Source organism: Fischerella thermalis PCC 7521 (assembly GCF_000317225.1).
Classification (GTDB): Bacteria; Cyanobacteriota; Cyanobacteriia; order Cyanobacteriales; family Nostocaceae; genus Fischerella; species Fischerella thermalis.
Map to the genome: position 1 here is coordinate 1 of NZ_AJLL01000066.1, position 57458 is coordinate 57458.

At 40.1% G+C, this 57458-nt stretch carries 47 protein-coding genes, 1 tRNA gene and 1 pseudogene; 24 read left to right on the top strand and 25 right to left on the bottom strand.

The window, feature by feature from the left end:
• Positions 1-686 precede the first annotated feature (686 nt).
• Both UYK_RS27575 and aroB read right to left on the bottom strand, forming a co-directional pair.
• Positions 687-809, bottom strand: a complete 123-nt coding sequence (locus tag UYK_RS27575) for a hypothetical protein (RefSeq protein WP_257999167.1) — start codon at positions 807-809, stop codon at positions 687-689.
• A gap of 194 nt (positions 810-1003) precedes the next feature.
• On the bottom strand, positions 1004-2095 hold the full coding sequence (aroB, locus tag UYK_RS0114290; protein WP_009457101.1) for a 3-dehydroquinate synthase: 1092 nt from the start codon (positions 2093-2095) through the stop codon (positions 1004-1006).
• Positions 2096-2568: 473 nt separating this feature from the next.
• Between aroB and petL the strand changes: the two genes are divergently transcribed.
• Positions 2569-2664 carry a cytochrome b6-f complex subunit PetL gene (gene petL / locus UYK_RS25125; RefSeq protein ID WP_009457099.1) on the top strand — a complete coding sequence of 32 codons (96 nt, stop codon included), beginning with the start codon at positions 2569-2571 and terminating at the stop codon, positions 2662-2664.
• A 296-nt stretch (positions 2665-2960) separates the two neighbouring features.
• Here the strand turns inward: petL and bioB are convergent, their stop codons facing one another.
• A complete protein-coding gene (gene bioB, locus UYK_RS0114300; RefSeq protein WP_009457097.1) occupies positions 2961-3953 on the bottom strand; it encodes a biotin synthase BioB in 993 nt (330 codons plus the stop codon).
• Between the two features lie 337 nt (positions 3954-4290).
• Between bioB and UYK_RS26790 the strand changes: the two genes are divergently transcribed.
• From UYK_RS26790 to UYK_RS0114320, 4 genes are all read left to right on the top strand, one after another.
• The gene (locus UYK_RS26790; protein WP_009457095.1) at positions 4291-4449 is read left to right on the top strand and encodes a hypothetical protein; all 159 of its coding nucleotides are present in this window, start codon (positions 4291-4293) and stop codon (positions 4447-4449) included.
• Between the two features lie 75 nt (positions 4450-4524).
• Complete coding sequence (locus tag UYK_RS0114310; protein ID WP_009457093.1) at positions 4525-5094, top strand: pentapeptide repeat-containing protein; 570 nt, start codon at positions 4525-4527, stop codon at positions 5092-5094.
• 11 nt (positions 5095-5105) lie between these two features.
• Positions 5106-5675, top strand: coding sequence for a ribosomal protein S5-alanine N-acetyltransferase (gene rimJ / locus UYK_RS0114315; RefSeq protein ID WP_009457091.1), 570 nt, complete (start codon positions 5106-5108; stop codon positions 5673-5675).
• Between the two features lie 101 nt (positions 5676-5776).
• Positions 5777-7234 carry a protein adenylyltransferase SelO gene (locus UYK_RS0114320; RefSeq protein ID WP_009457089.1) on the top strand — a complete coding sequence of 486 codons (1458 nt, stop codon included), beginning with the start codon at positions 5777-5779 and terminating at the stop codon, positions 7232-7234.
• A 72-nt stretch (positions 7235-7306) separates the two neighbouring features.
• On the opposite strand, the gene UYK_RS0114325 is transcribed toward UYK_RS0114320, so the two are convergent.
• The 3 genes from UYK_RS0114325 to UYK_RS0114330 are packed head-to-tail and all read right to left on the bottom strand — an operon-like array spanning position 7307 to position 7948.
• Positions 7307-7504, bottom strand: coding sequence for a tyrosine-type recombinase/integrase (locus tag UYK_RS0114325; protein ID WP_009457087.1), 198 nt, complete (start codon positions 7502-7504; stop codon positions 7307-7309).
• A 39-nt stretch (positions 7505-7543) separates the two neighbouring features.
• Complete coding sequence (locus tag UYK_RS26175) at positions 7544-7705, bottom strand: hypothetical protein (protein WP_162138643.1); 162 nt, start codon at positions 7703-7705, stop codon at positions 7544-7546.
• A 42-nt stretch (positions 7706-7747) separates the two neighbouring features.
• Entirely contained in the window at positions 7748-7948 is a 201-nt protein-coding gene (locus UYK_RS0114330; RefSeq protein WP_009457085.1) for a site-specific integrase, read from the bottom strand.
• 73 nt (positions 7949-8021) lie between these two features.
• Here UYK_RS0114330 and UYK_RS0114335 point away from each other — a divergent pair, with 73 nt between their 5' ends.
• Positions 8022-8336: a hypothetical protein gene (locus tag UYK_RS0114335; RefSeq protein ID WP_009457083.1), complete on the top strand. Its 315-nt coding sequence runs from the start codon at positions 8022-8024 to the stop codon at positions 8334-8336.
• On the opposite strand, the gene UYK_RS0114340 is transcribed toward UYK_RS0114335, so the two are convergent.
• On the bottom strand, positions 8316-9125 hold the full coding sequence (locus UYK_RS0114340) for a DNA adenine methylase (protein WP_016871635.1): 810 nt from the start codon (positions 9123-9125) through the stop codon (positions 8316-8318). The two genes, UYK_RS0114335 and UYK_RS0114340, sit on opposite strands and share 21 nt — an antisense overlap.
• Positions 9126-9853: 728 nt before the next feature.
• Here UYK_RS0114340 and UYK_RS0114345 point away from each other — a divergent pair.
• The 3 genes from UYK_RS0114345 to UYK_RS0114360 all read left to right on the top strand — a co-directional run bounded on the left by UYK_RS0114345 (position 9854) and on the right by UYK_RS0114360 (position 14042).
• Positions 9854-12004, top strand: coding sequence for a peptidase domain-containing ABC transporter (locus UYK_RS0114345; protein ID WP_016871636.1), 2151 nt, complete (start codon positions 9854-9856; stop codon positions 12002-12004).
• Between the two features lie 24 nt (positions 12005-12028).
• Complete coding sequence (locus UYK_RS0114350; RefSeq protein WP_009457076.1) at positions 12029-13429, top strand: beta-barrel domain-containing protein; 1401 nt, start codon at positions 12029-12031, stop codon at positions 13427-13429.
• Positions 13430-13844: 415 nt separating this feature from the next.
• Positions 13845-14042, top strand: coding sequence for a hypothetical protein (locus UYK_RS0114360; RefSeq protein WP_009457073.1), 198 nt, complete (start codon positions 13845-13847; stop codon positions 14040-14042).
• Positions 14043-14217: 175 nt separating this feature from the next.
• On the opposite strand, the gene UYK_RS0114370 is transcribed toward UYK_RS0114360, so the two are convergent.
• The 10 genes from UYK_RS0114370 to sixA all read right to left on the bottom strand — a co-directional run bounded on the left by UYK_RS0114370 (position 14218) and on the right by sixA (position 25000).
• The gene (locus UYK_RS0114370; RefSeq protein WP_009457071.1) at positions 14218-16200 is read right to left on the bottom strand and encodes an amylo-alpha-1,6-glucosidase; all 1983 of its coding nucleotides are present in this window, start codon (positions 16198-16200) and stop codon (positions 14218-14220) included.
• A gap of 275 nt (positions 16201-16475) precedes the next feature.
• Positions 16476-16922, bottom strand: coding sequence for a DM13 domain-containing protein (locus UYK_RS0114375; RefSeq protein ID WP_026086472.1), 447 nt, complete (start codon positions 16920-16922; stop codon positions 16476-16478).
• Between the two features lie 435 nt (positions 16923-17357).
• Complete coding sequence (locus UYK_RS0114380; RefSeq protein ID WP_009457068.1) at positions 17358-18923, bottom strand: glycosyltransferase family 39 protein; 1566 nt, start codon at positions 18921-18923, stop codon at positions 17358-17360.
• Between the two features lie 233 nt (positions 18924-19156).
• A complete protein-coding gene (locus UYK_RS0114385) occupies positions 19157-20080 on the bottom strand; it encodes an NAD(+) kinase (RefSeq protein WP_009457066.1) in 924 nt (307 codons plus the stop codon).
• Positions 20081-20084: 4 nt separating this feature from the next.
• Positions 20085-20390: an NADH-quinone oxidoreductase subunit NuoK gene (gene nuoK / locus UYK_RS0114390; protein ID WP_009457064.1), complete on the bottom strand. Its 306-nt coding sequence runs from the start codon at positions 20388-20390 to the stop codon at positions 20085-20087.
• An 80-nt stretch (positions 20391-20470) separates the two neighbouring features.
• Positions 20471-21079, bottom strand: a complete 609-nt coding sequence (locus tag UYK_RS0114395; protein ID WP_009457062.1) for an NADH-quinone oxidoreductase subunit J — start codon at positions 21077-21079, stop codon at positions 20471-20473.
• 102 nt (positions 21080-21181) lie between these two features.
• Complete coding sequence (gene ndhI, locus UYK_RS0114400; protein ID WP_009457060.1) at positions 21182-21760, bottom strand: NAD(P)H-quinone oxidoreductase subunit I; 579 nt, start codon at positions 21758-21760, stop codon at positions 21182-21184.
• A gap of 74 nt (positions 21761-21834) precedes the next feature.
• On the bottom strand, positions 21835-22953 hold the full coding sequence (nuoH, locus tag UYK_RS0114405; protein ID WP_009457058.1) for an NADH-quinone oxidoreductase subunit NuoH: 1119 nt from the start codon (positions 22951-22953) through the stop codon (positions 21835-21837).
• A 303-nt stretch (positions 22954-23256) separates the two neighbouring features.
• Positions 23257-24393 carry a citrate synthase gene (locus UYK_RS0114415; protein ID WP_009457056.1) on the bottom strand — a complete coding sequence of 379 codons (1137 nt, stop codon included), beginning with the start codon at positions 24391-24393 and terminating at the stop codon, positions 23257-23259.
• Positions 24394-24505: 112 nt separating this feature from the next.
• Positions 24506-25000, bottom strand: a complete 495-nt coding sequence (gene sixA, locus UYK_RS0114420; protein WP_026086473.1) for a phosphohistidine phosphatase SixA — start codon at positions 24998-25000, stop codon at positions 24506-24508.
• A gap of 306 nt (positions 25001-25306) precedes the next feature.
• Here sixA and UYK_RS0114425 point away from each other — a divergent pair, with 306 nt between their 5' ends.
• From UYK_RS0114425 to UYK_RS0114440, 3 genes are all read left to right on the top strand, one after another.
• Positions 25307-25780 carry a hypothetical protein gene (locus UYK_RS0114425; RefSeq protein WP_016871640.1) on the top strand — a complete coding sequence of 158 codons (474 nt, stop codon included), beginning with the start codon at positions 25307-25309 and terminating at the stop codon, positions 25778-25780.
• A 276-nt stretch (positions 25781-26056) separates the two neighbouring features.
• A complete protein-coding gene (locus UYK_RS0114430) occupies positions 26057-26857 on the top strand; it encodes a fimbrial biogenesis chaperone (protein ID WP_016871641.1) in 801 nt (266 codons plus the stop codon).
• Between the two features lie 257 nt (positions 26858-27114).
• A complete protein-coding gene (locus UYK_RS0114440; RefSeq protein ID WP_016871642.1) occupies positions 27115-29955 on the top strand; it encodes a carboxypeptidase-like regulatory domain-containing protein in 2841 nt (946 codons plus the stop codon).
• A gap of 15 nt (positions 29956-29970) precedes the next feature.
• On the opposite strand, the gene UYK_RS0114445 is transcribed toward UYK_RS0114440, so the two are convergent.
• Together UYK_RS0114445 and UYK_RS0114450 are read right to left on the bottom strand one after the other, a co-directional pair.
• The gene (locus UYK_RS0114445; RefSeq protein WP_009457048.1) at positions 29971-31269 is read right to left on the bottom strand and encodes a DHH family phosphoesterase; all 1299 of its coding nucleotides are present in this window, start codon (positions 31267-31269) and stop codon (positions 29971-29973) included.
• Between the two features lie 428 nt (positions 31270-31697).
• Entirely contained in the window at positions 31698-32195 is a 498-nt protein-coding gene (locus UYK_RS0114450; RefSeq protein WP_009457046.1) for an HNH endonuclease, read from the bottom strand.
• A gap of 347 nt (positions 32196-32542) precedes the next feature.
• On the opposite strand from UYK_RS0114450, the gene alr reads away from it, so the two are divergent.
• The 3 genes from alr (at position 32543) to UYK_RS26185 (ending at position 34495) form a co-directional block, all read left to right on the top strand.
• Positions 32543-33727, top strand: a complete 1185-nt coding sequence (gene alr / locus UYK_RS0114455; protein ID WP_009457044.1) for an alanine racemase — start codon at positions 32543-32545, stop codon at positions 33725-33727.
• Between the two features lie 519 nt (positions 33728-34246).
• Positions 34247-34328, top strand: a tRNA-Leu gene (locus UYK_RS0114460).
• Between the two features lie 14 nt (positions 34329-34342).
• Positions 34343-34495: a hypothetical protein gene (locus UYK_RS26185; RefSeq protein ID WP_016871643.1), complete on the top strand. Its 153-nt coding sequence runs from the start codon at positions 34343-34345 to the stop codon at positions 34493-34495.
• On the opposite strand, the gene UYK_RS0114470 is transcribed toward UYK_RS26185, so the two are convergent.
• A complete protein-coding gene (locus UYK_RS0114470; RefSeq protein WP_009457043.1) occupies positions 34492-34890 on the bottom strand; it encodes a MerC domain-containing protein in 399 nt (132 codons plus the stop codon). The genes UYK_RS26185 and UYK_RS0114470 overlap by 4 nt on opposite strands.
• A gap of 693 nt (positions 34891-35583) precedes the next feature.
• Positions 35584-35757, bottom strand: a complete 174-nt coding sequence (locus UYK_RS25130) for a metallothionein (protein WP_071588125.1) — start codon at positions 35755-35757, stop codon at positions 35584-35586.
• A 138-nt stretch (positions 35758-35895) separates the two neighbouring features.
• Between UYK_RS25130 and UYK_RS0114480 the strand changes: the two genes are divergently transcribed.
• From UYK_RS0114480 to UYK_RS0114525, 9 genes are all read left to right on the top strand, one after another.
• Positions 35896-36234, top strand: coding sequence for an ArsR/SmtB family transcription factor (locus UYK_RS0114480; protein WP_009457042.1), 339 nt, complete (start codon positions 35896-35898; stop codon positions 36232-36234).
• Positions 36235-37242: 1008 nt separating this feature from the next.
• Positions 37243-38319 (top strand): response regulator, encoded by a 1077-nt coding sequence (locus UYK_RS0114485; protein ID WP_009457040.1) that lies wholly within the window; start codon positions 37243-37245, stop codon positions 38317-38319.
• A gap of 198 nt (positions 38320-38517) precedes the next feature.
• Positions 38518-38895 (top strand): response regulator, encoded by a 378-nt coding sequence (locus UYK_RS0114490; protein WP_009457039.1) that lies wholly within the window; start codon positions 38518-38520, stop codon positions 38893-38895.
• Between the two features lie 5 nt (positions 38896-38900).
• Positions 38901-39398: a chemotaxis protein CheW gene (locus tag UYK_RS0114495; protein ID WP_009457038.1), complete on the top strand. Its 498-nt coding sequence runs from the start codon at positions 38901-38903 to the stop codon at positions 39396-39398.
• A gap of 62 nt (positions 39399-39460) precedes the next feature.
• Entirely contained in the window at positions 39461-42310 is a 2850-nt protein-coding gene (locus UYK_RS0114500) for a methyl-accepting chemotaxis protein (RefSeq protein WP_026086474.1), read from the top strand.
• A 183-nt stretch (positions 42311-42493) separates the two neighbouring features.
• Positions 42494-45556 carry a hybrid sensor histidine kinase/response regulator gene (locus tag UYK_RS0114505; protein ID WP_009457036.1) on the top strand — a complete coding sequence of 1021 codons (3063 nt, stop codon included), beginning with the start codon at positions 42494-42496 and terminating at the stop codon, positions 45554-45556.
• Positions 45557-46100: 544 nt separating this feature from the next.
• On the top strand, positions 46101-49067 hold the full coding sequence (locus tag UYK_RS0114510; RefSeq protein WP_016871647.1) for a methyl-accepting chemotaxis protein: 2967 nt from the start codon (positions 46101-46103) through the stop codon (positions 49065-49067).
• 141 nt (positions 49068-49208) lie between these two features.
• On the top strand, positions 49209-50693 hold the full coding sequence (locus tag UYK_RS0114515) for a DHA2 family efflux MFS transporter permease subunit (RefSeq protein ID WP_235182336.1): 1485 nt from the start codon (positions 49209-49211) through the stop codon (positions 50691-50693).
• A 203-nt stretch (positions 50694-50896) separates the two neighbouring features.
• The gene (locus UYK_RS0114525; protein ID WP_009457029.1) at positions 50897-51268 is read left to right on the top strand and encodes a cyclic nucleotide-binding domain-containing protein; all 372 of its coding nucleotides are present in this window, start codon (positions 50897-50899) and stop codon (positions 51266-51268) included.
• Positions 51269-51501: 233 nt separating this feature from the next.
• On the opposite strand, the gene UYK_RS0114530 is transcribed toward UYK_RS0114525, so the two are convergent.
• The 4 genes and pseudogenes from UYK_RS0114530 to UYK_RS24270 form a co-directional block, all read right to left on the bottom strand.
• Positions 51502-53235: a R3H domain-containing nucleic acid-binding protein gene (locus UYK_RS0114530; protein ID WP_009457027.1), complete on the bottom strand. Its 1734-nt coding sequence runs from the start codon at positions 53233-53235 to the stop codon at positions 51502-51504.
• 69 nt (positions 53236-53304) lie between these two features.
• Positions 53305-54450, bottom strand: coding sequence for a circadian clock protein LdpA (gene ldpA / locus UYK_RS0114535; protein ID WP_009457025.1), 1146 nt, complete (start codon positions 54448-54450; stop codon positions 53305-53307).
• A 45-nt stretch (positions 54451-54495) separates the two neighbouring features.
• The gene (locus UYK_RS0114540; protein ID WP_009457023.1) at positions 54496-55815 is read right to left on the bottom strand and encodes a hybrid sensor histidine kinase/response regulator; all 1320 of its coding nucleotides are present in this window, start codon (positions 55813-55815) and stop codon (positions 54496-54498) included.
• A gap of 50 nt (positions 55816-55865) precedes the next feature.
• Positions 55866-57458, bottom strand: a pseudogene (locus UYK_RS24270) (GGDEF/EAL domain-containing response regulator); the annotation flags it as partial.

The window sequence follows — 57458 nt, forward strand, 5'->3', positions numbered from 1 at the left end:
GTCTCTACAAAAATGTATGCACACATAATTCATGACCAAATTCAGCAACGCCAAAAAATCGGTAATTGATTTTTTAATTGCAAACTAGGAATTTTACAAAAAACCCTCAGTACAGGACTGAGGGCAGCAATTAGGTTGCATCTACCTCTTCTATATCCATGATGCTAACAACAGCATCCGGTAAAAATGAACAAAGTTCCAAAATTTTCAATCCGTACCAAGGCAGAAGTTTTGATATGTTTAACCGTGCTATAATAAAGCCCCCAGCCAGAGGCTGAAGGCTACAAACTCGGGTGCATCTACCATTTCTTTATCCGTCTTATTAATGAATGCATCCGGAAGAATTTGTAGAGAGCGATCCCTATTTTTGATTTTGGGATTGTTAAATTCCTGATTTTTAGAGAATAGGGGAGAGAAATATTTTGGCAATTATTTGTCACAAAAGCAGTAGATAGAGTCTCTGGCTAAAAACCACTTGTAGGGAGACGTGCCAGTAGGGCAACATTTGTCAAATTAGCTAGTAAAAAACTAGTTTTATTCTCTTTGTCTATGAATATTCTACGTTAATTTCTGACTGGAAATTGTGGAATCGCCGTCTAATCCTACCTTAGTGTTTCTGAGTGGAAATTGCGCGATCGCTCTGGCACTAGTCCATATATTTTCAGGGAAGTTGCGCTTTCTGGAAGTTACCCCTTGTAGTATTTGGCTATAGTTAGCATAGGATGAGCAATAGGGCTGAGAAGCGAAGTTTCCAAAGCCGCGATCGCACTTTCATTTACCTTTCTTGCAGGTGGAGTAATACTTAACATCCTCAAGGAAAAGCTTCCAGAAGAGCGAAAAAGTCGTTTTTGGGCTTTTGCATTGGGTGCAGGAATTTATACGGTGCTTTTGCTAGCATTATGAGAGTGTAACTATAGCATAATCACACCATTTCACAAAATTTTTGATACAAATTCTCCCCCTTGTCTTCCTTGTCCCCCTTGTCCCCTTTTTGGGATACTCCCTACATTCGTACCAATACCTGTCGGATAATATCTGCTGGTACTTGATCTGTGACTGTCACTGCACCAATTTGGGTTGGTAATACAAACCTGACTTTACCCGCTTTCACTTTTTTATCAATCTGCAATGCTTCAATAATCGCTTCAATATCCAACCCCGCAGGTAATTTAGTTGGTAAACCTGCTTTTTCTATTAAGGCATCTTGCCGTTGTGTCTCTTGTTGCGTCCACATCCCTAACTCCACAGCTATTTGCCCTGCTGCTACCATGCCAATGGCAACTGCTTCACCATGCAGTACTTGTGTATAACCAGTTAAGCTTTCTACTGCATGACCGATGGTGTGTCCGTAGTTGAGGATCGCCCGTAGTCCGGCTTCTTTTTCATCTTTACTGACGACATCGGCTTTGGCTTGACAGGAACGAGTTAATATAGAGTCTATTAATTCTGAGTGAATGTATCCCATCTCATCCAAACACTGACTCGCTTCTAACTCGGCAAACAGTTGGGCGTCCCAAATTACACCATACTTGATGACTTCTGCCATACCTGCGCGAAACTCGCGTGTAGGTAGTGTTTGTAACACATCGGGGTCAATTAATACTAATCGTGGTTGATGGAATGCCCCTATCAAGTTTTTGCCTTGGGGATGATTGACGCCTGTTTTCCCACCGATGGCTGCATCTATCATTGCCAAGAGGGTTGTAGGCACTTGTATAAAATTAATACCTCTTAGCCAAGTCGCCGCCGCAAAACCTGTCATATCACCAATGACACCGCCTCCCAAAGCTACCATAGTGGCGGAGCGTTCTAAGCGATTTTCCAGGGCTGTGTTGTATAAATTTTCTATTGAAGCTAAAGTTTTATAGTGTTCGCCATCAGGCAGGATGTAGCTTGCTACTTCAAAACTGGCAGCTTTTAGCGATGCGATCGCTCTTTCTCCATACAATTGAAAGATAACCGGGTTAGAAACTAGCAGGACTTTTTTACCTAAGTGCAAACTAGTCATGTATTCGCCTAATTGATCTAGGCTACCTGGTGCGATCGCAATATCATAAAACTGCTGCGGTAGATTTACTTTAATTACGGAAGCCATCACCAACCCCTTTGCAAGCGCGTGTCGGATATTCTACCGCAATGCAGCACCCGCTTCACTGTATAGCTGGCGATTATAACTAAACTCCCAGAATAGCAGCAAGCATATGGAAATTCCGAAAAAAAACAAAGTTTTAACTTGCCTTGCGGGAATTCCCCAGTTCCGTTTCACTGCACTGGAAGATGAAAGCAAGGGCTGGGTATAGTTAGCTACGCAGAGAATCTTGTTGCTTGATATATTTCTTCAAAACATCAGGTGAGACTCACTTCAGGTGAGTGTTAATATATCAACCATGATAGTAACACGTAGGACTACCTTTCGCTTATATCTATTTATCTCTACACAACCTGAGTTATAAATTACGGTCAATACCCTACTTTTACTGTTAACTATTCCCTCGCCCTATTTTCAACCACTCACGACTAACAAATGATTCAATAGACTTACAGAGTAAACAATTGTGGAGAAACGTAATGTTAGCTGTAGTATCTTATGTCGTTTTCTTGGCTATCTTTTTTGGCATTGCTGTCGGTTTACTTTTTGGTCTGCGTGCCGCGAAGATTCTTTAAAAGATAGGGGAGTGTGGGGGGTGTGAGGAGTGTGTAGACGCGGTAGCGGTAAGGGGGTCACAGTCTTGGACGCCACCTGCTTTATGCCGGGGAAAGAGTCCACCGCAGTGACTCCGGTTTCCGTCACGTAGACGCAACAGTGCTTAAGGTAAGGGTATGCGACCCCCGTAGACCCCTGGAGGGCTTCCCGCAGGGTGGATTATGAGAAGTGTGAGAAGTGTGAGGAGTGGGAAAAACTTATGTTCACCCCACCTTCCCACCTCCCCATCACCCCATCACCCCATCACCCCATCTCTCTACAAAGCCGCGACCTTCTGTTGACTCACAAACGGCGGACGCATTTCTAAACCAAGCAAATTTAGCATTTCTTGGTCTGCGTCATACCCAGGACAAGGAGTGGTAACGGTCAACATATGTCCATCATCGCTGGAAAAGATAGAATTAGCCCCTGCTAGAAAGCATAAAGCCTGTTCAACTTGAGAAAGTTTTGCTCTGCCTGCACTCAAGCGCACGTCAGAAGCTGGCATAATTAAACGTGCAGTGGCTATCATCCGCACAACATCCCAGATGGGGACATCTGGTTGATTTTCTAGGGGTGTGCCTTGAACTTTGGAAAGAATGTTAATTGGTACAGATTCTGGATGGGGATCTAAGTTTGCCAGAGTGTGTAGCATGGAAACGCGGTCTTCCACAGTTTCGCCCAAGCCAAGAATACCACCTGAGCAAACAGTGACGTTAGTTTGGCGGACATTGTTAATTGTATTTAGGCGATCGCTATAAGTTCTAGTTGTGATAATAGTGCTATAGTATTCTGGCGATGTATCTAGGTTATGATTGTAGGCGTAAAGTCCTGCTGCTTCTAATCGCTTGGCTTGGTTCTCTGTCAGCATTCCCAGAGTGCAGCATACTTCTAGTCCTAATGCTGTTACTTCCTTGACCATATCTAATACTTGGTCAAATTGGGAATTATCCCGCACTTCCCGCCAAGCTGCGCCCATGCAAACGCGACTGACGCCGCTATTTTTTGCTTGCTGGGCGATGTTAACCACTGTTTCTTTGTCTAGAAGTGCTTGTGGCTTAACTTCTGTTTTATAACGAGAAGATTGGGCGCAGTAGCTACAATCTTCAGGACAAGCTCCTGTTTTAATAGAGATTAGCTTACAAACTTGAATTTGTTTGGGGTTGTGATATTGGCGATGCACACTAGCTGCTTGGTAAATCAGCTCTAAAAAGGGTGTATCGTATATTGCCCGGATTTCTTCTTTTTGCCAATCGTAGCGTATTCCCACGGCTTTGCCTACCTTCTTGATCAATTTGCTGATTTATTTAGGTTACGTCAGACACTGTGTTTTTGGCGTTAAGCGATCGCATCTGTGATTTTGGCTCAGAAATCAGGTTATCAAGAATTGAGCTACATCCCATGATAATTGTAACAATAAATTTGATGTTGATATCAACTAGTGAATAATTTCATTGTTCTTGGCATTAAATCTTTGTTTCTAGGCAAGTAATCAAAGCTGAAATTTGAAGTTGCTTTTTTTAGTTTCACTGCTAAATTAACAAGAAGAGCAACTCTTACCTCAAATTTTGTAAACTAAACCACATTTTATTTTACTAACTAAGTCAATGAGTAAAGAAGCTAATAAAATTGTTAAAGTACATGAAGTTTCTGCCACCACATCTTCTACCTTAAGTAGTTATATTGATAGAACTGTCGAAACATTAAAATTTAGCATCGGCGTTGCTGAATTTGGTCATGAATTATGTGTGCATACATTTTTGTAGAGACGTAGCAATGCTACGTCTATCAAATTTCCAAAAGAGGTATCAGGGGCAATCCTGACAACATTAATTCTATTAGTGTTAGGGCTGTTGCTGATTCTTGGCAATCTCAGCAATACTTTAAATCAGCAAACATCTTTAATTAAACAATTTTATACAAAAACTGAATCAACAGTTGATTACCAATATCATGTTATTTTATCTGATTACATTAAAACAATTGGGAACATAGTTTTAACAGATAATTCGCAAACAAAGCCAGAAAAATCAGCAATAATTCGAGCTATGACTCAGGCAACATTACAAGAGTTAGACCTAGAAAGCAGGCGTTATGTGGTCATGTTTTTGTATGATATCAATTTACTGAAAACCTCATCCAAAAAACAATTACCATTATTTTTTGGAGCATTTCTTACAAATGCTAAACTCCAAAACTTAGATTTGAGATATGCCAATTTCCAAGGTGCTGATTTAACTGGAGCAGATTTACGTGGTACTGATTTAAGAGGGGCTAATTTAGAAAATGCTATTTTAAAACACGCCTGTTACAACAACTTGACCTCATTTAATCAAGGTTTTGCACCAATCACAGCTAGGATGAAAGAAGTATTAAACAGCAGAGAATGTTTTTCAGCTAGATCGCGTTGATTATAAAAATTATGGAAATTGAACTACCTTTAATTATCACTCAACGCCTTTTATTACGTATGGCTAGCCAAGAGGATATACCTGAAATTATCCAGTATTTTACTGAAAATAAAACCTATTTTACTCCTTTTTATCCTCGTTGGGCTGACAGTTTTTTCACAGAAGAGTATTGGCAGTTACAGCTAGAATTAAATTTGCATGAATTTAGGAATGATTTGTCTTTAAGATTATTTCTCTTTTTAAGAGATAACCCTAGAAAAATCATTGGAACTATTAATTTTAGTAACTTTGTCCGAGGAGTAGCGCAATACTGCAACCTTGGCTACGGTCTTGCAGAAGCTGAACAAGGTAAGGGTTATATGACAGAAGCCTTGCAAGCTGCGATCGCATATATATTTAAAGAACTGAATATGCACCGCGTTATGGCAAATTATATGCCTCATAATCAGCGTAGTGGGAATTTATTAAAAAGATTAGGATTTGTCGTAGAAGGATACGCCCGTAATTACTTATTGATTGATGGGCAATGGCAAGATCATATTTTGACAAGTTTGACTAATCCTAATTGGCAAGCTAGATAATGTCAATTATCAATCGTCATTTGTCCTCCTTCCCTTTTCTTGTCTCACACTCCCCCATCTCCGACTATGATCGAGAGAAGGTAAACTAACTTGTACTCATAATGACTCTGGCTGAAACTCCCCATAATACTAATTCTAAAAATCCTTTTCTCAGTCTTAAATACGAACCCGCCTTAGAATCCTTAGGCGATGATTATTACGACGAAGTTGCAGCTGCGGAATTTCCTCAACACATTCTAAGGTGGCGCAATGACGCATTGTTACCAAAGCTGGGGTTAAATCCACAAGCAGTCACAGACGAAGACTTCATCATTGCTTTTGGCAAATTTGCAGGACGCAAGCCTTTATTAGCATTGCGATACCACGGTTACCAATTTGGTGAATACAATCCCCAATTAGGGGATGGTAGAGGTTTTCTCTACGGACAAGTGCGTGGTATTGATGGTGAACTTTACGATTTCGGTACAAAAGGTTCTGGTAGAACACCCTATTCCCGTGGTGGTGATGGAATGCTGACATTAAAAGGGGGTGTTCGTGAAGTTTTGGCAGCGGAAATGTTACACAGAATGGGTGTACGTACTTCCCGCTGTCTCAGCATGATTGAAACAGGTTTATCCTTGTGGCGGGGTGATGAACCTTCTCCTACTCGTTCTTCCGTAATGGTACGGATGAGCAAATCACACATTCGCTTTGGTACTTTTGAACGGTTACACTATTTCCGCCGTCCAGATTTGAGCAAAAAGCTATTAGATCATGTAATTAAAGAATACTATCAACATTTAGACGAGAAACAAGATAAGTATGCTTTATTTTATGCAGAATTAGTTCAACGGACAGCAGAATTAGTAGCACAGTGGATGGCGGTTGGTTTCTGTCATGCAGTCCTAAATACTGACAACATGTCAATTACAGGGGAGAGTTTTGATTACGGTCCCTATGCTTTTATTCCTAATTACGACCCTTTTTTCACTGCGGCATACTTTGACTATTACAAACGCTATTGTTACATTAATCAACCAGAGATTTGTAAATGGAACCTTGAAGCACTCCAGCAAGCATTAAAAGCTGTGATTCCTCAAACAGATATGGAAGCTGGGTTAGCACAATTTGATGATTATTATTTAGCTGAATATCGTTGTTTCATGTTGAAAAAATTAGGTTTTGAAAAACTGTCTGAGCCAGAAGCTGAAGAAATTTTAAAAGCAACTATTGAATTTTTAAAGCATTATCCAGTTAGTTATCATCACTTTTTTGCAGATATGGCTTCTTGCTTTTCTAGCAAATGGAGAGATGATGCAAGTGTGATTCTCAGCAACTCAGAAATTGGACAATCCTTAGGCAGATCCGAATTATTTTTAAATTGGTCAGGGATATACCATAGAATTTTAACGAATTTGACGCCAGATGAAATAGAAAAAGTATCTCAGACTCTGGTTCGTTATAATCCTCAAGTTGTGATTTTAAGACCTGTGATTGAATCAATCTGGGAACCAATTACTCAAGCAGACAATTGGCAACCTTTTTATGAATTACTGAATCAAATTCAATCTCAAACTTAATTTATAGATACTTTTAAATCAGGGTAGGTACATCTCAAACGCTATTAATCCATATTAAATACAAAACTCTACTTAATCAAGGGGACTACGAACAGCCTTACCACCACGGTTAAGAACATGGGTATAAATCATTGTCATTTTTACATGCTTGTGCCCCAGTAATTCCTGTACCGTGCGGATATCATAACCATTTTGCAGTAGATGAGTAGCAAAACTGTGGCGAAACCTATGACAACCCACCTTTTTTTGGGCGTTGCTGAATTTGGTCATGAATTATGTGTGCATACATTTTTGTAGTTCGATGCCAAATCATTGTAGACGTAGCAAACTGTAGACGTAGCAAATTGTAGACGTAGCAAACTGTAGACGTAGCAAACTGTAGACGTAGCAAACTGTAGACGTAGCAAACTGTAGACGTAGCAAACTGTAGACGTAGCAAACTGTAGACGTAGCAAACTGTAGACGTAGCAATGCTACGTCTCTACTTTCATGTAAATGATGGCGACGCACTTCCTAGCTACGGGGGTCTTTGGAAATGCTACCAGAAGGGAAAACAAATTGCCAAATCCAATCATACTTTGCTCTCGGATATTTTCTCTCTAATGCAAAAGGCAAATAAACCGAACCATAACCTTTTTGTAAATCTTGTTGATGTAAAATTTTTACACTTTGTAAATGAACTTTGAGTTCTTCGGTAATACTTTCAGGTAACATAGTCACCCGACTTTCAATTGAAGCCTTTAGTCTGGTTGACAGCGGCGCAACTGTCAACGTTATACCCCATGAAATGGGTCTACAGCTTGGGGCTACCTGGGACGACAGCAAAGCCATCATTCAACTGGCAGGAAATTTGGGCAACCAACCAGCCGCACCATCGTCTGCGATGGTTCAAGTTGGAGATATCGCTCCAGTTCAACTGGACTTTTCCTGGACTAAAAGCCCGAATGTGCCGCTGATTCTGGGACAAACCAACTTTTTTATGGAACTTGACGTATGTTTTTACCGTTCCAAAATGGAGTTTGAGGGTGAACCCAAGTCGCCTTCACCGTTAGACTGCATAGCAGAAAGCGAAAATCCTGTGTCAGTAGTTTTGAATCAGTAGCTCTTGACCCTGAGCAGCACATCCCTGTTTGTAATTGTTCATGCCGTACTGAAGCGTCCATTCAGTAATATTTGCAAAGCTAAACAGTTCCCTAATTTCTTGGGAGTCATCATAAGTGATTAGCCATTTGTGCGGACACTTACGCATATTTTTAGCAAATCGCTCGTGATCAAAAGCAGTATGCAAATTTCCTTTCAAACCGTAGAGTTTTGATTTTGTAGCACTTAAATAAGGTGGATCAAGGAAAATAAAAACATTTTCTCCCTCTTGAAATAGCAGATTTTCGTAGTCACCATTAGTAATATGAACAGACGACAAATAAGCAGAGAGGTTGCGTAGTCGGTCGAGCGATGAGTCTGTAAACCTCCGTTCAAAGGCTTGTTGAGAATAACCACCTGAATCTACAGTGCCCGAAAAAGTAATTCGGTTTAAAACAAAAAAACGTACCGCTCTCTGAAAATCGTTAAGTTTAAGATCTTCGCGAGTGAAATAATTAAACAATTCCCTACCATCTGTGTATTTTTGTTTGATTCTGTCTACTTCATCCGTAAGAGATTCAATTTCAGTCTTGGCATATAACCAAAAACAATATAGATCGAAATTTAAGTCATTGATCCAGTATCGCTTTATTCGATTACCAAATAGTTGTTTAACCGCAAGAAAAACAGATCCACCACCTACAAAAGGCTCTCTATACTCCCCAATATTTAACGGAATATGAGGAAGTATCTTATCAAGAGCTTTTGATTTTCCACCTGGATAACGAAGCGGACTTTTAACTTTAGGCATGATTGTTTAGTGATTTGCTCTAATTTCAATTTTTATGTTTTCGTTCCGTTGAGATTCTAGTAACAGTTTTTTAACAATGCTGCTTTCTCTTTCGCTAAAGATAACTTCTTTGATCCTAAGAAACTCGTTCAATTCTTCTTGCGCTGGAATTGTTTGGATTGAAGTCTAAAAAAGACACTTGCTCCAAAATTCCTGGAGATGCCTGTTTGACTTGTCCAAGCTGGAGGAACAACAATTATTTCTACTCCAAATTAGGTGTTGCTGAATTTGCTCATGAATTATGTATACATTTTTGTAGAGACGTAGCAATGCTACGTCTCTACAAAGTCTGGTCTACGTCTGGTCATACCCGTGAATTGTAAATTCATATCTTGATTCAGTAACGCCAATAATGTTGTCATCGCCAACTCTAAGTTTGAAACGCGCGAATGATGGAAAGATTTGCTTGAGCATTGCCCAGGTTGCATATAGGCTTGACAAATAACAGATTCCAGATATTTTGTAGATGTAAACAATATATCGAAAAATCAAAACAGAAGCAATTGAATATTAGATAGGAGGTAAATTAATTCATAAGGTTCTAAGCATCAATATTCAACAATAAAAAAGTATATCTTACATCAACATTTCATTTTTTCACATCAAACTGATAATTACTTGTTAGTAATCGGTATGTAATGATTAATTTGCATTATTTTTAAAGTAAATTTAAATAGCATTTTAACTTTATGAAATATGCTCATGTCTTACAACATAGTAAAGAAGATTGTGGCGCAGCTTGTCTTGCTTCGATTACGAAATATTATGGACGTAACTTTACTCTAAACCAGATTCGTGAAGTCGTAGGTACTGGGCAATTTGGAACAACTTTGTTGGGACTGAAACGAGGAGCTGAAAGACTTGGTTTTAATGCTCGTCCTGTTAAAACATCACCAGAAGTTTTAAAGCGAATCAATGAAGCACCCCTACCAGCAATTATTCATTGGAAAGGTCATCACTGGGTAGTTTTATATGGTAAGAAAGGCAAAAAATGTGTAGTTGCCGATCCTGCTGTAGGGCTGCGATATCTATCTCCACAAGATTTAGCAGAAGGTTGGGCAGATTGGTTAATGCTTTTACTGGAGCCAGATCCAATTAGGTTTTATGCCCAAGAGAACCATCGCATCGGTAGCTTTTGGGGTTTCTTCAAGCGCATCTGGAATTTTCGGGGAATTCTAGCTCAAGCATTACCTCTTAACTGTCTGTTGGGATTGTTAGCTTTAGCTTCTCCTTTTCTGTTACAAATTCTCACTGATGATGTGCTAGTTAGGGGTGATACAAAACTCCTTACTACTATAGCGATCGCTGTGGTAGTCATGAATGTTATTTCTAGTAGTTTATCTTGGGTACAGTCTAACTTAATTGCTCACTTTGCCCAACGTCTGCAATTAGGGTTAGTTATAGAATTTGGGCGTCAAATTCTGCAATTACCACTCTCGTACTATGAAACTCATCGCAGTGGAGAAATTGTCAGTCGTCTACAAGATATTCACCAGATTAATCAGTTAGTTTCTCAAGTTGTCGTTATTCTACCTAATAAGCTTTTTGTTGCCATAATTTCTTTAGGATTTATGGCTTTTTATAGTCATAAACTGACGATTTTAGCTCTTGTTATTTCTATATTAATGGTAATATCTACAGTAATATTTCAGCCCAGCTTGCAGCAAAAAACTCGTGAAGTTTTAGTTACAGAATCTGAAGTACAAGGTGTTTTAGTAGAAACATTTAAAGGTGCTATTACTCTCAAAAATACTACAGCATTACCGCAATTTTTAGATGAATTACAAAGTCGATTTGGGCGAATTTCTACCCTAAAATTAAGCACAATACAAATTAGTATTAACAATAATATATTCTCCAATTTAGTTTCTGGAATTGGTAGTGTTGTTCTGCTTTGGTTTGGCGGAAATTTAGTGATTAATCCGGATGAGAACCTCAGTATTGGGCAACTACTTGCATTTAACTCTATGAATGGCAATTTCATAAATTTAATTGCTACTTTAATTACTTTCGTAGATGAATTCACTAGAGTAAAAACAGCCACACAGCGCCTTACAGAAGTGATAGATACTACTCCAGAAAATCAAGGTGATGAAACAAAGCAGTTCGCTACAATTTCTGGAGATGCTGACATTACTTGTAGTAATATCAGTTTTCACTACCCAGGTCAGCTTGAACTGCTTGAAGATTTTTCTTTAACAATACCTGGTGGAAAAAATATCGCCATTATTGGTAAATCTGGTTGTGGTAAAAGCACTCTAGCTAAAATAATTGCTGGTCTATATTCAATCAAGTCTGGCAATATCCGCCTGGGAATTTACAATCTAGAAGACCTCTGTTTAGATTGTCTTCGTCAGCAGGTAATTTTAGTTCCCCAAGATGCTCACTTTTGGAATCGCTCTATTATTGAAAACTTTCGTTTAGGAGCGCCTTACCTGACATTTGAGCAAATTGTCAGAGCTTCTCAAGTTACAGAAGCAGATGATTTTATTAGTAAACTTCCTAACAAATATCAAACTATTTTGGGTGAGTTTGGAGCAAATCTTTCTGGTGGACAACGCCAACGCTTAGCAATAGCAAGAGCCATTGTTACAGATCCACCAGTGTTAATTTTGGATGAATCGACTAGCGGACTAGATCCAGTGAGTGAGGCGCGAGTTTTAGATCGTTTACTGAAGCATCGTCATGGTAAAACCACGATTTTGATTAGCCACCGTCCCCAGGTAATTAATCGTGCTGACTGGATTGTATTGCTAGATCAAGGCAAGTTAAAAATTCAAGGTTCTCTGGTGCAATTGCGTTACCAATCTGGGGAACATTTGAAATTTTTAAATCCTTAATTATTCACACTTATTCAGGGAATTATGCTCTACACCCACAATCAAAAACTTCTGCCATCAATGCAAAGTGAAGATTTTCTTCCCCCTGTTAGTCGCTGGATATCCTTAGGAGGGATTTTTTTGATCGGGAGTATTGTCGCTAGTATTAGTCTCTGTTCATGGATTAAATACAATGTAACGATAAAAGCTAATGCCTTTGTGCGTCCTACAGGAGAAAATAGGCTAGTACAATCGAGAATTGAAGGGACTGTTAAAAGTATTTTGGTTAAAGAAAATCAATTTGTCAAACAGGGAGAGGCGATCGCTTATCTGGAAGATCAACAATTGCAAATCAAAAATAGCCAGTTACAAGGTAATATCCAACAGGATAAGTTACAAATCGCGCAAATTGATGCTCAGATTAAAGCTTTAGAGTCCCAGATGCTTGCTGAAGCCAGAGTTGCACAGGGAACAGTAGCTTCTGCTAAAGCAGAATTAGAGCGTAATCAATGGGAATATCAATATCGGCAAATTACCACCAACAGCGAATTACTTGCAGCTCAAGCAAATTTGCAAAAAGCCAAAGCAAACTTGCAAAAAGCTGAAGCTAATTTAAGTTTTGCAGAGATGGATCGCGATCGCTATCAGAAATTAGCAGAAATTGGTGCAATTGGAAACCGGGAACTTGAGCAGAAAAAGCTAGTTGTGAAGCAAACTAAAGCCATGCTTGCAGCTGAAAAAAAAGCTGTTGAGATCGCCCAAGCTCAAGTGCGATCAGCTAAAGCTGCTGTTAACCCTACCACTGCTATAGTAGCGATCGCTCAAGAGCGCATTACCCAAGAAACTGCTAGAGGTAAAGCAACTATCGCTGCTTTAAAAAAAGAAAAACAAGCCTTAATTCAGCGTCGAGTTGCAATACAAAAGCAACTCGGACAATCTCAAAAAGAACTCCAGCAAGTTGCCAATCAACTACAAGATACAATTGTGCGTGCAACTAGTGATGGTATCATTCTCAAACTCAATTTGCGAAACCCTGGTCAAGTGCTGCGAGTTAGCGAAGCGATCGCTGAAATCGCTCCGAGTAATACTCCTGTTGTTATTAAAGCAATCATTCCTACCCAAGAGATCAAAAAAGTCGCTATTGGTCATAAAGTACAATTGCGAATAGATACCTGTCCTTATCCTGATTATGGGACTCTCAAAGGCGTTGTTGTAGGTGTTTCTCCAGACGCAATTACACCTGTAAACAACAATATAGATGCAGCAAAATCAGGAGCTGCTAGCTACTTTGAAGCGACGATTCAGCCTCAAAGTCTAACATTTGGCAATGGTGAACGCCAGTGTCAGATTCAATCAGGAATGCAGGCAAAAGCTGACATTATTTCTAGAGAAGAGACTCTACTGCAATTTATGCTGAGAAAAGCTAGGTTAGTTACTGATTTATAAGTATTTTTTACCATCAAGTTCAGTACACAATACGTAGCTGTTCTGAGGGGTTGGGAGGGGACAGATCCCCGACTTTTTCAAAAAGCCGGGGATCTAGCAGACCATCACAATCAATATTTTGGGTTACTACTAACATCAAGTCCGGCTAATTACTTACGATATTATTCTGATGCAGCTGGGCATTGAGCATTGATTTTTTCCATTACCCATTACCAATTACCGGCCTTCACAGATATGATAAGTCTTTAAACGGACATGATATAACTATTAGTGTCAGGCTCTTCATTGATTTATATTATCGTTATTATTTTGCTGATTTGATAGTTTGTTATTGCATGAAAGTAGCATTTAAATTTACAAAAAAAATTTTTTATAGAATTATTGAGTCAGAAAACAATTTTTCTTGGAGGGAAAAATGCAGAAAGTAAAGCAAAAATTAAATACTCAGACACCACAAAAACTTGAAAGCATCCAACTTTTTGAAGAATTAACAGATAGCGAAACAGAGAAAGTATGTGGAGGTGTTACTGAATTATCACTTGACGAGTATAAAGTTGATTTCAAATTTGCAAAAATAGAGTTTACAGCAGATTTTATAACATTGAAAATCTGAAATAGTTACTGGATAAGTAAAACAAACATGCTTAAATTTTCCAAACATTTAAGCACACAAAAATTTATTTTGTTGCTTGGTTTTCCGCCAGAGAAGTTTCTTCTACTGGCGTTTTTTTAATTTCAGCGATCGCACCAGAGCGTTTTTGCTGATCGCCAAACAACTAACAGTATGTTCACACTTCAGTTGCTAACCAAGCCCGTAGTACTTCCGCCACTGTCCAAGCCTGAGCAATGCAACCCCGCGCCGTCATCGGGGGATCACCATCAAAGATTTCGCTGAGACTACCAAGACCGTGGGCGTGCAGGTGATTGGCCATTGGTTCCAGAAATTGCCGTGCTTGGGCAGGGTCTTTGTAAACTCGCAGATGTGCCTGTACAAAGGGGCCAATTAACCATCCCCACACTGTCCCTTGATGATAAGCGCTATCTCGTTGCAGCTGATCACCTCCATAATGTCCCCTATATTGCGAATGATCACAGGATCGCGATCGCAATCCATGGGAAGTTAACAAATTCTGGGCGCAAGCATCTACTACACCTTTTTGTTGGGTTGAGTTCAGAGGACTTTCAGGTAAACAAACAGCAAAAATTTGGTTGGGGCGTAGGGACGGATCATCACCATCAGGCCCATCGAGGACATCGTAACAGTAACCTGTTTCTTGATTCCAGAAGCGTGAGAATCTGACCAAAGTTCGTTCAGCGATCGCCTCATATTCTCGGTGAGGTTTACCAATATGGCGAGCAAAGTTAGCCATTGTCCTCAAGGCATTATACCAGAGGGCATTGACTTCAATCGGTTTACCAATCCGGGGCGTGACTACCCAGTCCCCGATTTTAGCGTCCATCCAAGTCAGCTGCATTCCCGCTTCGCCAGCGTAAAGCAGCCCATCTGCTGCATCTAAATGGATATTGTAGCGAGTGCCGCGACAGTGCCAGTCGATGATATCTGCCAGGATGGGAAATAGTTCTTCTAAAAGATCATCATCTTCTGTAACGTTGTAGTAAGCCTGTAAAGCATGAAAATACCAAAGAGTAGCATCAACGGTATTGTATTCCGGTATTTCGCCTGTATCAGGAAAACGATTTGGCAGCATTCCCTGATTTACATATTTAGCAAAAGTTCGGAGAATAGAACGGGCAATTTCGGGGCGACCTGTAGCCAGGGTCAGTCCTGGTAAGCTAATCATCGTATCCCGTCCCCAGTCACCAAACCAGTGATAGCCTGCGATGATCGTTTTGCCATGAATTTCATCTGACCAGGAACGATCCACAATAAATTGGTCAGCAGCCAAAACCAGATGGTTCACCCAAGCTGGGGTTTCTTTGGCGTGGGAAGGGCGGTTAGTTTTCCAAAGACTAATTAACTTTTGCTCTTGGGTATGGCGGAGTCTAAGGGTTGTTTCGCCATGTAGATCTGGTTGCTTGTCTGTGCTAGCAACAAAGGTTAGAGATTCACCAGCATTGAGAGTAATTTGGAAAGTAGCAGCGTGTAAATGGTCTTCTTTGTCACTCAATCCTCGGTAGCGTTCTACTGCTAAGTGAAATCCATAATACCAATTATGTGCAGGAACAGCGCTAGCATTGTCACACAGTAAATAAAGCGGTACAGCAGTGGGAAAGGCTGTCACACAAATTCCTTGGGGAACTGGTTCAACACTCATTTGCCAGCCGTTGCTTTGGGTACTGCCATGATAATCGCGGTAGTTGACTAATGCTTTCAGCGTTAGTTGTAACGGCATAGAAGCACGGCGTAAGACATATCGGACATAGGTAGTGTTTGCACCCTGCTGCATCCAAATTCGCTTTTCTAATAGCGCATCCGCACAGGCAAAATGCCACACAGGAATAGTGCCTTCCAAAGCAAAACGTTCTATGTGTAGGTAGCCGTTAGGACTGACGATTTCGTCAGCCCAACGATTTGTATGTAAAGGATAAATGCGATCGCCATACAAAGCAGTTTCATCCAGCTTTGCTAACATCAGGGTGCGACCTAAAGGTGGCTTTAGGGCTGCTACTAGTAATCCGTGGTAGCGACGGTTTAGCAAGCCTGCTACTGTGCCAGATGCGTATCCACCGATACCATTAGTTACTAACCACTCCCGTGATTCTGCTAAATCGAGAGTGCCACATACTTCCCTACCAAATTCAATGCACATATCACCCTATACCTGTATGGAATCGCTATTTTGATTATCCGTCGTGATTTTTACCTCAGACTGAGAAGCTAATTAAGAGTTGCTAAGAAAAAACAGAGTAAAAAAGTGACAAATTGTGTAGAAAATTTAGCCAATACTATTAAGCGAATAGGAAAATAGGATTTTCCTGCGAATGACTCAATAGTACTCCATCAAATTTGTTACGCAGGATGCTTATTAGTTTGTAATAACCGCTTACTACAAACCCATCAATTCAAACTTAACGAAACAGCAGTTCACCTAGCTAAAGACGCATAGCCAAAAGTTGTATTGAACTGACGACACCAAATTGCCACAGATTGATAATCTCCAAGCTTTACATCATTAGGAATAGCGTAGCGTTGATTCCCACTCGTCTTTTGTAAACGAGAAATTTTGAGATAATCTTTTTCTTGAATACCAGATGTAGGAACTGTATCATCACGGTACAGAATTACGAACAAGTCAGGACCTTTGCTAGTTTTGAAATTTCCATTGAATTCTAAATAACGCTTGCCATTCTCTGTTAAAACTTTAACAGTTCCTTGAGTAGGATATTCTCCAGCAACAAAGCTTCCTGGTTGAGTGTTGGTTCTGGTTATCGGCTGGGCTTCATTAACTGGTTGGTCGGAGTTTACACCTGTTGTACAACCTACGGTCAATAAAGTAAAAATACTTATAATTGCTAAAATTTTGAATTTCATGGCTATGGTATTCCCTAAATTTATTAATAATTCCAATCCAGTAGCCGACATTACGGAAAACTTTAATTTCATCTAAGATTTTTTATTATTTCTAATGATTTGAGCAGCAATGATAAATTATTACAGCAAAATGAATTGAAAAACCTCACAGAAACAGTCTTTCTCCGCACTCAAGAAGAGTGCAAGATCTCAGTTATTTTAATACGGGATAAAAGAAACACGACTTCTTGGAGAAGTCGGGGATCTGGGCTTTACAATTTTAGGCGTTGCATATTTGCGGGATGATTTTATTTTCTCTTTTAATTGAAAAACTCAATTCTTGGCATTCTTGGCATCTTGGCGGTTCATTATACCCTGCGGGAAGCCGCTACGCGTCTACATCCCCATTTTATGCAACGCCCAATTTTATAAATCAGATTGTATTGCTGGATCACATTATTCTGATAATTTCCATAGAGAAGAATATTCACTTTGATAAATAATATTAATATTCATTTGATATTTTTTTTCTATTCTTTTGCGTAATGTATCAGAAGGATTTAATAAAAATATATTAGAGTAATTTTTAGAAAATTTTGGAATATTATTACCTTGTACTAACAAAAATCTCACATTTGGTTGAATCAAAGAACTAAGCGAAAGTATATTAATAGAATTATTACCTGCATCATTACTAATTAAAAGTGTGCGAGGAGTTTGATTAATGATTTTGGCTATTTCTAGGTGATTATTACCACTAAATTTACTCCACCAAGTATAAGAACGAGAATATAAAGTATCAGAAAATAGCCCAAATATTATTAAAAATGCTAAGATAATTTGCCAAGTTTTTTGTCGGTAAATACTGCCATTGTATAGCTGGATTGACAGGAGATAAGCAACTGCTATTTGTACGCCTAAGTAATAGGGTATTAAATCTAATTGGCAACACGAAACTAATAGAGGTACTGTTGGTATGGCAATTAAATTTATGATAAATAACCAAGTTTTTTCATAAGTTGTACGCCAAAGGCAATAGATTGCATATCCAACTAAAGTAAAAAATATTGGCGTTACTACTATTATAATTAAAGGCTTGATCCAATTAAAATTTAAATCAATGAAAATATGATTGGTCTGTATTAAGCAATTTACAATTGAATTAGGAAAAGATGAGTTTTTAATTTTAGCATCAGTAGAAAATAAAACGGATGATTGGTTAGCAAGTATGACCAATATCCAAGGCGAAAAAACTATAAATCCTAATAATGATGACATTAAAAATCTTTGAGATGTTTGATTCCAGCGAAATTTGGCAATTGCAATTACATAAAACAGATGAGCAATAGCTACAAAAACACTTAATAAATATGTATATAGACTAAGAACTAATGTAAATGTATAAATTCCCCAATTCAATATATAAGACTCTTCTTTTAGCTGGGTTGATTCTAGCCGCAAAGCTCTCAGCAGAGCAGCACTAGATAGTAATATAGTGACTTCCCATAGAATATATTCCTGTGCTTCTTGAGCATAGATAATTTGTATGGGAGAGATAGCCAGAAGTGCGATCGCTATTCCAGGTAGTGATAAAGGCACCTTAAATAATTCTCGACACAACCAATAAGCACAGGGAAATACTGATAAACTAATTACAGCAGATAAGCTTCTGATTGTTGTAATCGAGTCGCCAAAAAGTTGTACCCAAAATCTTGCTAATAGATAATAAAATGGTGGATGTCGTGGATTATCTATTGCTAATGACTTAATGGTATCTCCAAAATTTTTCTCAGGATTGAGACTTTGAAACTTTGCAAAAGCTTGTTTATTAATTACCCTACCATTAAAAAGTTGTTGTGTAACTTGGGTAGTTGTATAACCAGAAATACGTAATAAAGTATCTGTTTCCCCTAACGAATAAACTTTTCCATCAAGATTAACGAAGCGAAAAAATATACCAAATATCACAAGTACGACAATAAAAAACTGCAACCACCTGGGAGCAAGTATGAGACGCCGCATAATTATGTTTTTTCTCAGAATTTGTCTAAAATTATCTAGTTAGTTAAACAATCAGGATAAGGTAATTTTGTATTATTTTTCGTTGTTTGAGAATGATCACTTCATAATTATCTAGCCTGAAGAAAATTTCGCAAGTCTAAAGCATGATATTAAAAGGCTAAGGGTTAAAGAGAAGCTAAAAAATAACCCCTTTAACCCTTCATTTTTACCTTTATTTAACTTGTGCCAGAAGTTTAATTACTATGATTAGTACTGCTGTAGCGAACCCTTGTACCTGCCCACAATAATTTTTCTCGCAGCGTTTGGTAATAGGAGTTGTTTTCCCGTAGAATAATAAACTTGGCACGACACTCAGCCATGCGTACGTCAACGCGATGTCCTGGCCAAATCGAAGTAGCTAACACCCCATCCATCCACAGTTTTGTACTCAAATCGTAATCACCCAATGGCCAGATACTAACAACTGAACCAGGGGGTAAAACGATAGGGCGATTAGAAAGGCTCATTGGACAAATGGGAGTAATAGTAATAGCTTCCATGCCATCATGGACAATGGGACCTGTGGCAGAAACGGTGTACCCAGTGGAACCTGTAGGCGTAGCAACTATTAATCCATCGCCAACGTACTGATCAACCACTTCGCCGTCAATTTCCATCTCCAGAATCGAGGTAATCATGCGATCGGCAGAAGCAGGCTTGACACACATTTCATTCAAAGCCAAGTAGCGTTCACTCACTGGTTCCAAGTTGCTACCATGACCTTCATACACCGCTGCTTGCACCATCATTCTCCGTTGGATAGCATAACGATCCTCCAACAGTCTTTCCCAAACTTTTTCTGTATCTTGAAATTCTTCCACAGACTCAGTTAAAAACCCCAAGTGACCACCCACATTTACTCCTAAAATGGGTACACCAGCTGGGGCTAGGTGCCTAGCACCGGTTAACACAGTACCATCACCACCGAGTATCAATGCCAGGTCGATTGGTTGTCCAGCCGAAGCCAAAAATACTGGGTAAGGATTATCCTTAGGTCCGCTTGGCCCCACTAGTACCTGACATTGATGATTTTCGAGTTGCTTTGCACAAATTTCTGCCCAACGTTTACTTTGGGCATCTCTTGCTTTATAAGCAATAATTACCTTTTTAAGGTCCACAACTTTACCATTTGAGGAGATTAAACTGCTCCATATCGACAGTATCACGGTTGCGATAGATTGCCAGTACGATCGCTAAACCTACCGCTGCTTCTGCTGCCGCTACAGTGATGACAAACACAGTAAAAACCTGACCCTTAATTGCTGTTGAGTCTAGGAAGTTAGAAAAAGCCATCAAGTTTAAATTCACAGCATTCAGCAGCAGTTCAATTGACATTAACACTCGCACAGCATTGCGACTGGTAATCAAACCATAGATGCCAATACAGAACAAAGCTGCTGCTAATAACAAAAAGTACTGGAGTTGCATAAATCTTCGTAACTTCTACTACTTTTTTGAGTTGTTAGTTGTTAGTGATCAGTTAGCAATCATGGTTTTTTGGTAACTGTTCACTCTTGTTTGTCGCTACCAGCAGGTACCAATTCTCTGGGACGTTCTGGCAATGTCAAAACAGTTTGTGGCAAATCAGATGGGACGATTTGTTCTGGCAGATATTCTCGACGTGCCAAAATAATTGCGCCTACCATTGCCATCAATAACAGAACAGAAGCGACTTCAAAAGGTAGTAAAAAGTCACTAAAGAAGTGCTGACCAATAACAACTATAGGGTTGCCTACAGGAGTAGCAGTAGAATACGACCAGGGAGTTGATAACACCATCGCACTCAATAGCGCAAATAGTCCCAGGCTCACCACAGCCGTTAGGGCTTTACGTACCCAAGCTGTGGGAAAGGGAACAAAATTCTGCCGCTTATTCACCAACATAATGGCAAATAAAATTAGCACGTTCACTGCGCCAACATAAATTAACAATTGCGCTGCTGCTACAAAATCAGCATTTAGCAATAAGTACAACCCAGCTATACTGACAAACACACCGCCTAGCATAAAGGCTGAATAGACAACGTTAGAGAACAGCACTACACCCAGGGCTGCTCCTATCATCATTACAGCTAGTATGCCAAACGAAACAACCTGTACTCCTTCCGCTAGATTCACTTTTTTGTCCTTTGATATCTGAATGATTGGTAAATGATAGTTGGTAAATGGTAATTGGCAATTGGTATTTGCTATTACCCATTACCCATTACCCATTACCTATTACCCTTTTTCTACAAGTTCTTCAGGGCGGGAACCTGCACGAGGTGCATCAGCTGGTAGATCGTGGGGGTCCATAACTCCCTTGGGCAGGTAAACTAGTTCACGTAGTGGAGTAACCATTGGGTCATTTGTGACCTTGTAGGGAAGACGACCCATTGCTACGTTATCGTAGTTCAACTCGTGGCGATCGTAGGTGGAAAGTTCGTACTCTTCTGTCATAGAGAGACAGTTTGTGGGGCAATATTCCACACAGTTACCGCAAAAGATACAAACACCAAAGTCAATACTGTAGTGCTTGAGCTTTTTCTTTTTGCTGGTTTTGTCAAACTCCCAATCTACTACAGGTAAGTTAATTGGACAAACCCGCACACAGACCTCACAGGCAATACACTTATCAAACTCAAAGTGAATCCTACCGCGAAACCTTTCGCTAGGAACTAATTTTTCGTAAGGATACTGTACTGTGATTGGACGTCGCTGCATGTGGTCAAAGGTAACAGCAAGTCCCTGACCAATATAACGTCCGGCTTGTACTGCTTCTTTGGCGTAATCACCAACTTGTTTGAGGAACTTTAGCATATTGTGTTTCTCTCCTTAGGGATGACAGGTGATTGGTAATGGGTAATTGGTAATTGGTGATAGTTTCTTACCCATTACCCGCCGAAGGCGACGGGAAAAGCTAGTTTCAAAGCAGCGGTTAATAGTAAATTTACTAAACCGACTGGTAATAAAAACTTCCATCCCAAGTCTAGTAGTTGGTCAATGCGAACACGGGGTACAGTCCAACGTAGTAGGATGGCCAGAAAGACTAGGAAGTAGGCTTTAAGTAGGGTCATAGTGATGCCCAATGAAGCGGTGACAACTTGCAACACCGGATTGGCTTCACTGACTCCAAACCAACTCGCTAATGTGCTAATGGGAATAGGAAAATCCCAACCACCCAGGTATAAAACTGATACTAGGAGTGCTGAGAGTACGAGATTTACGTAAGAACTCAGGTAGAACAGAGCAAATTTCATCCCAGAGTACTCTGTTTGATAACCTGCTACTAGTTCTTCTTCTGCTTCCGGTAAGTCAAAAGGCAGACGTTCGCATTCAGCGAGGGCTGCTATCCAAAAGATGATGAAGCCGACTGGCTGTCGCCAAATGTTCCATCCTAAGATTCCGTAGCCAGATTGTTGGTTAACAATATCAACGGTGCTAAGGCTGTTGGACATCATCGCGATCGCCAGTACCGCGAGCGCCAAAGGAATTTCGTAGCTAATTGATTGTGCTGCTGCCCGCAGTCCACCTAAAAGAGAGTATTTATTATTGGACGCATAACCAGCCATCAACAGACCAATGGGCTGAATGCTGGACAAAGCAATCCACAAAAAGACACCCATCCCGACATCAGTAATGAGTATATTCTGTCCAAATGGCACAATCAGGTAGGACAGGAATACAGGCAAAACAACAATGATGGGGCCAAGGGTAAATAGTACTCTGTCAGATTTTGCTGGCACTATATCTTCTTTGAAGACAAGCTTCAGACCATCTGCGACAGGGGCCAGCAAACCCAAAGGGCCGATGTATTCAGGGCCAATCCGCTGCTGTGCTGCTGCTGAAATTTTCCGCTCTAGCCAAACGCAGGTCAATACGCCCACTGTCGCACCAATAATCATTAAGATCATTGGCAGTGGCATCCAAATTGCTTTGGCTAAGTCTCCTGGCACTCCCAATTCCGTGAGGGATTGAATAAAAGTTCCTTGCAGATCAATTCCTGAATTCATGTTTGTTGCTCTTCAAGTCACCAATTCATGGTCGTTTACAACTATCTACACTTGTTAATCACTGTAAATTTACCCATCAATAATCATTGCCTATACCAGGCAAAAATTTAAGATTTTTTGCAATCTCCATGCCTAGTATATCGTTGGATGGGTTTTACCTCGATCAGCCGCATGTAGAGTTTCTACTTATGGTAAGAATTGAGGAGATTAAAGGGGGAGGGGGAAAGGTAAAAAGGAAAATTTTGATACAAAATTATTCTCTCTTGTCCCCTTCCCTAATCCCCTATCCCTTACCTCCTATCCCTACCGCTGATCAATAGCTGTGTAAGGAATGTCATGACGACCGTTATAAACCTGGGTCGGTCTAAATATGCGGTTTTCGGCGAGTTGTTCTTTCCAGTGTGCTAACCAACCTGCAACGCGAGCGATCGCAAATATTGGTGTGAACAAATCTGTAGGAATACCCAACTTCCTATACACTAAACCGGAATAAAAGTCAACGTTAGGATAAATTCCTTTGTGACCCAATTTTTCCTCGACTACCCGCTCCATTTCTTGGGCAATGTCATAGAATTTATCGTTACCAAATTTTGCAAATAGCTTTTCTGCTAGGTTTTGCAAAATCATCGCCCGTGGATCTTTTACCTTGTAGACACGGTGTCCAAAACCCATAATTTTGGCTTTTTGTTGCAGCTTGTCCTCTATATAAGGACGCACATTTTCCACAGAGCCAATTTCCTCTAGCATCTGAATTACTTCTTCATTGGCACCGCCATGTAAGGGTCCTCCTAAGGTTCCCACAGCACTAGCTACTACTGCATAGGGGTCTGTCAGAGTAGAAGCTGTTACCCTAGCGCTAAAGGTAGAAGCATTCATTGTATGCTCTGCATGTAATATCAAACAAACATCAAAAATTCGCGCTGCTAGTGGATCTGGTTCTTTTTCGTTGAGCATATACAAAAAGTTAGCAGCGTAGTCCAAATCATCATTAGGACGTACTGGGTCGTTTCCTTTTCGCATTAACTGAAACGCTGCTACCATTGTGGGAATAGTTGCTAGTAGGCGAACTACGGCATCTCGGATGTAAACCGGATTATCCAAATCACGACGGGCATAAAATAAGCCCAAAGCAGCAGCTGAGGCTTGTAGGGCATCCATGGGGTGACCGCTTTCTGGAAAGGATTTCATCATGTCGCGAATGCGGTATTTGATCCGCCGATGATGGCGAACTTCATCCTCAAATGCTGCTAGTTCTTCTGCTGTTGGTAATTCACCCCAGATTAAAAGGTAAGCAGTTTCCAGAAATGTGCTTTTTTCTGCTAGTTCCTCAATCCGGATGCCACGATATTCAAGTAGTCCTTTTTGCCCATCAACAAAGCTGATACTTGATTGGGCAGCAGGTATGCCTTCCAAACCAGGCCTATATTCGCACACTATCATGGCAACACCATCTGATTTTTAAAGATTTGTCCAGGCTAACTTACCAGAAATTCTTGTTGCCATAACAGTAATCCCGATCACACAAATTCTTTACGGAATTGTGGAAAAACTGTTAGAGCAAGTATTTGGGTGGTGTCAACCAAAACATCTGACCGCGACCCAAAGGAGAGCCTGTTTCTGGTACCTTTATCCCAATCATACCCGCTTTTTTCAGCACCAAACGTTCCTTCCCTTCCCCCCAGACGAGAACTTCTGCCCAACGGCTCAAACAGGGTTCATGTCCAACCAAAGCCAGTTTAGTATCTGGTGCAAAATTCTTTGGCTCTAACCAGTTTACAACCCAATTGTGAATATTACCATCGGGAGCTAGATGAGTACATTCTTCCATTTGCGAACTCAGTCCCGCTGTGACGAGGATCTCTGCTGTTTGTCTAGCTCTCACTAGGGGACTAGTAGCTACACAATCAAAATGTAAACCTAGTTTTTTCAAACGCTGGGCGACTTTTTCTGTTTTTTGCCGTCCCTGTTTTGTTAGGCGTCTTTTTTCATCTTTGATGTTGTCGGTTGCAACTTCAGCAATACCATGACGAATTAAATACAGTTCTATCATTATAAGTACTTTATGGTAAAAGCTCTTGCAGACAGTCCACTCTTTTAGCTTTGCATAAAGTGGGATAAAAGCAGTACTTCTACATTCTGAACTAGAATTTTACGGGAAAATACTCAAGCCATGTGCCATTTTTGGCTAGCAAAATACAAAGTATGGTGTTTACAAAAACACGGGTTTCAACAGGAATATCGAGCAGCTTCAGGGAGTCTACCTGTTTTATACCCTCAATTTTTTCTCTACTAGAATCAGCTCTTGTTGACAACTCAAACTAAAGTTCGATTACTATATCTTTAGGAATTTGGAATGATTCGTCAAATTGTCATTGCTTCTGTTGTGGCATTGGGAAGTTGTGTTGCGATCGCTCCCAAGGCTTTTGCTGGCGGTACAGTAAATGTACCATTTGGTGGAACAGTCACCGCAGCATGTTCTTTCTCTGGTACTCCCGGTGCTGGTACTCTAGTTAACCCAACTCCATTTAATTTAACTAGCTTGGGTGGTTCGGCTGGTTCGGCAACTGTGCAATGTACTGGCGCTCCTGGAAATCTTCAAATTACTGGTGTGACTAAGACCGCTGGCCCTAATCTTACTTCTCCTACTTATGAGGCCACAGCTGTTGGAGGAAGTGTGAACACTACTTATGTCGCAGGCGTTTCTACTCCTGGAATTGTACCTCCTGGTCTCCCTATCCCTTTAACAGTCAACATGGATGTGGTTAGTACTGCTCCTTTAGCGGAAGGAAGCTATGCTTTCACTGTTGATATGACAGTCACACCATAAATTTTTCTGAGCTAAGGCTCACTATATATCTCATCACTTTATCACAGTCAGCCTTGGACTATAGTTCAAGGCTGACAACAAAATACACAGTTGCTACCTTAGGATTCAAATCGCAATTTCTTTAGGTAGATGCTTGTTGCTAACTTAGGTGCGCGGATAACTTTCTGCAGATCAGAAATAAACAGGCGGCTTTAAGCACACTGTAGGAGCAATTATTCACCTATCCATAATAGCAAAATCTTCTGTTTTTTATAATACCTTTCATCGGAAAAACCAATGATTCGTACTGTTATTTTACTGGGTATCTGTTCTTTATCGGCAGTCATATCTACAGGGGCAGTTCAAGCACAGGTGAGAATTTCTCCAATGGTGATTGAGGCGGAAGTAAATCGTAACCAAGCCGAAGGAGTGATTAACGTTACGAATATTACCAATGAACCTTTTCGCGCTCGTGTTTATGTTCAGCCTTTTGCTTATAACCGTGATACAGGTTTTGAAACTTTGTCATCTAGTCCCACTGATCTTAGTCCTTACTTGCAATTTTCACCTCGTGAATTAATCGTACCGCCAGGTACTACAAGACGCATACGTTTAATAGCTCAACTTCCTCCTCACCTTCCTGAAGGAGAATATCGAGTCGTAGTTTTCACAGAAAACTTGCAGGAGATGAAAACAAGTGATCAAAAGGGGAATGTTGTTAACATCAGAGGAAAAGTTGGGTCTACTTTTTATGTACGAAAAGGAAAGTTATCTCCTCAGTTGATTATAGATAGTAGCAGTTTTGACCCCGAAAAAAACCAAATAAAACTTTTAGTTCGTAACATAGGTAAAGCGTCTGTTCTACCAACTGCTACTTGGACTTTGAAACAACAAGGAAGCATCATTCGTAGTGGGAAAATACAGCCCACAGGAATTACAGCGCAGAGCGATCGCTATTTATTTTTGAATCTTGCAGATACAGGAAAAACAGCGATCGCTCCTGGGAAATATGAGCTTTCTGGTGAATTAATTTGGGGTCAAGCTCCCAATCAAACTTCTCTTCCTTTCAATATGAATCTAATTGTCCCTAGTCAATAGTTTTTTGCATCCCATGAATTTCTAATGCATCCATTTTCTAGCTAGATATCTTTCGTTGTTATTTTTAATTTGTTTCAAAATATTGATGCTTCTTGATCACTGATTTTGACTAAAAACAGGGGAGCATCTACATTGTAGCTTCCCTCTATTAAAGGCATAGTAAACGAAGTAAATGGATATTATTAATTATTTTCCTATATCTAATAGGACAGATTTGATATGCAAATTAAATATTGTAAATTTGATATTGGGTGACTATGGTTAATGTAATATCTGCTCCAGAATTACCTAATAACTATGATTTAGTATTTGCAAATATTAGCAAATCAGTCTTTGATTTAGTCAATTATGAGACGGGAAAAAATGATTTCAAACCTGTATTACCAGAGATTTCTCGACCTGAATTTTCTGTTAGTAATCAGAATTTAATTGCAGATTTAAAAACTGATTCTACTAAGACAGATCAGGCGATCGCTCCCAGTGTGCAACCGCAGATTGCACCACCAGAAAACCTGGCTCCAGAAACTTCTCTACCTCAATCAAGCGCAGCCACAGTAACGCCATCGTCGGTACCTTCGATGAAAGAAAATTTTCAGGTTTTCCCTGTAGGTCTAGATTTAGACAAGCGTAATGTCATTAAGAGTGTTTTAGTACGGGGAAAGGAAGATGGAATCGAAGCTGTTGACTTTGAGCAATGGCTCATACCTTATGATGCAATAGTTCAAGCTTTGAACTTGGATGTTAAAGCTTTGCCGGATGGTCTGCAAGAAGTGCGTGCGCCTGGTATTGTAACTCGTATTAATCCTAAACTACTCCGCAATGACCCAAAATTAGGGTTAGTGTTTTCTGTGCAAGATTTGCAAACTTTGTTTGGCGTTCCGGCTGAATTTGATATTAATGATTATACAGTACGCTTACTGCCACCTTGGTTAAAAACTCCAGCAGCAGGGGAACTTAGCAACCCCCAAGAACTTCCTGTGGAAACGGCGGGACTACCAGAAATTACTCCTCCAGACTTTAGTATTACTGCTGTTGAGCAACGTTTATTTGCTAATGGTTCGGTCAGTAATGCTACTAGTTATCAAGGTAACTTGACAGCAGTTGGTACAGCCTTGGGTGGTAGTTGGTTTATCCGCGCTCACCAACCAAACTTCAAAAATGCTACCACTTGGCAAATTGCTGAAGCTCAATTTCTGCATCAGACAGATTTAGCTGATTATATTCTTGGTTCACAAACACCGTTTTGGTTTAGTCACGGAACGGGTGATTATTGGGGTTTCACGACAATTCAGCGCCAAGGGTATAAGCCAAAAGAAACTTGGTTAGGTGCAACACCAGATCCGCGTCAGCGCTTACAAGCTGCTGAAATTGGAAGAGTAGTTACAGGTAAAGCAGAACCAGGAACATTGGTACGATTAACGCAAGGTTTTAGCGATCGCCCAATTGCAGAAGTTCTAGTTGATTCTTCTGGTATTTATCGTTTTCAGAACATCCCAGTTAGTGGTCGTTTCCTTGGGAGTAATTACCGCCTTTTACTTTACCCCCAAGGACGACTTACCGAACCACCAGAAATTCGGGATCTGACTTTTTCTACCGCACCGGGACAATTACCAGCTGGTGGGAAGGCGTTGATTGTTTCTGGTGGTTTGCGACGGAAATTTTCACTAGATAGCCCCAATCTGTTGGGAGAATTTTCTGATGTGAGAGGGGGTGTGGCTCAACGTTGGGGTTTGTCGGAAAACTTAACTATAGGAATTGGTGGAGTTTACGATGATTCATTTCGGGGGTTGGGAGAAATCTTTTATCAGCCGCAAAATTTACCCTTAACGGTAGCTGTTTCAGCTTTAAGCGCAGATGAAAATAATCATTGGGATGTGAATGCTGATATTCGGTTTGATTTGTCTGCTACTGCACATACCCAATTTTTTAGCGATCGCTTTGGTTATAATTTTAATTTCGATTGGCAAATGTTTCCTTGGCTGGGTTTGCTAGGTGGCTATAAAAGTCGAGATGGTGTATTCGGGGGTTTGGAAATTTCCCATAGTGGTAAAAATTCTTTTACCTTTGCTCGCGCAACTTTAGACAGTCGCAATCACTTCCGATGGAGTTTTTTGCAACGCTGGGGTGATTTGGAATTTACAACTCGTGGTAACGAAGTTGGTTCTCTATCTCAACTCACCTACAATTTTTCTGGGAAAGATCCTTTAGATACAGGACACTCATTAGTCTTAAATTACGAAACTAGTAATTTCCTCACCCAGGAAAATAGTCTAGCTAGTGCGAGTTGGCGTTACCGTTCACCAGCACGCGCTGTTGACGGAAGCTATTTGTGGGAAGCACAACTAGGTTATGGTATCGGTTCCCAAGGTTCGGGAGTAATTGCCAGCTTGGGAACAACAATTATTCCAGGTATGATGCTAAGGGGGCGTTACCAAGGCGTATCTCTGACTTCAGATCAACCTAGTTTTGGGATTGAGTTAGTTTCTAGCTTTGACACTCAAAGAGGAATTAAGCCTGATTCTTCTCGACGTTCTAATTATTTTCGTACCCAAGGTGGTATATTAATTCAACCTTTTTTTGACCGCAATCACAATGGCAAACGGGATGCTCATGAAGCAGTCTATCTCCATAAGCCAGATTTAATGTTTATTCTTAACAATCGTTCTTTAAAATTTTTCGATCCAGAAATTCAAAATCAGGGGGCTTTAGTGCGCTTGTTTCCTGGAAAGTATCGTCTGGATTTAGATCCAGCCGGATTTCCCCTGGACTGGAAAGCAACGACAGACGCTTTGGCTGTGGATGTGGTTGCTGGTAGTTATACAACAGTAGAGTTACCTCTTGTAAAATCTTATACTCGTACGGGAGTTGTAACTGATGCTCAAGGTCAGCCAGTTGCAGGGGTACGGGTAGAAGCGATTCAAACAAGTTCAGGTTTGCGACGATTGTCTGTTACTAATGGTGCAGGAGTTTATTATCTGGAAGGATTGCAGCAAGGAGAATATATTGTGGAAGTTAACGGCAAGTCAGCTTTACCTGGTAAATTGCAGTTAGACGCATCTTCTGAGTCGTTTCAAGAAATTAATCTCCAGCAAAACTAATCATCCCTGCTACTACTACTCTGGTTGAATTGGGTTATCTTTGGGGTTAACTAATCTCAGCAGTTTTTGCTTGATTTGAGTATCGAAAACTTCCCACTTCATTTTCGCATAAGCAGAATTTTCGTTACTGCCTGATAAAAAACCCATGGGAATTTCAAAACCACCGGCGCTAGTGCGTCCACCACCAAAAAATCGACCACTGCTATCTTGTCCAAAGGCTTCTTTGATAAATTCATCAGGGTCTAGAGTCAGTTTAGTGGTTCTCAAGGAACCTACAACTACTTCTAACTCCTCATCTTCATCGTGAACAATCCCGTAAACTACGGCAGTGTGGACGTTTTCTTCAGTGACGAGAAAATCTGCGGCTTGGGGTATGGCGTCTCTGTCATCATAGCGTAGGTAACCTACCCCAGCAATGGAAAAGTTATTTTGGACAATACGGTTTTTGAGCGATCGCTCAATCACATCCATCACCCGTTTGGAACGGTTAGCTTGCAATACAGCGCTCAGGAGCTGGGCGTCATAAAATCTACTTAGGTAACCTGCTGCCATAAAATCTTCTTCTTTGGCTTGCATCAGCAGATTTGTATCTGAACGCAATCCATGCATTAGAGCAGTAGCACATTTAACATGCTGATTGATGCTGTTATCTAAGGGTAGCAACCCTGCCTGTAAATACTGGGTAAAAATTGTTGCTGTAGCTCTTACCGTTGGACGAATATCAATAAATTCTGATTTGAGATCTCCTTGCAAATTGTGATGGTCAATTACTGCCATCAGGGGAATTCCTGCCTGTTGCACTATCGGCACTAATCCAGAGGTAGTACCTTGGTTATCAATTAAGGTATAACCTTGGTAAAAAGACAAATCCTTGCTTTTCAAGGCTGCTACTGAACACCGGATGGCTGGTAAGCCAGTTAACTTGACTAAGGCGATATTTTCTTGGTGGCTGAGAGTGCCGGCATAGACAATCTCACATTTTATATCGTACTGTTGCGCAATTAACTGGTAAGCCCAAGCAGAAGAAAGAGCGTCTGGGTCGGGAAAGTCTTGTAAAATTACCAACTGACGCTCATGACGATGGGCAAGCATTACCTGACGCAATTCTTCTGATTTCTGTAGTGTCACAGAATTGGTACGCTGACCCAGAGAATTGACTCCTTCAGTTGATGCTAGTGTTCCGTTAGACTGCCTGATTTGTGGAACATCTAAAGACTCTTTGTCTATTTCTGCCTCATCTGGATTCGGTTCTGGAGTCGGATCTGTCGTCAATGGCAATCTCTCAAACTGAGTAAGGGAAGAATGAAACTGCATAGGAGATAGTTTACTTTGTGTGGCGTGAGATAAGTTCAACAATAAAAACTACAATCAGAAAATCACTGGTTTAGCCACACCATGTCGATCTTCGCAAAAATTCATGAACTTGGGAATGTATATATGGGTCTATTTTTTCTACATTTTTTGGCTGATAACCGAAGGATGCTTAGTTGATATATTTGTTGTATCTATTATGTTTTGTATGTTTTGCAAAATAAAAAACTTTTAACTACTTGCAAGCATAACAAAATGTGTTATAATGACGAGGTTGGTCAAAAACGGCAACAAATCTTTACAAAATATAATGCTAGCTTGTAAAGGGCAACATAGCCAATAACAAGCCGCCAAACCAACCTAGTCCACACTTGGTAAACAGCAAAAGCTATAAAAAACTTTTACCGATTGACATCAAATAAAGGTAAATGTTAAAGCCCTATAACATACTTTTGCCACTCCTTGTGTGTTCCAGTTTTTAGGTGCTTTGTAACCTCAAAGTACAAGCTACTGTAAGGTCTCCGAGGTGTGTGGCGTAGAAGCATATGTGCTTCATGAGGGGTACGGCAGCCCTTTTTAACATTGCAGCGGACGCAAGCTGTAACAATGTTTTCCCAAGAATCTCCTCCTCCACGCGATCGCGGTATTACATGGTCTAAAGTCAACTCATCTCCTGTGTAACCACAGTATTGACAAGTATGACCATCCCGATGCAATATATTTCGGCGTGTGAGAGGAATTTCTTTATAGGGAACCCGCACATAATGGCGCAAGCGAATTACCGTTGGAAGCGGAAAATCGGAGTAAAGAAACTTGCCATTGTGCTCTACCCGTTCTGCCTTACCCTTGATTAGCAAAACCGCTGCACGGCGCCAACTCGTGATGTTGAGCGGTTCATAAGAGGCATTGAGTACTAAAACCTTCCCCATTGATGATCGTTCAAGGTATTAGTTTTACATATATTAACACAAATATACTCTGCTTTGGTGATTGAGAACAAATTATACTGCTGGATTTGTTGCCAAAATGGAGAAAAAAGCTTGTTTTTTATAACTTAAATTTAGCGTTCGCTCCAATAGTATTCAATATTGGACTAGTTATTGATTTTATTAATACCGTGCTTAACAACTTTGATTTAATCAAATCCTACTATTAACCCTTGTGCCGTTGACACGATGAGCGGTAAACTTCCTGATTATTCCAGAGTAGCTTTTAGTAATTTGAATAAATATATATAAGCTGAAAGCAAAACAGTGGTGTGATAGGAGTAAACAGGATGTTAAGTCATGAACCATCTCAGAGTGTTGCAGCTGGACTATGCGATACTTATGCTTGGTTTTCGCAGCGTGCTTGGGTGGAAATTGATTTAGTGGCTTTAGCCCACAACGTCCAGCAACTACGCCAGTTCCTATCACCACGTACCCAGCTCATGGCGGTTGTGAAAGCTGATGCTTACGGACACGGAGCAGTCACAGTTGCCCAAACAGCTTTAGAATCAGGGGCAAGTTGGCTTGGTGTTGCCACTGTCCCAGAAGGAATTCAACTACGGGAAGCTGGGGTAAAAGCTCCAATTTTGATATTAGGTGCAACTCACACTCCAGAACAAATTCATGCGATCGCCCATTGGCAACTTCAGCCAACACTATGCAGTCCCAAACAAGCACTTATATTTTCTAATATCCTAGAAGCAAATTCTTATACTTGTGCCATACCTGTCCACATCAAGTTAGATACGGGTATGTCCCGCTTAGGAACCAATTGGCAAGAAGCTAGCGAGTTTGTGCAGCTAGTACAGAGTTTGCCACATTTAAAAATAGCTAGTATTTATTCGCACTTAGCAACCGCAGATAGTCCTGACCCGACTGTCATGCAACTACAACACCAACGCTTTCAACAAGCGATCGCTCAAATTAAAGCATTAGGATTAAAACCACCTTGCTTGCACTTGGCAAACTCAGCCGCCACCCTGACCGATAAAGCATTACACTATGATATGGTGCGTGCAGGTTTACTCATTTACGGACTTTACCCAGCCACACATTTGCGATCGCAAATTAACCTGAAACCTGTTTTGCAAGTCAGGGCCAGAGTCACCCAAGTCAAAACCATTGCTGCTGGGACTGGTGTGAGTTACAGTCATCAATTTATTGCCAAGCAAGAAATGCGAATTGCTGTTGTTGGCATTGGTTATGCCGATGGTGTTCCACGCAATCTTTCCAACAAAATGCAGGTATTAATTCGTGGTCAAAGAGTACAACAGATCGGCGCAATTACAATGGATCAACTGATGGTAGATATCAGTGCCTTACCAGATATACAAGAAGGTGAGGTAGTCACCCTACTAGGTCAAGATGGCAAACAACAAATCTCCGCTGATGATTGGGCAAATCAACTAAACACAATTTCTTGGGAAATTCTCTGCGGATTCAAGCATCGATTACCTCGTGTCGGTGTAATTTAGGTTCCCATTGTTTCCATTCAGTTTCCATTCAATTAGTTTCCCCAGCGAGTGGGGAGACAGGCGGAGCCAATCAAAAGCATGGCCCACGCAGAGTTTCCATTCAATTAGTTTCCCCAGCGAGTGGGGAGGTGGTTTCGTTTGGTGTGTTGCCGTCGTTGATGGTTTGTTTCCATTCAATTAGTTTCCCCAGCGAGTGGGGAGAATATATATATATAGAGCTACCGCTGGACACAACATATTGTTTCCATTCAATTAGTTTCCCCAGCGAGTGGGGATAGTCCTATTTTAAACCGTTACCCAGTAAGATTTCCAGAGCCGATTTCCGAAGTTCAGATAATTTACAGACAAAAACATCTCAATTCCTCCAAACAAAAAGCCTAAAACCCTTATGTACTAAACAACCGAAGTTCACAACACAAAAATAGGCATTTGCAGAATTTGGGCTGAACTTCGGTAGTTGCTCTTAATTCGTAAAAATTATTGCTCTAGACAACTTTTATGCTATGATAAGGAACTGATGCGGATGTGGCGGAATTGGCAGACGCGCTAGATTTAGGTTCTAGTGCCGCGAGGCGTGAAGGTTCAAGTCCTTTCATCCGCATTTTAAATTAACTAATGACAGTACAAAATTATTTTGTAGGCTTCTTTATTGCAAAGCCGCAAAGCTTACAGGGAATGAGTAGAATTCCAGAGCAGGGTGATGCTAATCCTAGCTGTTCTTTAGTAACTGTTCGCCAGAACTATTGTTTAGATATAGCCGAGAATTAGATATTACATTTATTTTTATTGCATAACCTATAGTTACGGATATGTCCAAATGCTAATACTGTTGCTCCTAACGTTGTAGCAATACGTTCACCATCTTCGCTGAGAAGGTTGTGGCCAGCAATTGCAGTTGTGGTCAGAAGCGCCAATCCTAAAACACCAGCGCCAATTACTATTCGGTCTTTATGACGACGACACCCTTGTGTCAAAGCCAACACACTAACGGGAAAGGCAAACCACAGCAGAAGACGGTGAAAACTTTCGCTACCAACAGAAGTAGTTGCTAGTGCAGGAAGGGCAACGAGCAAAATCGGTAAAAATAGACAATGAATTGCACACGTGGTAGAAAGTGCGATCGCAGCTTTATCCATGATCATCTGCATTCTTCTGCTATGCACTTTAATACTCCTTTATGCTGATGATTTTCTATTTATTAATTGGCAAAATTAGCTAAAATTTTGCATCTCGAGCAATATGCATATTCTTAATAAGAATAATCTCACAAAACCGACTAAATATAAAAGTTGTTTTGACACACAAAATCAACTCTCTTTATAGTTTTGCTGTTTTATTGTTGTCGTTCTTAATACTTGATTTTAAATTGTCTACAAAGTTTTGGATAACCTATGTTGAATAAAATAGTCAGGCGTCTAGTCTGCTAATTATTACTATGACTTCAATCTAACTGATTGCTACGAATAAAAGATTCTAAAAAGCTCTTAACTGTATGACTTAAAAGTAACAGTAATATTTACATGCTACCCTGTAATATTTATAGCCATACTGCCATCAAAAATATGGTGTTTAAAATAATATTATTTTATGAAAGCAAAACAAATTTTAATCTCTTTATGTATTCTATTTAACAATCTTTATCTGCCCCCATCTAGTTTTTCCTTTTCGTAATTTTTGTAGTGTGGTTCAATCACATTAGCATCTCTGACATGAATACTCAAAAACCCCACCTTAATCCTTGCCTTTGGTTAAACAGAGAAAGTGAATTTAGCTAGTCTTGTTTCTTTTTAGACACGCTTTACCTTATTTTCTGGGACTAAGAGGGGTTTTTCAACTATGCACGCAAGAGGTCTATTTTATGATGCACAGCCACAAACAGATTGACATTGAGTACAGACTTCACCGCTTTGATGGCTGTTTGCACAAGCTTCACAGCAGTAAGGTTTGCCATCTTTGATAATGGCATCCTCTATGGACACAACACATAGGCAAGAACCACAGGCGCATTTTACTTGGCTTACGGTTGTCATAGCCTTAGCTTCTCCTTATTTTTCGTGAGATCATTAAATAATTGGCAAAGCTAGCGATCGCACTGTCTTTGCTCAATCACAATTAAATATCAGTAATAACTGATATCTATCAATAATAAAGCTTTTTAGGACACTTTAATGATAGCTAAAACTAAAATTACCAAAACTCAAACAACTGATCTGAAAGTCAAACTATTTCGGGGTTTATCTGACCACTCACGTATGTCTATTCTTAATGCATTGCGTTCTGGTCCGCTGACTGTTAACGAGATTGTTGAGGCTACAGGACTCAGCCAGTCTAATGTATCCAATCACCTTGGATGCTTGCGCTGTTGTGATTTGGTGTTTCGTCAACAGCAAGGGCGTTTTGTATACTATCAACTCAGTGATGAACGCATAGCCAAGCTTCTTGATCTTGCAGATGAATTACTGGCTGATGTGGCTTTAGGTGTAAATAAATGCAACAATTACGGTTGAAGGAAAACCTATTGTCATTTCATCACAGCGATCGCACTCACTCTTGGTTTGGGGCTAGCTTACCAACTCAAATTTACGGTTATGGGCGTATAATTTCTTCCTTTCTCGTGCTAGATATTTACCACTTAAATCATAGTTACATTGAATACATACTATCATCTTTTAACGCGGAATACATGTCTTTAGTATCGCAAAAATAATTTAGGCGATCGCATTTGATTAAAAGATTAAGCTTTTGGAAAAATGTATTAAATAATACTTTTAATCATGTAAAAGGTAATACTAATATATAACGCAAACTAACTAAACCTTTGTCAAAATCATTAAGAATAGAGGCTAAGAAATATTATTGTTAACTAATTACTTAAGTATCTATACTTAGAAACCGTAAGATTGATTGAGCAGATGATGTTTGATATCATGTCCGACTAGTTGCTTATGATATAAAGCTTGGATATTGAGCATTGGGCATGGTGAAAAAATAACTCATCATCACCCATTACCCATTACCCTTACTGATTCGCGCTTACACTCATGGGAAAAACCCCATAGACGCGCTCATAGGCTTCCCGAAGGCTAGACCCTGCTGGCTCACCTATTACCGACCCTGATGGATAATAGTAAGTTTTCAAGCGGACATCATATCAGTAGCAACACTGAAAATAGCAAGTCTATGTTTGTAATTGAAGTTACTAATGTGACAGCTAAAATTACATAATATTTACTTAAGGGCAAATCGTTTAATCTAGTCTTCACATTTTTTTTGCTTTTTGCCGGAGAATGTTTGTTAATCTCAGTATAAGTAAGTAAAATAACTCTTACTTATAAATTGACGGTGATTTTATTATCAAAATATCAAGCTATCTTACTTTAAATTTAGTTACAAACAGACTCGAATAATTTTGTATCTTTTAATACAAGAAATTAAGTTTTATGCAGTTTTATTGTCCAGAGCTTCTGAATAAATATAGCTTAGACCCATCCAATTGAGCAACAAGTAGAATCACAATGAGCACAAGTCCTATAAGTAGCTACAGATTTTTTCAGAAACTACATCCCCTGTCTCTATTAGCACAGTTAACTAGTAGACGTGCTACGGGCTGCTTGCGAGTATATACTGACACAAATTCTTGGACAATTTATTTAGAAGAAGGAAAACTAACCTACGCCTCTTCTGCTGATAAATTGTTTGAGCGGCTGGATAATCAATTGCGACGTTTAAGCCAACAAATTCCGAATTTATTGGGTGCAAATCGTGTGCAAATGCGATTGATGTTTGACACCAAGAACGACAATCAAGCGATGCCACACGCAGATTATCAAGCTATTTGCTGGTTAGTAAATCAAGACTACATTACTCCTCCGCAGGCAGCTATTTTGATAGATGAATTAGCCAAAGAAGTGCTGGAGTCTTTCTTGACATTAAAACAAGGTAGCTATGAGTTTTATCGTGAAACTCCTTTAGACGAACTACCAAAGTTTTGTCGATTAGATTTACGATTATTAGTAGAACACTGTCAAAAGCAGTTACGAAATAAGCAAGAGCAATATCCAACAGTTAATACTGAAGAAAGTTCCCAAACTTTGCTGAAAACACCATCTCAAAGGAGGGTACAACCTCAAGCTCAGCCTGAGCAACACATAACAAAAGACAATCATAATTTTGAAAATTCAGATAGTATCCTTCATAGCCAGATTCCCTTACAGTCGGCGAAAAGGAGCTTATACACAGTAGCTTGTATTGATGATAGTCCAACAGTTTTAAATTCCATTAGAAATTTTTTGGATGAAAACACCTTTTCAGTTGTAATGATTAACGATCCGGTGAAAGCTTTAATGCAAATTCTCCGCAGCAAACCTGATCTAATTTTACTAGATGTGGAAATGCCAAATCTAGACGGTTATGAACTATGTTCTTTGTTGCGTAGGCATTCAGCTTTTAAAAATACACCTATAATCATGGTGACTGGCAGAACAGGATTTATAGACCGAGCCAAGGCAAAAATGGTAAGGTCATCAGGTTATTTAACTAAGCCATTTACACAATCAGATCTATTAAAAATGGTGTTTAAACATCTTGATTAATTGTGTGTCATCACAAAGAATGTAGTAAAAATTTGACTAAATAATTCTCTAGTGATACAGGTCTCCATATCTGTGGAACCAATCTAAAATCAAGCCACGTGACGCCAGGAGCTTTATGCTCTTAACCCGTCCACCGCAGTGGCTCCAAAATCCAAAATCTAAAATCTAAAATTGAAAGACTGTTTAGGAGATATAGGAGTGAGTCTAACTTTGCTTGGGACTATTTTGATTGTGGAAGATTCTCCCAGTGAATTGGAACTAATGAGCCACTACCTTAGAGAAAGTGGCTACAACGTTATTAAGACAACTGGTGCAAAAGAAGCATTAGAACAAGCTATTTCACAACAACCAGATGTCATCGTCACGGATGTCGTAATGCCAGGAATGAGTGGATTTGAGTTGTGCCGTTCTCTGAAAAAAAATCCTGCTACTCAAAAAGTGCCAATTGTAATTTGCAGTTCCAAAAATCAAGAAATAGATAGATTATGGGCAATGAGGCAAGGTGCTGATGCTTATTTAACCAAACCTTACACCCGCGAACAGCTTTTGCGTGCAATTAAATCAGTGGCGATTTGAATCAAATGAATAATTCAAAAATTACACTGGCTGCAAAACCAATTGATCATAACCAGGGAGACGGCTATCTCAGGTTTCAACTCAATAAACAAGCCCCAGCAGTTTTACCAATGAGGTATACACAAGAGGCAATTGTTGTACCTGTGGAAAGTATCACCTCTATGCCAAACATGCCCTCCTGCATACTTGGGTTGATGAATTGGCGGAGTCACATAGTTTGGGTAGTTGATCTGCCAAGGATGTTCAATTTAGAATCTTTAGACCATAGATTCCGCCAGTTCAACATCATTATTATTCGGGTAGAATCACTGCTTCTTGGCTTAGTTGTACAAGAGATCAAAGGTACAACTAAATTTATGCCCGATGAAATTCGCTCTCCTGTTGGACAAGTCGCCTCTAGTTTAGTTCCGTATCTGCGTGGGTGCGTTGTGCAACAGAAGGAAGTATTGCTGGTATTAGATGCACAGGCTATTGTCCAATCTTCTATTTTGCATGGTAACTAGGGTGTATTACTACAAGACGGTTTGTTTAGAGTTATTCTCCAACTATTGTGGGACACTATTTTATGTTTAATAAAACGGACGCGGCTAATAGTAGTGATATTGAAAATCGAAAATCAATGCTTCCTTCTCAAAAAGTTAAGGATAGTGTAGTAAAGCTCCCTGATTTGCCCAATAACGATCAAACAGAAACAATATCTCCCTTGAATCGTATCTTTGCTAGTTTTAAACGCTTGAGTTTGGGAACAAAAGCAACAGTACTAGCGATCGCCATAGGTACACTACCAGTATTGGGGATTGGGGTACTAGCCTATCAAATTACCAAGAACTCTGTCCAAAATAAAGCTTCCCAATTGCAGCAATCTCAAGCTGAAGACTTGGCAGACAAAGTTAACCGTTTTATGGTTGAGCGGTATGGAGATATTCAATTCATCTCTAATCTGCCGATGCTTGCAGATCCTCAAATTCGGGCAAACACTTCCCCACAAGAAAAACAAGCAATCCTAGACAGAATCATAGAGACGAGAATTGTAGATGGAAGCAGAATTTATGAAAGCATTGCTGTCTATGATTTAAAAGGTGACTTACTTATCCAATCGCAAGGAAAAGCCACTCCTAACGTTAAAGACAGTACTTTCTTTAAGACGGTACAGCAAAGCGATCGCCCCTATATCAGTCAACCAGAAGTATCACCGGCTACAAATAAATTTAGTATTTATATTGCCGCACCTGTGAAAGAAAATGGCACAGGTAATACGATTGCTATAGCCAGAGTACTTATGCCCGTCAAACCATTAGAAGATTTGGCAAGAAGTTATACAAAAACAGTAGAAGAGTATCTCTTCCTTGATAACTCCGGAAAAATTTTCATAGCGTCAGAACCAGACCACGTAAACAGCAACATCAAAACAGATTACCCAGATGTATATAAATCCCTACAAAAATTCAGAGATCAGACTGTCGTCGGATTAGATCCAGTTCACGGCGATCGCCGGCAGTTGTTGAGCTACGTACCTGTGAAACCACTCAAAGGTTTGCCAGATTTGCAATGGGAAATACTGCTGGCAACTAATACATCCACAGCATTTGCCGCTCAACAAGAATTATTACTGACTTTTGCCATCGGTACAGGGTTAACAGCAATCATCGTCGCAGCGATCGCAGCCTGGATAGCCAAACGAGCCACAGAACCAATTTTGGAAGCAACAGCAACCGTAGAAAAACTGGGACGGGGCGAACTCAACACCCGTCTGTATTTCCAAGGAGAAGACGAACTCGGAGTCTTGGTTGCCAACATTAACCAAATGGCAGCACAACTAGAAGCTTCACTCAAAGAACAAGAGCAAGATGCAGAGCGAGCCAAATTACTTGCAGATATTACTTTACGATTACGCAGAAGCCTGAAAGAAGACGATATTTACAAAACAACAGTTAGAGAAGTCCGACAAGCACTGAAAACAGATAGGGTAATAGTTTATAAATTTCACACCGATACCTGGGATGGGGCTGTCGTTGCTGAGGCAGTCAGTAGCAGTTTCCCGAAAATGTTAGGAGTACAAATAGATGATCCTTGTTTTCGAGAACGTCATGTCAATGCTTACAAAGATGGTCGAGTGCGGGCAATTACAAATATTTATCAAGACCCCAATTTGAGTAACCCTGACTGCTATATCAAAATGCTGGAAAGATTTGCAGTCAAAGCGAATTTGATCGCACCAATTGTTCATCAAGAAGAACTAGTGGCTTTATTGATTGCTCATCATTGCGACAGTCCGCGAATTTGGCAACAAACAGAAATTGATTTATTTAAACAGATCGCAACCCAAGTCGGTTACGCACTAGAGCAAGCCAAGTTGCTACAAGAACTAGAAAGCGCCAAGGTAATTGCCGAAAAATCTACCATAGATGAACGCCAACAAAAAGAAGCTTTGCAAATGCAACTGTTGGAACTACTCAGCAATGTCGAAGGTGCAGCTAGTGGTGACTTGACAGTACGTGCTGATGTCACTGCTGGTGAAATAGGCACTGTTGCTGACTTTTTCAACTCCATCGTTGAAAGCTTGCGGGATATCGTCACCCAAGTTAAAGTTGCTGCTAACCAAGTAAACCAGGCAATTGGCACCAACTCCGGGGCAATTCACCAACTCGCAGAAGAAGCTTTGGCCCAAGCTGCTGAGATTGACCACACCTTGAATGCAGTTGATCAAATGACAGCATCTATTCAAGCAGTAGCAGACAGCGCCCAACAAGCTGCGATCATTGCTCAAAACGCTTCAACTACTGCTGCCAAAAGTAGTCAAGCAATGGATATGACAGTGCAAAATATTCTCCACCTCCGGGAAACTGTGGGCGAAACCGCCAAAAAAGTCAAGCGTTTAGGAGAATCTACCCAACAGATTTCCCGCGTCGTGGCATTGATTAATCAGATTTCCATGCAAACCAACTTACTGGCAATCAACGCTGGTATTGAAGCAGCACGAGCAGGTGAAGAAGGACAAGGATTTGCCATCGTTGCTGAAGAAGTAGGAGAACTCGCAGCGCGCTCTGCAGCCGCAACTAAAGAAATTGAACAAATCGTTGAGAACATCCAACGAGAAACTAGCGAAGTAGTGCAAGCGATGGAAGTAGGAACTGCTCAGGTAGTGGAAGGTACGCGCATTGTTGAAGAAGCAAAAGGCAGTCTCAGTCAAATTTTGGAAGTTTCACGCCAAATTGACGCCCTAGTACAATCAATTTCTACCACCACAGCTTCTGGAGTTGAAACATCACAAATAGTTAGCGAATTGATGAAACAAATCGCGATCATTTCCAAACGCACCAGTGACTCTTCCTTACAAGTTTCTGAATCTCTGCAACAGACTGTGAAGATTTCTCAAAAGTTACAAGAAACTGTGGGTACGTTCAAGGTCAATTAATTTTGTCATTAGTTATTTGTCCGTGGTTATTTGCCCATGACAAATGACTAATGACAAATGATCAATGACTATTGACTATTAAGCGATAATACCAAGCAGATTACAAAAAAGCGGATTTATCCGTGGGGTCAATCCAAAATCCAAAATCCAAAATTTCAAATCGGATGACCAAGGACAACAACTATGTCACAGGACAAAGAATTAGAAATTCAGATGCAGTTTCTGGAGGAAGCAACAGATTATCTGAATACACTGGAGGGAATATTATTAGAAATTGAGACAAATCACCGCATAGCTCCAGACAAGATCAATGCTGCCCTCCGAGCTGCCCATTCCATCAAAGGTGGTGCAGGGATGATGGGGTTTCGCTCTCTTTCCGATCTCGCGCACCGTTTAGAAGATTCTTTTAAAGTATTAAAAACTCGAAAAAATTCTTTAGAAATTGATACTGAATTACAAAGTTTATTATTATCTGGAGTTGATTGGCTGCGGCAGATAGTCGAATTGCACTCAGAAGGAAATACCGTAGACGAGCAGTGGCTAAGTACTTTTTGTTACCCTGTTTTTGACGAACTGCATCAGATTTTGGGCGATCCGACCCCAGAAGACGCTTCAACTATCCTATCACCGGAAGATGACGGGCAAAACATTATACCCTTACTCTTTGAAACCGAGGTAGAAGGATGCTTGCAACGCTTAGAATCTGTCTTAGCAGATCATCAACAACCTTGCCTGAAAGAAGAACTTGCCATCATGGCAGCAGAGTTGGGTGGCTTGGGCGAAATGCTCCAGCTAGAAGCTTTTACTCAGTTGTGTGAATCAATAGCCCACCACCTAGATACTGCACAAGCAGACGAAATTGAAGAAATTGCCCGCGCCTCCTTAACAGCATGGCGGCGATCGCAAGCCTTAGTATTGACAAATCAACTAGATAGCTTACCAACAGAACTTGATCTAGAACAAACTTTCATCCAACTATCAACCCAGCCATCTACAACACAAGAATTAACTCCACAGTTTCAACAAACAGCAAGCACAGCAGAAGATGATGAGATTCTGCAAGCAGAAATTACCGCAGAAACTTGGCTGGATGAAGAAATCATCGCCGCAGACTTTGAAGCCTTAGAAGCAGCCTTTGCTGACGAAAGCAACTCTGTTGGTGATGAGCTAGGTGAGCCTACTCCGATTAATGCCAGAGAAATTCCGGTAACAGATTACAAATTTGTTGAACCAAAACGGGAAGCGATCGCTGCCAACAAAGACCGCGAAATTCAAGAAAATACCGTCCGAGTCCCTAGCAAGCAGCTCGAGCAAATCAACGACTTATTCGGAGAATTAATTATCCAACGCAACGGGCTAAACTTACAGCTAGAAAGACTACGTAAATTAATTCGCAATCTTAGTCAGCGCGTTCAAAGTCTGGAACGAGAAAATCAAGAACTACGCACAGCTTATGACCGAATCGCAACTCAAGCTGTGATCTCAGCAGAAATACCATCTTTGCCATTGCCAGGGGGAAGTGGCGATCAGCCTGCATTTGACTATGCTTACCAAACACAAGACATAGAAAGCAAGTTTGATGCTTTAGAAATGGATCGTTACAACGACTTAAACCTCCTGTCACAAGAAGTAATGGAAACAATCGTGCAGGTGCAAGAAGTCACTGCTGACATCCAACTCAGTGTCGATGATACCGATCAAATCGCCAGGAAGCTCAACAAAACCTCCAAGCAGTTACAGAGAAAGCTCACCCAAGTCAGGATGCGCCCTCTATCCGATATTGTCGATCGCTTTCCCCGAGCATTGCGCGACTTATGCGTGGAGTTTGGCAAAAATGTACAGTTAAAAATAGAAGGCGCTAGCACCCTAATTGAACGCAGTATCCTCGAGGCTTTAAATGAGCCATTAATGCACCTAATGCGAAATGCCTTTGATCACGGTATAGAAGATGCTGCCACACGGCGCGCCTGTGGTAAACCAGAACAGGGAACCATCGAAATTAAAGCCACTCATCAAGGTAATCGCACCATCATCACTATTAAAGATGATGGCCGCGGCATTTCCTTAGACAAAATTCGCGCCCGTGCTTTAGCTATGGGCTTAGATGCAACTCTATTAGCCCAAGCCACCGATGAAGAACTACTTTCCCTGATCTTTGAGCCAGGATTTAGTACTAGCGAGCAAGTCACAACTTTATCTGGCCGGGGTGTAGGTATGGATGTAGTTCGCAGTAATCTTAAACATGTACGGGGCGACGTCAAGGTCGATACCGTACCTGGGGTGGGAACTACTTTTACTTTATTAGTGCCATTTACTCTTTCTGTAGCTCGTGTGTTGCTTGTGGAAAGCAACCGTATGCTATTGGCATTCCCCACAGATGCAGTCTCGGAAATATTTCTCCTGCAAAATGAGCATGTTTTCCCGATGGCAGGTAGTGAAGTCATCAACTGGCAAGGAACCATGCTACCGTTGATTCGCCTCAGTCGCTACTTAGAATTTAATTGCTATCGCTATGACAACCCCAACCTAGAAACACCTCCAGCAATTAATGCTGCCAGCGTATTAATTATCGAAGGTAATAATCAACCAATCGCTATCCAAATTGATCGTTGCTGGGGTGAACAAGAAGTCGCTATCCGCCGTGTCGAAGGAAATATTTCTCTACCTGCTGGCTTTAGTAACTGTACAATTCTTGGTGATGGTCGAGTTGTGGCATTAGTTAATGTCAACGAGTTGCTTTATTGGATTGCTGCTAATGACCGTACACCCAGAACTAATCAACTACCATCAGCAAGGTTAAAGACTGTGTTCCTCACTCCGTCTGAGGAAAAAACTCTAGACTCATCAAAAGACCAAAAAGGAACAATCTTAATCGTTGACGATTCTATTAATGTCCGACGCTTTTTGGCCTTAACTTTGGAAAAAGGAGGATATTTAGTAGAACAAGCTAAAGACGGTCAAGATGCTTTAGAAAAATTGCAAAGTGGCTTAAAAGTTCAGGCTGTAATTTGTGATATTGAAATGCCACGCATTGATGGTTATGGGTTTTTAGGTCGGGTCAAATCAAACAATGAATTTAAAAACATACCAGTTGCCATGCTCACCTCTCGTAGTAGCGACAAGCATCGACAACTAGCAATGCAACTAGGTGCAAGAGCGTACTTCTCAAAACCTTACAATGAGCAAGAATTATTGAGAACACTCGAAGAAATTATTTTTCCTTTGGCGGAAGCAAATAAAAACTAAGTTCAGTTAGTGCGAGTAAATAATAATTTCATCTTACAACTGACTGAATAAATAGAAAAACTTTAAAATCTATATTTTTACATTAGATCTCTGGCATAAATTCTCAAAACCCCCTTCATTCCCCCATTTTGGCGGCAAGACAAGGAAAAACTTTTAATATTGGAGGGTTAGGGTGGGATAAAAAGATTTTTGCAAGAGGTCTTTTGTATACTACCGCTCTAATTAATATTTACAACATATTGTTATAATATTGTGTCTACTTTACTATCAGTAATAACCTCAAAATTTTCTGTAAACAGAGGATTTAATGGGATTTTTGTCTATTGCCTAAAATCTAAAAAATGATATAACTTATACTCAAAGCTCAGCAATACTAGTATCTAAACACACAAAGTTTTATCTGGATTATTCTCTCAAGTTCAACTAGAAAACAGAATAGACAGTCATGCTGTAAACAAACAAGGGAGTCCATCTAGAGTTTTATGTATAACTGTGTCTACCTACTAGTTAATTGATTTGAGTTATTAATCCAGAAAAATTACTTATGAGTAATCCATTTAATACTGCTAGCAAAAGTAAAAATCCCAATTCATCATTTTCTTTATCTCCATCTCAGCTAATGATTGACAGTTCTAGAGTTTCAAAATCAAGCAATTTAAATATTGCCAATTCTCTGCAAAATTACAAATCTTTTTTTAAATGGTTTTATAAACTTAGTCTTAATCGTAAACATTTAATTGCTTTAATTAGCTGTGAACTTGTCTCTATTTTAGGTATAGCTGTAAGTACAAAATTATTTATCAATCAAAGTTTGCGAACTCAACTAATTGAACAAACTAAATCAGAGTTATTAGTTAGTGAATTTAATTATTATACTAAATTTAATCAAATGAGTTTTGGCTTACGAAGCCCATCAGAAAATGCAGCTATAATCACAGTACTTAATCTGTATAATTCTGGTGAAGGTTTAGATCAGAAATGGCAAACAGTAATTAAACCAATTTTGAAAAATAAAACTCAGACTCTCAATGTAGAGTATGCCACTTTAGTTGGAAAAGACTTAAAAATTATTGTCAATGCCAATGCTAATCGTCAAGGGGAAACTTTTAACCCCAGCAACTTAGTGAAAGAGGCTTTAAAAACTTCTCAAGCAATTAAAGCTACTAGAATAGTTAGTGGATCAGAAATAAGTCGAGAATCTCCACTTATATCAAATAAATTTGGGAAAAAAGATGCTTTAATTCGCTATTTGATAACGCCTATAAAAGACCCCAAAACAAAAGTAGTTATCGGCGCTTTAGTGATTGGTGATATCATGAACAAACAAGATGCGATCGCTAGAGAAACTCTACAAGCATTGCCAGCAGGTTATCATGGAATTTATCTACATAAATCCAATGGAGAATTTACCCTTGTAGGTTCCCAACTACAAGAAGAATCCAATAATTTGCATCAAATCAAACCCCAAATAGAATTACCTCTAGAAAGTAAATCTTTATTATCATTATCTGAAGCAGCTGCGGTTAATCCAGGAACAATAGTAACTAAACATGTGGTTTTGGGTAACAAAACCTACATTATGGCAGCTAAGGCTTTGCCTAATACAATTCTGGGAGAAGATAATAGAACTAAAGCTGTTGATCACACACAGCCACTAGCTATTTTAGTACGGGGAATTCCTGAGACATCTCTCAATAACTTATTAACACAAAGTTGGTTACTACAAACGGTTTTAGTTTTTGTAACTTTCGTTTTAATTGGTATTTGGGCATTAATTTTGAAACGTTCAATCAGCAAACCAATTTACGATTTGCAGCAAACCGCTCAAAAATTTACCGCAGGCGATCGCCATATCCGCGCTCAAGTTTTCGCTGATGATGAAATTGGTCAACTAGCTGTCAGTTTCAATCAAATGGCAGACATAATCATACAAGAGTTGTATAGTCAAGAAAACGATACAAAATTTACACAGCAACTCCAGCAAATCACAACCCATATTCGAGAGGTACTTAGTAGTCAAACAATCCTCAACACCGCAGTATCAGATCTACGAGATGCCCTACAAAGCGATCGCGTACTTTTTTATAATTTAAATGGACATTGGCAAGGTAATATCATTGCTGAATCAGTTGCTGAGTCTTGGTCAACAGTTTTAGAAGAAAATATTTCTATTCCCTATTTTGGAGAAGAGTATTCTGATGAATTAGAAATAGGTTCTGTGAAAACAGTCCATAATATCTACGAAAATAATTTAAGTCAATCATACCTCCAACAACTGGAATCCCAAGCAGTCAAAGCATATCTAATCACACCTGTTTTTATTAATAGAAAACTATATGGTCTTTTGGTGACTCATCAGTGTTCCCATGAACGCCATTGGCAAGATAGAGAAATTAATTTATTTAAACAAGTTGGCATTCAAATTGGTTATGCTCTAGAACAGGCAGAACTAATTCAACAAATCGAACAAAGTCATCAAACTGCACAAATATCTTCTTGGGAAGAACAGCAACACAAACAAGCCCTACAAAAGCAACTATTAGAATTACTTGAAGATGTTGAAGGTGTAGTTCGAGGTGACTTGACGGTACGTGTTGATGTGAATGAAGGCGAAATAGGTACAGTTGCCGACTTTTTCAACTCCATTGTTGAAAGTCTACGGGATATTATCATCAAAGTAAAAGTGTCAATCATGCAATTAGATGAAGTGATTGGTAGCAACGAAACAACAATCCGCCATCTTACACAACAAGCACTGACACAAACTACCGAAATTAGCCGCATTGTAGATGCAGTTACTCAAATGACTGTGGCGATGCAAGCAGTTGCGTCTAGCGCCCAGCAAGCTGCACAAGTTGTTAACACCGCCGCGAACACCGCCACCAAAACTGGAGAAGCGATGGATACAACAGTAGAAAACATCTTGAATTTGCGGGAAATCGTGGGCAAAACAGCCAAGAAAGTTAAACGTTTGGAGCAATCTACCCAAGAGATTTCGCGTGTAGTGGCATTAATTAACGATATTTCCATGCAAACCAACTTGTTAGCCATCAATGCAGGTATTGAAGCAGCACGTATGGGTGAGGAAAGTCAAGGTTTTCTTGTGGTAGCCGAAGAAGTTAGCGAACTAGCTGCGCGTTCAGCACAAGCAACCAAAGAAGTAGCAGAAATTGTTGAAAATATTCAACAGGAAACCAACGAAGTAGTGGAAGCGATGCAAGAGGGAGTGACTCACGTTGTCAAGGGAACACAGGTAGTTGAAGATGCCAAACATAGTCTGAATCAAATCCTAGATGTTTCACGACAAATAGATGCTTTAGTGCAGTCAATTTCCACCGCCACAGTCTATGGAGTCCAGACATCGCAAACAGTCAGCGAATTGATGAAACAAGTTGCTACTACTTCAAAATCAACTAGTGAATCATCTGTGCGAGTTTCTGAGTCTCTACAAAAAACGGCGAGAATTTCCCAACAATTACAGGAAACAGTAGGTACTTTGAAAGTGAATTAAATTGTTGAAAATAGGCAATAGGAAGTTCTTGCCGTTCTACCGTTTCAGTAGACACTTCGTGTCTACATTCTTCATCTGCCTCAAATGATCCGAGAGACAATGGAAATAGGAGAATTTTCAATCTAATTGGTGGCAATACCATTGAACAGCGAACCAGTACCCCAAAATGTTTCTAATTCTGAGCGATCGCCGTCTCAAATCTGGCTAGCTTTATTGAGTATAGCATTGGGCTTGATAATGTTTACGCTGGATAGTTCCACAGTCAATATTGCCCTACCTACGATTACAAAAGCTTTCGATACTTACCTGGCTGTCTCTCAATGGGTGATTATCAGTTATCTAATTGTTGTTACTACTGTGATTTTCAGCGCTGCTCGTTTGGGTAATATGCTTGGCAGGCGAAAGTTATTCCAAACTGGGTTAATCCTGTGTACCATCAGTTCATTACTGTGTGGATTAGCACCAGGAATTATTTGGCTGATTGGCTTTCGAGTTTTGCAAGGATGCGGTGCTGTGCTAATTGTGGGATTGGGGATGGCAATTATCTCTGACTTGTTCGCTCATAGCCCACAATATGGCTTAGCCCTTAGTCTTGCAGTGATGACGCTTTCTGTTACCTCTGTTTTAAGCCCAGCAATCGGTGGTTTACTGGTTACGCTTGGTGATTGGCGAGCGATTTTCCTAATTAATCTTCCCATCGGGATAATAGCCATTTTGTTATTCGCTTGGTGTGTTCCGCCTTCCCAAAATAGCCGTAGTCCTCAAGAAAACTTTGATACATTAGGAACAATTCTGCTGGCGTTGGTGATGCTTAATTTTGCCTTAGCGATGAGTGAAGGGCAAAAACAAAGCTTTAATAGTGCGATCGCCCTTATTTTACTGATTACGACCATCATCGGTTTAATTGTTTTTGTTTTGCTTCAATCTCGGATCAGACAACCAATCATTGACTTGTCTTTGTTTCGTAATCACATTCTTAGTATCAAGCTGTTGACTATGGTTGTGGTTTACATAGTCATGGCAGCTCGGTTGCTGATCTACCCATTTTTCTTAGAACTAGTTTTGCAGTATCCAACTAATCAGGTGGGAATGTTAATGATCACCTTGCCGATCAGTAACGCCATAATTGCACCTATATCAAGGCGTTTAGTCGATAAATTTGGTAGTGGTCGTTTGATTCCGATTGGTCTAATTTTGTTAGCATTTGGCTGTATGCTGGCTAGCACCTTTAATACCCAATTAACACCCTTAGGTTACGTACTCACAGATATAGTCATGGGTGCAGGTCTAGCGATGTGGCGATCGCCCAACAATGTAGCAACCATGCGTATTACTCCTCAAAACAAAATTGGTGTAGTTTCGGGATTGTTAAACGAATCGTCTCTGCTGGGTCAAACTCTAGGAATTCCCTTTGGATCAGCTCTATTTATCACATTAGCTCTCAGTAATATTAACTTACCTCGTACCACACCACTTGCATCTATGCCACTTCTACCATTAGTCTTTGCCATGCACAGGACTTTTTTGATTTTGGCAATCTTCCTGGGAATTATGCTTGTTGTTAATCTCTTGTTTCAAACAACACACAATTCATCTAATAAAAATCCTGAAGCATTAATTTCTTAATAAAGCTCTTTGAGTTAGAAGAGTATGTTCAGTCTAAAGCTGGTTTATAAGGTTTGATGAAGAAAGGCAGCTATGCTGAAGGCTTAATAAAAATTTATACAAAATCAAACAAAAGTGCTTTCTCATACTTTACGCCAGGAAGGACAAAAAAAATATCATCTACTGTAGTACTTTGAAATGTAATGTAGTGAAAATCTATTATCATGCTTGAACCAGCAGAAACCGTAAAAATCTTTCAAAAACAGCCAACAATCAAAAAATTTTCCAGTGGTCAAACTATCTTTACAGATGGTGAAGTCGGAGATTGCATGTATGGCATTTTATCTGGAGAAGTAGAGTTATATGTCGATGGCAAAGTGGTGGAAACTATTCACGCGGGAGATGTATTTGGTATGGGAGCATTGGTTGTACCAGAACAAACCAGAGCATCGACAGCAATTGCGAAAACCGACAGCGAATTAGCTATCTTAGACCGAAGGGGTTTCCTGTTCGCTGTGCAAGAAACACCTATGTTTGCACTACTTGTAATGCGAAGTTACTCAGAGCGTTTGCGTACTTTAAAGCGTTCTATTTAACACATGTTTTCGAGCAGTCAGTTATCAGCTGATAACTGGTAAAAGTAACGAACCGCAAAGGACACAAAGAACGCAAAGAAAGAGGTTGAACCGATTTGTCCAGGTTGTTTTACTAGTTATATGGGGTAAACTTTCTCTTCGCGTCTTTGTGGTTGGTTTTTTTAACCCTCAAAATTCAAGACCCCCGACTTTTTAAAAAGTCAGGGATCTGTCCCCTCGCAACCTCTTAGAACTTACGCAGGGTAAATCCGCAGACGCCGATTTGGTTCTTCTCCAAAGCTATGGGACTTTAAGCGGTAGTGTTCTACCAACTCATGCTGCATTTTCCGCACTTGGGGAGAACGGGGCAATAATTCCACCGGTTGTCCTTTGGGAATAACGATATTTTCAACTGCTAATCTAGCTTCTTCTAGGGCGTCAATTTCGTCATCACTGGCGCTGTGGAGAAATAATTGCAGTTCGCGATCATCAGTCACCTCTGGATCATCGATGTTGAGTAATCGCCGCAAGCCACGGGTAATTTGCGGTATGGTACTAGATTTAATCATGTGGATTGGCACTTGCCGGGCTTTGGCTATTTGCCTCAATTTGGCGTGGTTTTTGACGTGCGATCGCAGTGCCAAAATCGCATCAGCACTATCAATATCTTTTGTCAAGACCACCGGTAGATTCAACACCTCTACTACTTGTTCTAATTGACCACGGCTAACACCATAGGGATAAATGTGTAGTGGCAAATCTTCACCATTGGGCCCTGCTAGTTTGCTATCAGCCTCATCAAAGTCACCAAAGTAATTAAAAGATTCATCCAGTAACCGATCAAATTCGTTTTGTCTACTCAGTTTTGGTGGTTCTGTGGTAAGTGGTGGTAATGGTTGCATTTGCCCAGATGCTCGCCAGCCGTTTGACTGTCGTGCCGGTAAAAATGATTCTTCTTTGGCGAGAGTTTGGGAACGACCGTTCAAAGGTGTTAACTGACGTGTAATCTTGACTTTGCCACTTTCATCAACGGTTCTCACCTGGGGACTAGGTTGATGTCCTCTGAGTAGACTATCTACTGTATCAGACACACTTTCATGGACTACCCAACGTTGCCGTTCCAGCATTTCTACGGCAATCTCGAAAGTGGGAGGCGCTTTGCGTTCCAATACAGTTTTTTGGCTACCTCTACGTCTGGCTTCATCATCTCCTAATGTCACAGCTTGGATACCACCAACCAAATCCGAAAGGGTGGGGTTTTTGATTAAGTTTTCAATTTGGTTTCCGTGGGCAGTACCTACTAACTGTACACCCCGCTCGGCAATGGTGCGAGCGGCTAAGGCTTCCAGTGCAGTGCCAATTTCATCAATGACAATGACTTCAGGCATATGGTTTTCCACAGCCTCAATCATCACTTGATGTTGTAATTCCGGATGAGCAACTTGCATCCGCCTGGCTTTACCAATTGCTGGATGGGGAACATCACCATCACCAGCGATTTCATTAGAGGTATCAATAATCACCACGCGTTTGTTCAACTCATCCGCCAAAACACGAGCAATTTCCCGTAAGGCAGTGGTTTTACCCACACCCGGGCGTCCCAGCATCAGAATCGATTTACCTGTTTCCACTAAATCGCGAATCATGCCGATGGTTCCAAACACTGCTCGACCGACACGGCAAGTTAAGCCAATAATCTTACCGTTGCGATTACGGATGGCACTGATTCTGTGCAAAGTTTGCTCTATTCCTGCTCGATTATCTCCGCCAAAGTTCCCCACTCGCTGGATGCAATCATCAATGACGTTCTGAGTGACGGGTATTTCACTCAGATACTCGGCTTGATCAGGGAAGCGGGCCTCTGGGCGACGCCCCAGATCTAAAACCACTTCCACTAAACTATCTCGTTGGGGATGCTTCTCTAATATTTGCCGCAGGTCTTGGGGCAAAATATATAACAATTTTTGGAGATCGTCTGTAATCGTCATGCTTATTATGGTGACGTTTTTAGAGATAGCGAATGTGCTTGTATGGACACGAGAATTTACCCCGTACCCTTACTGCTGTGACTTGAGCTGGGAAACAAGAGAATGGGCAAGTCCAACAGCTTGCCAGAGCAATTCTGGTTCATCTTCTAGGCGGACAGTTGTTTTGACACTGGTGTCATTCACCTCCCTGATTTCTAACTCTTCTAGAATTGGTGACAGCAATACACGGGCGTAACTACCGTAGGCGACTCCGGAAATATATGATGGGGTGGTGGGGTGGTGGGGTGGTGGGGGTACCGAGTTCCCCATCGCCCCATCTCCCCATCCTCGTAGGAGTCCCATCGCCTTTAACTTGGCAACGGTATAGTTATTAGTGCCGCCTGCTAACTGCACGTATCCCGGTAGATTTGCTGCCAAGACTTTTTGCCCTAATTTGACTGCGGCTGTGGTGGTGCCATCACCAATATCACCACTCATCGGCCGTCCATCGGTTTGCCAAATCAAGGTAATTTTATGGGTCGCGATCGCATCATACAGGGCATGTAGGTAATCAATCATACCCTCTCCATCTGGACAACTAATTGCTACTAACTGCAATTGTTCAACCCAGGGTGAAATTGTTTGCCATAATCGCTGAAATTCTGTCAAACGTCCTATTTGTGTATGAATTTCTATGGCATCTACCCCAGTTGATAAAATTAATGGTGCGATCGCTTCCGGTTTGATCACGTAAGAATTTGTATAAATTTTTTCATATGGACATATAGGAATGCAACGACCACAACCGTAACATTTTTCGGGTATAACTCCCGAAAACAGCTCTGGTTTATTGCTAAACTTTATTGCCTGTGCTGGACAAATTTTTTCACATGGTCTGTGGCAATTTGGAGGACACTCTGTATAATTGATTTTTGCTTTGCGAAAATGCGGATCTTCGCCATCGTTGAGGCTAACCATCAAAAGCGGCAACTTACCTTTTTTGCCAAAGCCTCGTGCTTGTGCATCCTGGGCAAGTTCAGCTGCAACCTGTAGGGCCTCTCGAACTGCGGCAATTACAGCTGGATCGGCAGCCACATCTATACAGTCAGCGCCGGCCAGTGTGTAGGCCAATGTTAAACTTCTGACCGCAGGCAGGTGTTGAAAGCTGGCTCCGCAAATGAGCTTGAACCAGTGCCCTTCTTTAAGGGATTGTAAAGGGTTGAGGTGATCAGTCACATTATCTATTATGCTATGTGACAGAAAAATGTTGTAGGCATTTGCCTAATTTAATTGGGTTTGTTTGAGAGGAATTTCGATCATAAATTCTGCTCCTCTTCCTCGTGATGAAGCACAAGTGAGTTTTCCTTGATGCTTTTGCACGATAATTTGGTAACTAATCGCCAATCCTACTCCACTACCTTTGCCTGGTGGCTTGGTAGTGAAAAATGGGTCAAATATTCGCGAAAGCACGGATTCACACACACCAGGGCCATTGTCAGCAATACAAATCTTTACAGTATCTGAGGTTGTTAGCATCGTGCGAATGTGAATGCTAGGTAATTGGTAATTGGTAATTGGTAATTGGTAATTGGTATTTTCTGGCTCATAACTCTCTTCTAAAGCATCGATCGCATTATTCAACAGATGCATAAAAACTTGGTTGAGTTCACTGACGTAACAAGTCACTAAGGGTAAATTACCATACTCTTTTACTACTTCAATTGCAGGGCGATCTGTTGTTTGTTTGAGTCGGTGTTGCAACATCACCAAAGTACTATCTATACCTTGATGAACATCGACTCGCTTCATTTGCGCTTCATCGAGTCGAGAGAAGTTTTGTAGAGCTTCAACTATAGAACGGATGCGTTCTGCTCCTCTAAACATTGCACCCATAAGATTTTGTTGATCATTGATCAAAAAATTTAAGTCTATTTGCTTGACTATTTCTTGAATTCTTGGAGTGGGATTTGGATATTCCTGCTGATAAACTTCAATGAGATTTACCAAATCCGATACATATTGACTAGCATATTGGAGATTACCATAGATAAAACTGATAGGATTATTAACTTCATGAGCAATCCCTGCTACCAACTGTCCTAAAGCTGCCATTTTTTCTTGTTGAATCATTTGCACTTGAGAAGCTTTCAAATCATCAAGAGCTTTTTGCAGTAGAGTATTCTTTTCTTGTAATTTATTTTGTAGTAAACATAAATTGAGTTGATTTTCTATTCGCAAGACAACTTCTACTCCATGAAAAGGTTTAGTGATATAATCTACACCACCAACATCAAAAGCTTGAGCTTTGTCTAGAACATCATCGAGAGCACTAATAAAAATAACTGGAATTGGGCGAGTTTTCTCATTAGCTTTTAACTGTCTGCAAACTTCATAGCCATTCATTTCTGGCATGTTAATATCTAATAAAATCACATCTGGTAAAACCATTTGACAAGCAGTAAGTGCCATTTTGCCGCTCAAGGCTTTACGCACTTCATAGCCTTGTGAAGTCAGCATTGCTGACAAAAGACGCAAGTTATCAGGAGTATCATCAACTACCAAGATATTTGCTTTGTAATCTCTTTGTGGAATCAAATGCATTTTGGGAATATGAATAATTAAACAGGCACAAAGTAAGGTTAGGTGCAATATTCGGTTTCAATACCTTCAGCTGTTACTTTCATTTCCATTGAATGAGCAATGCCAATCATTGCTGGTACTAAACCAAAATTTTGTTGATTTTGCTGCATAAGTTGAACAAAAGATTTATCAATTTTTAGAGCATTTAAAGGAAATTTATGTAGATAACTCAAAGAGGAATAGCCTGTACCAAAGTCATCCATAACTAATTTAATTTTACGTTCTTGTAATTCATCAAGATTTGTTTTAGTATTATCACTTGTATCCATTAGCAAATTTTCTGTAATTTCTAGTTCTAGATTGGTAGGATTGATTTTAGTTATATCAATAATTTTATCAATAATAGCAATGAAATTTGTTAAGGTAAATAAACGTGGTGAAAGATTGACGCTAATATTGAGATTATTTGTTAAACGAGGATGATTTTGTAAGATTTGCAAAGTCTGACAAGCTGATTCTAGTACCCAAAAATTAATAACATTAATTAAGCCTATTTCTTCTGCTACTGGGATAAATGCAGTAGGATAAACTAATCCTTTTGTAGGATGTTGCCAGCGAATCAAAGCTTCAAATCCAGCAATTTTACCTGTATTTAAGCAAATAATTGGTTGATAATGAACGACAAATTCTTGGCGCTCTACAGCCCTTCTCAGGTCATTTTCTAATTCTAAAATTTGGATGACTTCCTGATGCATAGCAGGATAAAAAACATGGTATCTACCTTTTCCTAGAGCTTTAGCACGATACATTGCTGTATCGGCATCTCGTAGTACATATTCTGGTTTTTCATAGTTATTAGTTCCCCAGTTAATACCAATACTTGCGTTAATAAAGACTTCGTACCTGGACAATTGAAATGCTAATGATAATTTTTCGAGTATACTTTCAGCTACTTCAATTGCTATATTGATATCGGTAATCTTTTCCAGGAGAATAGCAAATTCATCACCGCCAAATCTAGCTAAAGTATCAAATGGGCTGAGAGATTCTTGTAAACGACTAGTGATTGCAATTAGTAATTCATCTCCTACTAAATGACCAAGAGAATCATTCACAATTTTGAAGCGATCGCAATCTAACAACAAGACAGCAAAACAATAATTAGATTCTCGCTTGGCGCGATTGAGAGCTTGTTCCAATCGCTTGAGAAATAAAACTCGGTTTGGTAGTCCAGTCAGAGAATCGTGTAGTACTATTTCCAACAATTTATTCTGTAACTGCTGGCGTTGATTCATTTCTTGTTGGAGTTTATGCAGAGTCTGTTTGAGTTCCCAAGTGCGTTCTTGTACCCTGTTTTCTAATTCGGCGTTGAGTTTTAATATTTGTAACCGCGCTGTTCTTAACGCCAGTTGGTTTTCTATACGCACTAAAACTTCTTCAAATTCAAAGGGTTTTGTGATATAGTCAACCCCACCTATCTGAAAAGCTTTTACCTTATCAAAAACATCATCTAAGGCGCTGATAAAAATTACAGGAATATCAGCTGTTTGCTGACAAGCTTTCAAACGCCGACAGATTTCATAACCATCAACTTCTGGTATCATGATTCCAGTAAAATCAAATCCGGTGATAAAGTTTGGCAAGCAGTAAGTGCCATTTGCCAG

Bases quoted from the DNA above. Each gene is read 5' to 3' on its own strand.
- nuoH (WP_009457058.1), bottom strand. From the start codon at position 22,953: ATGAATTCAGGAATTGATCTGCAAGGAACTTTTATTCAATCCCTCACG.
- nuoK (WP_009457064.1), bottom strand. From the start codon at position 20,390: ATGCAACTCCAGTACTTTTTGTTATTAGCAGCAGCTTTGTTCTGTATT.
- UYK_RS25130 (WP_071588125.1), bottom strand. From the start codon at position 35,757: ATGACAACCGTAAGCCAAGTAAAATGCGCCTGTGGTTCTTGCCTATGT.
- UYK_RS0114430 (WP_016871641.1), top strand. From the start codon at position 26,057: ATGATTCGTACTGTTATTTTACTGGGTATCTGTTCTTTATCGGCAGTC.
- UYK_RS0114320 (WP_009457089.1), top strand. From the start codon at position 5,777: ATGACTCTGGCTGAAACTCCCCATAATACTAATTCTAAAAATCCTTTT.
- UYK_RS0114500 (WP_026086474.1), top strand. From the start codon at position 39,461: ATGTTTAATAAAACGGACGCGGCTAATAGTAGTGATATTGAAAATCGA.
- UYK_RS0114330 (WP_009457085.1), bottom strand. From the start codon at position 7,948: ATGTTACCTGAAAGTATTACCGAAGAACTCAAAGTTCATTTACAAAGT.
- UYK_RS26790 (WP_009457095.1), top strand. From the start codon at position 4,291: ATGAGTAAAGAAGCTAATAAAATTGTTAAAGTACATGAAGTTTCTGCC.
- UYK_RS0114510 (WP_016871647.1), top strand. From the start codon at position 46,101: ATGAGTAATCCATTTAATACTGCTAGCAAAAGTAAAAATCCCAATTCA.
- UYK_RS0114370 (WP_009457071.1), bottom strand. From the start codon at position 16,200: ATGTGCATTGAATTTGGTAGGGAAGTATGTGGCACTCTCGATTTAGCA.
- UYK_RS0114495 (WP_009457038.1), top strand. From the start codon at position 38,901: ATGAATAATTCAAAAATTACACTGGCTGCAAAACCAATTGATCATAAC.
- UYK_RS27575 (WP_257999167.1), bottom strand. From the start codon at position 809: ATGTTAAGTATTACTCCACCTGCAAGAAAGGTAAATGAAAGTGCGATC.
- UYK_RS0114505 (WP_009457036.1), top strand. From the start codon at position 42,494: ATGTCACAGGACAAAGAATTAGAAATTCAGATGCAGTTTCTGGAGGAA.
- UYK_RS0114480 (WP_009457042.1), top strand. From the start codon at position 35,896: ATGATAGCTAAAACTAAAATTACCAAAACTCAAACAACTGATCTGAAA.
- UYK_RS26185 (WP_016871643.1), top strand. From the start codon at position 34,343: ATGACAGTACAAAATTATTTTGTAGGCTTCTTTATTGCAAAGCCGCAA.
- UYK_RS0114425 (WP_016871640.1), top strand. From the start codon at position 25,307: ATGATTCGTCAAATTGTCATTGCTTCTGTTGTGGCATTGGGAAGTTGT.
- ndhI (WP_009457060.1), bottom strand. From the start codon at position 21,760: ATGCTAAAGTTCCTCAAACAAGTTGGTGATTACGCCAAAGAAGCAGTA.
- UYK_RS0114380 (WP_009457068.1), bottom strand. From the start codon at position 18,923: ATGCGGCGTCTCATACTTGCTCCCAGGTGGTTGCAGTTTTTTATTGTC.
- rimJ (WP_009457091.1), top strand. From the start codon at position 5,106: ATGGAAATTGAACTACCTTTAATTATCACTCAACGCCTTTTATTACGT.
- UYK_RS0114335 (WP_009457083.1), top strand. From the start codon at position 8,022: ATGGGTCTACAGCTTGGGGCTACCTGGGACGACAGCAAAGCCATCATT.
- UYK_RS0114540 (WP_009457023.1), bottom strand. From the start codon at position 55,815: ATGCATTTGATTCCACAAAGAGATTACAAAGCAAATATCTTGGTAGTT.
- UYK_RS0114450 (WP_009457046.1), bottom strand. From the start codon at position 32,195: ATGGGGAAGGTTTTAGTACTCAATGCCTCTTATGAACCGCTCAACATC.
- UYK_RS0114445 (WP_009457048.1), bottom strand. From the start codon at position 31,269: ATGCAGTTTCATTCTTCCCTTACTCAGTTTGAGAGATTGCCATTGACG.
- petL (WP_009457099.1), top strand. From the start codon at position 2,569: ATGTTAGCTGTAGTATCTTATGTCGTTTTCTTGGCTATCTTTTTTGGC.
- aroB (WP_009457101.1), bottom strand. From the start codon at position 2,095: ATGGCTTCCGTAATTAAAGTAAATCTACCGCAGCAGTTTTATGATATT.
- UYK_RS0114375 (WP_026086472.1), bottom strand. From the start codon at position 16,922: ATGAAATTCAAAATTTTAGCAATTATAAGTATTTTTACTTTATTGACC.
- UYK_RS0114525 (WP_009457029.1), top strand. From the start codon at position 50,897: ATGCTTGAACCAGCAGAAACCGTAAAAATCTTTCAAAAACAGCCAACA.
- alr (WP_009457044.1), top strand. From the start codon at position 32,543: ATGTTAAGTCATGAACCATCTCAGAGTGTTGCAGCTGGACTATGCGAT.
- UYK_RS0114360 (WP_009457073.1), top strand. From the start codon at position 13,845: ATGCAGAAAGTAAAGCAAAAATTAAATACTCAGACACCACAAAAACTT.
- UYK_RS0114530 (WP_009457027.1), bottom strand. From the start codon at position 53,235: ATGACGATTACAGACGATCTCCAAAAATTGTTATATATTTTGCCCCAA.
- UYK_RS0114485 (WP_009457040.1), top strand. From the start codon at position 37,243: ATGAGCACAAGTCCTATAAGTAGCTACAGATTTTTTCAGAAACTACAT.
- UYK_RS0114340 (WP_016871635.1), bottom strand. From the start codon at position 9,125: ATGCCTAAAGTTAAAAGTCCGCTTCGTTATCCAGGTGGAAAATCAAAA.
- UYK_RS0114440 (WP_016871642.1), top strand. From the start codon at position 27,115: ATGGTTAATGTAATATCTGCTCCAGAATTACCTAATAACTATGATTTA.
- UYK_RS0114345 (WP_016871636.1), top strand. From the start codon at position 9,854: ATGAAATATGCTCATGTCTTACAACATAGTAAAGAAGATTGTGGCGCA.
- UYK_RS0114325 (WP_009457087.1), bottom strand. From the start codon at position 7,504: ATGACCAAATTCAGCAACGCCCAAAAAAAGGTGGGTTGTCATAGGTTT.
- UYK_RS0114415 (WP_009457056.1), bottom strand. From the start codon at position 24,393: ATGATAGTGTGCGAATATAGGCCTGGTTTGGAAGGCATACCTGCTGCC.
- UYK_RS0114350 (WP_009457076.1), top strand. From the start codon at position 12,029: ATGCTCTACACCCACAATCAAAAACTTCTGCCATCAATGCAAAGTGAA.